Below are 55,428 nucleotides of genomic sequence, written 5' to 3' on the forward strand. Positions count from 1 at the left end.
TAACATATGCATTAGACTCACTTCCAACATCTAAATAAACCAATACCACCTTTTTTTCAATAAAATCTATTAGGTCGAATAGATCAAGATCTGGGTTTTTTGATATTGCTGTCACACTATTGATAGTATCACGAGCTTCTCTTATTGCAGAAAAAAGCCTTTTTTGTGTGTCCGTTAAGTTTCTTGGAGACCTCCTTCCAATAGTAGGAACACCAACCACATACTCATTATAAAACGATTGATCATCTGGCAATATTAATACACGAGGACTTGGGTTCATCGTCCTCAAATCTGCATTTGATATATAATCCGCTGTAAGTTTGTTTGCCCTAGCATCATCTCCTTTATTTTTAAAATAATTTCTTATGGATGATATAAATATAGATGTAGTTACAATTCTTTGCTGTCCGTCAATAATACTTTTTATACTATCATCTGCATTTGTTAGAACAACTGTACCAAGAAAATATTGATCGTGCTTTTTTTGTTTTGCGTCAATTATATCTTTAAAAAGCTCCTTTACATGCTCAATTTCCCACGTGTAGGGACGTTGGTATGTTGGAACTGCGAGACGCTGTTGTTTAAGTAGTGCGCCAATGCCAATCAATCTTGAATCAATAGGTTCTAAAGCCATGTTTCTTGCCATCCATATGTCTCGTCATCGACGATCGTAAGCCGATGCTCAGCGATGGTAAATATCGCATCCAGAACATAATCAGGTGAACAAAAATGCATTAGCTCCTTGCGCATTATGCTTAAATTAAAACCCCTTGATAAAAATATTATTTAGAAAACAATACTTTAAAATATTTAATATCATGTTGTTTTTAATATAATATCAGGACGATATAACAAATGTCTGCTTTGAGGGTGTTCCTATGAGACTTTAGCCGTCCACTTTGAAGGCGGAAATTGCCTGTCTCCTATCTTCTATTCCCGAACATTACCGTCTGGAAGTCATTGGACGATGAGTCCAATCAGACCACCTTCTTGAGATTCGGACTGGCCTTGAAACGCACGGTCTTGCCCGCCTTGACCTTCACCGGCTCGCCGGTGCGCGGATTGAGCGCCTTGCGGGCCTTGGTCTTGTGGACCGTGAATGTCCCGAAGGACGGCAGCGTGAACCCGCCTTCCTGCTTCAGCTCCGCGACAATGGCCCCGACCAGGTCATCGGCGGCCTTGGTAGCGGCAACGCCGGTGCAGTCGAGGGAATCCTGAAGAACAGCGGCAATGAAGGCTTTGCTCATGCGGGCGCAGGTCCGTGTCGTGATCGATTCCGCAAACGGTAGCAGCGCCCTTTCGTCCCGTCACCGCCCAAACGGCAACCTACTCCTATGCAAGTTCTTCTATCCCAGCGCCCTACGACCCCAGAGACTTGTTGCGCTGGCGTGTCCATGCCTCTTTCTAATCAACCCCGCTGATCCATCGCCTCTCCTGGGAGGCCAATCGCGGGGTTCCCGGTGTCCGTCGCTCCCTTCCGCTCCGAAGCCGTCGCCCGTGGCACGCGCATGCTGCGCACCGCGCTCGGCCCGGCGATTGCCGGGCATCTCGACGATCCGTCGATCGTCGAAGTGATGCTCAATCCCGACGGTCGACTGTGGATCGACCGGCTGACTGGCGGGATGGAGGACACCGGCACCCGGATCGCGCCCGCCGACGCCGAGCGGATCGTCCGCCTGGTCGCCCACCATGTCGGCGTCGAGGTGCATCCTGGCAGCCCGCGCGTCTCCGCCGAACTGCCGGGAAGCGGGGAGCGGTTCGAAGGGCTGGTGCCTCCGGTGGTGGCAGCACCCTGCTTTGCTATCCGACGTCCGGCGGTCGCAGTGTTCTCGCTCGATGATTACGTGGCGTCCGGGATCATGACCTCGGCACAGGCCGCGTTTCTGTGCCGCGCCGTCGCCGAGCGGCAGAACATCCTGGTGGCTGGTGGCACCTCCACCGGCAAGACCACGCTGGTCAACGCCCTGCTGGCCGAGATCGCCCAGACCGGCGACCGGGTGGTGCTGATCGAGGACACCCGGGAACTGCAATGTGCCGCGCCCAATCTGGTCGCCCTGCGCACCAGGGACCGCGCGGCCTCGCTCTCCGATCTGGTCCGTTCCTCGCTGCGCCTGCGCCCGGACCGGATCCCGATCGGCGAGGTGCGTGGCGCCGAGGCGCTGGACCTGCTCAAGGCCTGGGGCACCGGCCATCCCGGCGGCGTCGGCACGCTGCACGCCGGGTCCGCGATCGGCGCCCTGCGCCGGCTGGAGCAGTTGATCCAGGAAGCTGTCGTCACCGTGCCGCGCGCCCTGATCGTCGAGACCATCGACGTGATCGCGGTGCTGTCCGGGCGCGGCAACGCACGTCGGCTGGCCGAACTCGCCACTGTCCGGGGCCTGACCCCGGACGGGGACTACATCCTCGCACCCGCCGGAGACCCGTCATGACCAACATGATCGCCCTGCGCCGCCGCTTCGCCATGGCCGGCGCCACCCTCTCGCTCGCCCTGCTGTCGGCTCCGGCTTATGCCGCCGGTTCGAACATGCCGTGGGAGGAGCCGCTCAACCAGATCCTGGAATCCGTCCAGGGGCCGGTGGCCAAGATCATCTCGGTGATCATCATCACCGTCACCGGCCTGACCCTGGCCTTCGGCGAGACGTCGGGTGGCTTCCGCCGTCTGATCCAGATCGTCTTCGGCCTGTCGATCGCCTTCGCCGCGTCCAGTTTCTTCCTATCCTTCTTCTCCTTCTCGGGCGGGGCGTTGATCTGATGGAGCCGGACGTCATTCCCGGCTTCACCGCCCCGGTGCATCGCGCCCTGATCGAGCCGATCCTGCTCGGCGGGGCGCCGCGCACGGTGGCGATCGTCAACGGCACGCTGGCCGCCGCGATCGGCCTCGGGCTGCGGCTGTGGATCGCCGGCGGCATCTTCTGGCTGGTCGGCCATCTCGCCGCGGTCTGGGCCGCCAAGCGGGATCCCGCGTTCGTCGACGTGGTGCGGCGGCACCTGCGTTACCCCACCCATCTGGTCGGGTGAGGGCGCCATGCTGAACCTCGGCGAATACCGCCATCGCCGCGACCGGCTGGCCGATTTCCTGCCCTGGGCGGCGCTGGTCGCCAAGGGTGTGGTGTTGAACAAGGACGGTGCTTTCCAGCGCACCGCCCGGTTCCGCGGTCCCGACCTGGACTCCTCGACCGCATCCGAACTGGTCGCCATCACCTCGCGCCTGAACAACGCCCTGCGGCGGCTGGGCTCCGGCTGGGCCATTTTCGTCGAGGCGCAGCGCCGCCCGGCGCGGGGCTATCCTTCCGGCCCGTTTCCAGATCCAGCCTCCGAACTGGTCGACGCCGAACGCCGGGCGCAGTTCGAGGAAGAGGGCGCGCATTACGAGAGCCATTATTTCCTGACCCTGGTCTGGCTTCCGCCGGCGGACGACGCCGCCCGCGCGGAAGCCTGGCTCTACGAGAATCGCGCCCGTGGCGGCTCCGACTGGCAGGCTGTGGTCGCGGGCTTTATCGACCAGACCGACCGTGTGCTGGCCCTGCTCGACGGCTTCATGCCGGAAGCCGACTGGCTCGATGACGGCGAAACGCTGACCTATCTCCATTCCTGCATCTCCACGCGGATGCAGCGGGTCCGGGTGCCGGAAATCCCGATGCACCTCGATGCCATCCTGGTCGATGAGGAACTGACCGGTGGGCTGGAGCCCAGATTGGGCGACGCCCATCTGCGCACGCTCACCGTCACCGGCTTTCCCACCCAGACCTGGCCAGGCCTGCTGGATGAGCTGAACCGGCTGGCCTTTCCCTATCGCTGGTCGACGCGGGCGATCTGTCTCGACCGCACCGACGCGACCAAGGTGCTGGGCCGGATCCGGCGGCAATGGTTCGCCAAGCGCAAATCGATCATGGCCATCCTCAAGGAGGTGATGACCAACGAGGCCTCGGCGCTGCTGGATTCCGACGCCGCCAATAAGGCGGCCGATGCCGATGCGGCGTTGCAGGAACTCGGCACCGATCAGGTCGGCCAGGCCTATGTCACTGCCACCGTCACGGTGTGGGACGAGGATCCCGTGGTTGCGACCGACCGGCTGCGTCTGGTGGAAAAGACCATCCAGGGCCGCGACTTCACCTGTATGCGCGAGATGGTGAATGCCATCGAGGCCTGGTTCGGCAGCCTCCCGGGCCATGTCTACGCCAATGTCCGCCAGCCCTGCATCTCGACCCTGAACCTGGCGCACATGATTCCGCTCTCCGCCGTCTGGGCCGGGCCGGAGCGCGACGGGCATTTCGCGGCCCCGCCGCTGTTCTATGCCCGCACCGAGGGCTCGACCCCGTTCCGCTTCGCGCTCCACGTCGGCGACGTCGGTCACACGCTGATCGCCGGGCCGACCGGTGCGGGCAAGTCCGTGCTGCTGGCCTTCATGGCGATGCAATTCCACCGCTATGCGGGGGCGCAGATATTCGCCTTCGATTTCGGTGGCTCGATCCGTGCGGCGACGCTGGCGATGGGTGGCGACTGGCATGATCTCGGTGGCGCGCTGGCGCAGGACGGGAACGAACCGGTCGCGTTGCAGCCGCTGGCGCGGATCGATGAGCCGGGCGAACGGGCCTGGGCGGCGGAATGGGTCGCGACACTGCTGGAGCGCGAGGGCGTCACGGTTGCGCCCGATCTCAAGGAGCATCTGTGGTCGGCGCTGACCTCGCTGGCCTCGGCCCCGGTCGCGGAACGCACCCTTACCGGCCTATCCGCGCTGCTCCAGTCGCTGGCGCTGAAGCAGGCGTTGCAGCCTTACTGCGTTGGTGGCCCGTGGGGACAGTTGCTCGACGCCGAACATGAGCGTCTTGGTGTCGCCGATATCCAGGCCTTCGAGATCGAGGGTCTGATCGGCTCTGGCGCGGCGTCCGCCGTGCTGTCCTATCTGTTCCACCGTATCGAAGACCGCTTCGACGGCAGCCCGACGCTGCTGATCATCGACGAAGGCTGGCTGGCGCTGGATGATCGGGCCTTCGCCGGGCAGTTGCGGGAATGGCTGAAGACGCTGCGCAAGAAGAACGCGTCCGTCATCTTCGCCACCCAGTCGCTGGCCGATATCGACGCCAGCCCGATCGCCCCCGCGCTGATCGAGAGCTGCCCGACCCGGATCTTCCTGCCCAACGACCGGGCGCTGGAGCCGCAGATCACCGCCATCTATCGCCGCTTCGGGCTGAACGATCGCCAGATCGAGATCCTCAGCCGGGCCACACCCAAGCGCGACTATTACTGCCAGTCCCGTCGCGGCAACCGGCTGTTCGATCTCGGCCTGTCCGAGGTGGCGCTGGCCTTCACCGCTGCGTCTTCCCCCGACGATCAGGCCGCGATCGACCGGATCTTTGCCCGGCATGGCCGCGACGGGTTCGCGGCCGCGTGGCTGACGCACAGGGGCGTGGACTGGGCGATCGAAATGCTCAGGCCGGGAGAGGGATCATGAGAAGTTCGTCGATCTGCAAAGCAGCGTTCGTGGCTGGGTTTGGCGCCCTGTCATCCATTGTCGTGAGCGTCCCGGCCCAGGCGCAATGGGCGGTCTATGACGGCGCGGCCCATGTCCAGACGGTGCTGATCGCGGCGCGGGAATTGCAGCAGGTCAACCAGCAGGCGCAGAGCCTGCTCAACGAGGCGACCATGCTGGAGAACCAGGCCCGCAACCTCGCCAATCTGCCGCTCTCGGTGCTGGCACCCTTGGAGCAATCAATCCAGCAGACCGAGCAAATTGTCGGCCAGGCGCAGGGGCTCTCCTATAACCTGACCAGCATCGATCAGGCCTTCACCCAGACCTATCCCCAGGCGCTGGCGAGCCCGAGTTCGGCGGCCCAGATGACTACCGATGCCCAGGCGCGATGGCAAAACGCCAGGGGCGCCTATCAGGACGGGCTGCGTGTGCAGACCGGCGCGGTGCAGAATCTTGATGCCACGCGAAGCCAGATCGACAGTCTGGTCACGTCGAGTCAGGCGGCGGCTGGCGCCTTGCAGGCGGCGCAGTCGGGTAACCAGCTCACCGCGCTGCAAACCCGCCAGATCGCCGATCTGACCGCCGTGACGGCGGCAATGGCCCGCGCTCAGGCGCTGGAGGGTGCCCGGCAGGTCGAGGCGGAGGAACAGGCGCGTGCGCAGATGGCGGCTTTCCTGAATTACGGCACCGGCTACACGCCCGGCGCCGCGCAGATGTTCCACTGATGCGCGCGCCGCGTCTCTCCCCGCCGATCGTCTTCCGGCTGGTTGCCGTCGCGCTGGTCGTTCTGATCCTGGTCGCCGCGAGCCTCCACCTCCGGCGCCTCCCCCGTGACGTCGACGTGCCCGATCTCGGGCCGCCTGGATCGCGTGACCGGCTTGCCGCCGGTCTCGCGCGCTGCCAGGCGCTCGGCATGAAGGCCGACGGCGATCCGGCCTGTGCTGCGATCTGGGCCGAGAACCGCAAGCGCTTCTTCGCGCCCGACACGGCACGGTGACGCCATGCAGCAAGGCACCGGCGTCATCGACAATTTCCTTGCCATCTTCACCCAGTATATCGATTCCGGCTTCGGTCTGGTGCAGGGCGACGTCCACTGGCTCGCCGGTGTACTGATCACCATCGACATCACCCTGGCCGGGCTGTTCTGGGCGCTGGCGCCGGATGAGGACGTGCTGGCGCGGCTGATCCGCAAGACCCTGTTCATCGGCATGTTCGCCTTCATCATCGGCGACTTCAACGGGCTGGCGAAGATCATCTACGAATCCTTCGCCGGGCTGGGCATCGAGGCCGGTGGTGGACATCTCACCCAGGCGCAGCTGCTCCAGCCGGGGCGGCTGGCGCAGGTCGGCATCGACGCCGGCAAGCCGATCCTGACCTCGATCTCCTCGCTGGTCGGTTTCGTCGCCATCTTCAACAACGCGATCCAGATCGCGGTATTGCTGATTGCCTGGCTGATCGTGGTAATCAGCTTCTTCGTGATGGCGATCCAGCTCTTCGTGGCGCTGATCGAGTTCAAGCTGACCACACTTGCCGGGTTTGTGCTGGTGCCCTTCGGCCTGTTCGGCCGCACCGCCTTCCTCGCCGAGAAGGTGCTGGGCAACGTCGTGTCGTCCGGGATCAAGGTGCTGATGTTGGCCGTCATCGTCGGCATCGGTTCGACGGTGTTCGGCCAGTTCACCAGCGGCTTCAATAATCCGCCCACCATCAATGACGCGCTGACCCTGATTCTGGCTTCTCTGACGCTGCTCGGTCTGACCGTGTTCGGCCCGGCATTGGCCAACGGTCTGATCGCCGGTGGTCCGCAGTTGGGTGCCGGGTCCGCTGTCGCCACCGCGGCCGGGGTCGTCGGTGCCGGCGTGGCCGCCGCGTCAGGGGTTGGGCTCGCTGCGGGCGCTGCGGCGGCCGCCGTGCGCGGTGGTGCCTTTGTCGCCGGAGGTGCCACCGCCGCCTATCGGGCGGGCGGCGCGGCGGGTGTAGCCAAAACCGGTCTGTCCGCTGCCGCCAGCCCGCTGCGCCGCGCGGCGGCCAGCGTCCGCACCAGCTATCAGGCTGGCGGGGCGGCCGCGACCGGCGGCGCGGGTGGTGCGACGGCTTCGGGTGCTGGCGGTGGAGGGGGGACGGCCGGCAAGCCGCCGGCTTGGGCCAGCCGGATGCAGCGCAACAACCGGATCAGGGGCGGCGCTGATGCCGCCGCGCAGGCGATCAAGGGCGGCGACCGGCCCAGCGGCGGCCACGACGTCGATCTCTCGGAAGGAGAATAGCCATGTTCCGCCGCCCTACCGTGCGTTTCGGCCGGATGCCGGAACCCGAGACGCCCTATCACAAGGCCGGACAGGTCTGGGACGACCGCATCGGCTCGGCCCGCGTCCAGGCCCGCAACTGGCGGCTGGCCTTCTTCGGCTGTCTCGCTTTGAGCGGCGGCCTGGGCGCCGGGCTGGTCTGGCAGTCGGTGCGCGGTACCATCACCCCCTGGGTGGTGCAGATCGACCATCTCGGTCAGGCGCAGGCCGTGGGTCCGGCGACGGCCGCCTATCGGCCGACCGATCCGCAGATCGCCTGGTATCTGGCGCGCTTCGTCTCTGAGGTGCGCGGCATCCCGGCCGATCCGGTGGTGCTCAGGCAGAACTGGCTCGACGCCTACAACTACGTCACCGATCGCGGCGCGCTGGCGCTGAACGATTATGCCCGCACCAGCGATCCGTTCAGCCGGCTCGGCAAGATGCAGCTGGCGATCGAGATCGCCAGCGTGATCCGTGCCTCCGATGACAGCTTCCGGGTGGAATGGATCGAGCGCCGCTATGTCGATGGCGCGCTGGCCGCCACCGAGCGCTGGAGCGCGATCCTGACCATCGTCGTCACGACCCCGACCGATGCCGAGCGGCTGCGCAAGAATCCGCTCGGCATCTATATCCACGCCCTCAACTGGTCCAGGGAACTCGGCTGATGCGCACCTTCAACACCATCGTGCCGTTCATGATCCTGCTGGCGCCGCTCGCCGCGTGCTCGTCGTGGAAGCCGCCTGCCATTAAATACGACGATACGCCCCGGCAGGCGGTTCTTACGCCTGACCCGCCCAAGCCGGTGCAGGTGGTGGCACTCCCCGAGCCCTTGCCGCTGCCGGGGCAACTCAAGCCGATCCCGTATCGGCATGCCGTGCCGGAACCGACGGATCCGCATCAGCGGGTCGAGCGCGCCAACAGTGCGGCGCGGATCCAGCCGACGCGGGCCGGCTATCTCAATGCGATCCAGGTCTATCCGTTCTCCGAGGGCGCCCTCTATCAGCTCTACGCGGCACCGGGCGAAATTACCGATATCGCGCTGCAGCCGGGCGAAAAGCTGGTCGGTTCCGGTCCGGTCGCCGCCGGCGATACCGTGCGCTGGATTATCGGCGATACCGAGAGCGGTACCGGGGCGACCAGGCGGATTCATATCCTGCTCAAGCCAACGCGGCCGGATCTGATCACCAATCTGGTCATCAATACCGACCGGCGGACCTATCACCTGGAACTGCGCTCCGACGAGCGGACCTATATGGCCTCGGTCTCATGGGACTATCCGCAGGACCAGATCGTTGCCTTGCGCGTGCAGGATCGGGATGCTGATCTTGGCAATCCGGTCGCGACCGGCGTCGATCTCGACGCGCTGAATTTTCGCTATCGGATCGAGGGCGATGATGCGCCGTGGCGGCCGTTGCGGGCCTTCGATGACGGGCGGCAGGTCTTCATCGAGTTTCCGACCGGGATCGCCCAGGGCGAGATGCCGCCATTGTGGGTGATCGGCCCGCAGGGCGACGGCCAGTTGGTGAATTATCGGGTGCGCGGCAATCGGATGATCGTCGATCGCCTGTTTGCCGCCGCCGAACTGCGTCTCGGCGCCAAGCACCAGCAGGTCGTGCGCATCGTCCGCACTGACTGGTCACGACGGTCATGAGCGGGAGTGCCGGAAACGAAGGCGCCGGCACGTCCGCGCCGCCGGTCAGGCCGCCGGGCGAGATGCGGTTGCGGACGACGCGGCCGCCGGTCACGCGGCTGTCGCGCAAGGTGATCCTTGGCCTGTCGGTCATCGCCGTGGGCGGAATCGGCTGCGCGCTCTATCTGGCGTTGGAGCCGGCACCACCGAAGAGCAATGCCGAACTCTACGATACCGGCAATCGCACCACGCCGGACGGGTTGGCCAATCTGCCGGGCGACTATACCCATCCGCCGCGGCTTGGGGCTCCGCTGCCAGGCGACCTCGGCGGGCCGTTGCTCAAGGCGGGCGTGGGTGCCCCCGGCATGGCGACACCGGCCGCACCCGCCGACCCGGAAAAGCAGCGCATTGCCCAGGAGCAGGAAGCGGCGCGGGTCAGCCATTTGTTCACCCAGACGAAGATGGGACGGGATATCGCCACGCCCGCGACACCCGGTACGACTGCAGCCCAGTCCAGCGGCGCTCCTGCCGATCGCAAGCAGGCATTCCTCGATGGTCCCGTCGATCACCGCACCGTCAGCGCTGAGCGGCTGACACCCGTTCCCAGCCCCTATGTGCTCCAGGCGGGATCGATCATTCCCGGTGCGCTGATCACCGGCATCCGTTCGGACCTGCCGGGCGAGGTCACGGCCCAGGTGACGGAGAATGTCTATGACTCTCCGACCGGGCATATCCTGCTGATCCCGCAGGGGGCGAAGCTGATCGGCCGCTATGATTCCCAGATCGCCTACGGCCAGACCCGGGTGCTGCTGGTCTGGATCCGGCTGATGCGTGGGGCCGGGGAATCGATCCTGCTGGAGAATGAGCCGGCCGCCGATTCGGCGGGCTTTGCTGGGTTGCAGGATCAGACCGATAACCATTGGGGCGAGGTGTTCAAGGCCGCCCTGGTCTCGACCGTCCTCAGCGTTGGTTCAGAAGCTGATATCAGCGGCGGCAACGGCATTGCCCAGGCGCTGCGCACCGGCGGCTCGCAGGGCTTCAACCAGATTGGCGAACAGATCGTCGGACGGTCGCTGAATATCCAGCCGACCAATATCATCCGGCCGGGCTTTCCGGTGCGGGTGACGGTGCATCGTGACCTAGTGCTCACCCCCTACAGACAGGAGACATCCCGATGACGAAACTCAGGCTCGGGCCAATCGCGGATGACAGGCCGGTGCGGCTCACTATCGAACTTCCTGCTGCCGTGCATCGCGATCTGGTCGAGTATGGGCGAATTCTGGCGCGTGAGAGCGTTCAGGCCGAGATCACGCCAGCAAAGCTGATTGCACCGATGCTCGCGCGTTTCATGGAGGGTGACCGGGCGTTTCGGCGACAACGTGCGATGCTACCAACTGACGATGAGCTTTCACCCGGTCGCGCATGAACGCCACGAATTTTCCTACTATTGGATCTTCAGACGCTGGACGCCAGACAAGATTTATGGTGATAGATGCGTTATCCTCATTGATGGGAATAAATTTTAGCCCCGGAAAGTTCAGGCAAGAATACGCTTGCATCGCAATTGTGATGCCGTAACCGGCTCGTATAAAAGCGAGCATCGTCAGGTTCCCGGTGTCAAGAATCTGTGGATTCGCGCTTGGAAGACGCGTTGAAAAGAAACGTTGGCCGATACCGTTTTTTCCCCAGGCCCACAAAAAAATCTTTTCATTTTCGAGATCGTTCCATCGCAAGGTGACCCTTTCGGCAAGCCGGTGAGTTTCTGGCAAGACAGCCATCAATGACTCGGAGTAGATTGGAGACGCAGTCTCGAAATGATCAGCCAGAAAGTCTGGAATCAGCGCAACATCAATCTGACGGTCGACTAACGCGGCAAGGAGCGTACCTTCGCAGGGCTCATGAGGCGTGATGAGGATGGACGGATAAATCCTATGCCATTCGAGTAATAGATTCGACAAAACGCTGTTTACGGGAGGTAGGTGAAACCCTAAGTGAATTTCGCCTATTTCGTCTGTGACGCGGCGCCCCAGTATCTCACTAAGTGCGCTTGCTTCGTTCAGGACACGACGTATGTGGTGCGCCGCGACACGGCCAGATGCTGTCGGGCGTATTCCGGTCGTGGTTCGCTCTACTAACGTAACGCCTAAACGATCCTCGAGTCGACTGATGGCCCTGCTGAGGGTGGAGACATGTAATTCCAATAAGTGCGCGGCTTTACCGAAACTTCCAGCTTCAACGACTGCCAGAAAATAATGGAGTTCCGCCATATGCATGATTTTTCTATTCCTTAACAGCGTGTTGGAGTTTGCTGTTCGTTGAAGTCCATCCGGACGATTCCTCGAGCAAGTAATTCCGGTTCAGCACAAAAGCTGAGGAAGTTGGGTCAAAAGCGGTTATCATCAATCTCTTGACCGAAAGAACGGGAAGAGTGACCGTCTCCTTGATTAAGGAGCGCCATGGCATGCTCGATGTTCGCACCGCCAGCGCTCGCATTTGGTGCGAACGCCTGGATCCGTCCCATCTACTCGCGAATGGTACATCGGGCAGAAGTGAGGATGATGCGGGCGCCATTGTCCGCGCCAAACTCTTCGGCATGGCCTTGCTGATGCCTGAGCTCCTGATTTCTAAAATGCTAGCCGCAGAATGACCCTCACAACCGGCCACCACACTAAGCCAGAGAGCAAGGTTGGGGCAGGAGAATAGAAGCGACGAGACCCGGACCGTCGATGCGATCACCCAGCTCGATTGTTCCGTCGAGGATTTCAATAGCGCGGGCCGCGATGGAAAGACCGAGTCCATGACCGCCACCATATCCCTCCCGCAGCTGGTAGAAGCGGTCGAAGACTCGGGACCGGCACGATTTCGGTATTCCTGGTCCGCGGTCTGCGATATCGATGCACACCATGCATAGCGCTCCCTTGCGGAGGTCGTGAACGTGTATGTCAATTGCGCCGCCGCATGCGGCATGCGTTATGCTGTTCTCCACCAAGGCGGCTAATGCAATCTCCAACAACGCCTGATCAGACACGATCCGGCACATGGCGTGAATCTCGAAGGAAAAAGCAACGCCCGACTGCACGGCTAGTAGCGCATGGCTGCTGAGAACGGTGGCTATAAGTGCGGCTATGTCGAATTCGGTCATCGCCGGAGCGGTCGTGTCCAGCCGCGCGAGCAGAAGCATCCGGTCTATGAGCGCACTTGCCTGCGTGACGCAGTCAAGTAGCGGTTGGATTCGGTTGGAAGCGATCGCGGCATCTCGCGTCAGGAGTTCCGCGTGAAGACGCAGTGCGGCAAGCGGCGTGCGAAGTTGGTGTGCAGCCGCGTCGGTAAACATCTGTTCATGTTGGATACCGGTCCTGACACGTTCAAGAAGAGTGTTTAGCTTTCCGACAAGGCCGGATAGTTCGCGTGACCAAACCTGAGGATCGAGCGGCTCGAGATCGTGAAACGAGCGACGGTCAAGCTGTAGGCTCAAACGCCGCATTTCCGCGAGTCCGCTACGTAACATCACCCAGAGCAGGATCGCGCTTGCGACTACGAGGATATTCAGCGGCAAAGTGATCTGGCGGAGAAAACTGGTAATCGTCTGATCGATATCCGCACGTCGTTCTGCAACAACGATCCTTAATCCGTGTTGGGGTATCTCAAGACCGTAAGCGCGCCATAGCCCGTGGTCGAAATAATGGAAGCCTGGTGTCTGCGGAATGATATCCGGAGAGGGTGCGTCTTCTGAATGAACGATGCATGTTCCATGGACAAAGACGGCGAACATCCGCGATCTCGCGCCCGTGCGGAAGGCGAGCTTGTCCTCCGAGCTAAGAAGGGTTGCGGGAAAACTTGCCGCAGGTGCCGCAGCGAGCTCCTCCTGCATGAGTGCGTAAAGCATATTTGCGCTGAGTATCAGGCTGTGGTCCGAAGCGCGCTCCACGTCGGCCCGGGCCATAAAATAAGCTACGCCTCCCGCTGCCGTTCCGAGTGAGATCAAGAGCAGCAGCACACGGATATAGACCGCCGTCGTCAGGGATCGCGCACGCATCGCCCGGAGTCCTTCGCCTGTTTATTTTGGAATTGTGTAGCCAAGACCGCGCGCCGTGATGATGAAATCGGCCCCCAGCTTGCGCCGGATGGCCGAGATCGAAACCTCGATTACGTTGCCGTCGAACGTATCCAGGACGTCATAGAGTTCGTCCGCCATATCTGATTTCGAGACGAACCGCCCCGCGCGTCGGGCGAGAAGTGCAACCAGTTTGAATTCCTTCGCAGTAAGATGTACAATTTTCTGCCTCTGGCGTACCACGCGGCCGATGAGATCGACTTCCACATCGCGCACGAACAGGGTGTCGGACTTTCGGCCATCCTGCCGACGAATCTGCGCACGGACGCGCGCGACGAGTTCTGCCAGATCGATCGGCTTGACCATGTAGTCGTCCGCGCCTGAATCAAGGCCGGCCACGCGATGGACGGGACGATCGCGTGCCGTCACGATGATCACCGGGATGTAGTCGGGGTACTGACGGATCAAGTGAAGCACTTCCAAACCATTCACTTTCGGCAGCGCCAGATCAAGGAGCACAAGGTCATATCGGGCGTCCACAAGCGATGCGATCGCTTCGTCGCCTCCGGTTACCCAGCGGACGTCGTAACCCTCCTGTTCCAGAGCCTTCTTCATTGCCTGGCCAAGCAGCGCATGATCCTCTACGAGCAAAAGCTGCATCGATGTTCTTTCCGGCTTGGTATGTCGCGCCTCAAAATGCTGCTTTCATAGTTGCCATGACGGCAAGACCGGGCGCGACGAGATAGTCCGGTGCCGTGCCAGCGATACCACGTGTTGTCATGGCGTTTGTCGTTACCGTTTGAATGCCCGACAGATAATGATTGTTAGTGAGATTGATGAAGTTGACCTGAATAGTCGGGCTTTTCACGGGCCCGTAGCTGGGCAGTCGAGCGCCGACAGTGGCGTTCATGTCATAGTAAGCGGGCATATGTTCGTCATTCATGAGCGTGGAAGATTGTCGTGAGACGTATCTGATATTGTAATTCCAGAAGAGACTGCCATTGTCCCAGTCGATGCCGAGTGCTCCAGTCAAGCGTGGTGAGCGCACGGCTGTCTTTCCCGCCGTTGGCAAACCGGAGATATTGTTATCGATCGTGGCATGCAGATACTGACCAGACACGTAGGGCCGGAAATGCCTGATCGGCAGCGTCCCGATTTCGCCCGATACACCATTTGACGTTTGACCGCCGGCGTTGAGGTCGACGGTCACGCCACCATTCGTTCCCGTCACTGCGCTCTGGATTTGCCGGTTCGTGAAATTATAGTGGAAGTAGGTCGCACTGGCGACGAGAAGCGGACCATTATAACGGTATCCGATTTCTTCTGAGATCGAATATTCGTCCTTTGGTTCTCTGATGCCCTGGTATGAGACGCCATGATCATAATACGCGTCATAAAGCGTTGGGGTCGACGGGGAACGGAAGCTGGTGGAGACGCTCGCGAAAACCTGGTGCTGTTTGCTGAACTGATAGCGAGCCGAAACGGCGGGCAGGGGCTGGAAGTCATTAAGAACCACCTTGTATTGCGGCCCTGGGAGTTCGTTAGTGCCGTTCCGGTTGATCATCGCCAGCTTGATCCCCGCGTCCATCGTCAACTTTCCCCCGAGGAAAGTCGCATGGTCGCCGACGAAAAGAGCATTGACCGTCGTTATCGTCGAAATATTCGCGTAAGCTAAAAGTCGACCATCGGAGAGTTTGATATTGTTTGTTGCCCCGAAAATATCAAGCGGCGTACCGTCGTATTTTACGGGAGAGAGAACGGCATAATCATGGTCGTTCGAATAATCGAACCACCATCCAAGGTAGAGATCATGATGTGCGCCGATTCTATAGTCCGTCTTGGCCGTAAAGCCGCCTCGGTACTGCACGTTCCGATATGCCAAGAGGGTCATGGCATTTTCGGTATCGTCTCCGCCCGCTTGTGCGTAAGGAAGGCTCAGTGCATGTGTGAGCGCCTCGTTGCCGAGGAAATTGCCGTTTATATTATTTAGAAAGGCTCCAGCCGAATTATTGCCTTCACCATGCCAGAAATAGGGGGTGAAATTGATGTGCCAGCGCTCGGTTAGCGTGAAATGCGACGGGGCGCTAAGCAGCATGTTGTCATAGGGATTGCGGTTGAGCCGCCAGTAATTCTCTCCTTCGGGGCCAAATACATATCGACGGTCCCACGTGAAGCCACGGCCATAAGCCTTCCAGTCCGCCATTGTCATGGAAGGCCAGGTATTCTCGATGGAATGGCGATATGAGCCGACGAAGGTGATCGTGTTGTCAGGGCCCCATTCCTTGATAGCCTTCCAATCCATATTCCAGATCGAATCATGACCAGGCCCGCGCCAGGCATCGTCCCTTTGGTTGGCGTAGGAAACATAGGCGCGGACACCGCTATGACCGATCTCGCCCGTATCGAAGCGTGCAAATTCGCGATGATAATTGAACGAGCCGTAGCCAAGTGTCACTAGACCGCCCATCCGCCAGGCTGGGTCGCGATCACGAAAAGACAACCAACCTCCTGATCCGTTGATCGTGGGCGTATCCAGATTTGGCGACCCCTGTTGAACGCTCATATCTTCCAGATCTTCGTTGCTCGCGAATTCAGATGTATCGATCGTGTAGATTCCGATGTCGGCTGCTGGGGCGCCTTCCCATGTCAGTGCCATCTCGGATTGGTCGAGTCCCCGCAGCGAGATCGTGCCTCCAGTAAGGCCGAATGGATCGGCGGATCCGACCACAATACCAGGAAGCAGCTCGACAAGTTGAAGCGGATTTTGAGCTGGAGACTGTTTCTGGATGAAGTCGCGACTCACCGTACTCACGGATTTTGGCGCCGTCTCGGGTTTGATCAATCCGCCTCCGGGTTGGCGCCCCGTGATACCATCCGCAGAGCGATGCTGATGGACGCTCACGACAATATTTTCCGGGGAAGTTGGTACGGGAGTAGGTGTCGGGACCCGCTCCTGCGGTGTCGGCGGCCTACGTGTGGGAACGCCGTGTTTCCGAGCCTCAGATCCAATCGAAGCCGTCTGCGCTATCGCTTGAGGTAGCGGGACCACGCTGGTGACGAACAGACAAACTACGGAGGAGAGCGTAAGACGATTCATTGGGACAGGGCTTCTATTCAGTCTGGTTCGGGCATTGCATAATCGTGTCTCAAGCCGTCTGTCGTCTGTAACGGCACCCCGGCGTTCGGCATTCTACGGGGCGAACCTGATGCGAAGCTGATGATGACGATGCCACTTCGAGACGGATCAAAAAGTTGCGCTGCGGCACCTGTCGTCACAGTCGCTATCGCCACACTTACGGTGACAATGAATGTTGCCGCGATAGATGGGGAAAATGCGCAGTGGTCGAAATCCGATTTCGACCTACCGATGTCCGGCATTTCGGCAAATGTAGCTGCTGATGTGGCGCTGGATGGCTTTGCTGAAGGCATGGTGCTCGCAGCGCCACATTGGCTTGAAACGCTTATGCTTTGTCCTCAAGTCGGGCGCATGTCGCACAGCCATGGCCCGCAGGTGATCTTGGTGTCCGTATAGTGCGAGCGGAGCATGCTATCGCACTGCCCGGCCCGACTCCTGTCTGAATGCCAGCGTCATGCACATGGTCGGAACAGCGTTTTCGCGGCGCCAGGTTCAGGCCTGCCCTTTATTGCCTTCTGCCGAAGGGCACAGTTCATGTAGGGCTAAAGCACATTGGTTGATTTACATTTTGTCTCGTCGTATTTTTCGTAAAAAGTTCGAGATGAATCGGCCGTATATTGGTCGGATTTATTTTGAAGCAATATGTGAATATATTGCAATATTTCTGATTCTGTTACCTCTGGATGAAATTTTATATAGTCCTTTGTCTCACGATTGATCATTTCCGGGAGGTCTTGTTCGAGCTTTCGATAGTAAGAAAATATATGCTCGCCTTTCTTCTTATAGAATTCTGCCAAACTATTTTTCTCGCAGATATTCTGATTGAGATCACTCGCTATCTCCACGGTCGGATCATTTATGCCGACATCGACAGAAATTAAATACGAGCCGGGATATTTTTTATCTACCTTAATCTTGTCAGAGAATACGGAGTAAAAGAATCCCCGAGGCCATTGATTTTCGCTATTACCCTTTTGCACGGCGAACTCGTGCATTTGCTGTAACGTATAATCACGCCTAACGTCTATTTTGTAGAAATGAAACGACACTTTGGATTCCACGTGGCGTGCGGGGGCGGCTCTGACCGAGAAAGAGAAAGACTGGGTAAGAATTGCCACGGCAAGAAGGTAGGAAGATTGTCTTACATTCAACATCGGCGTTCTTTCAGAAATAAACTCCTCAGCATTGTAACGAGCAAGCCTGATGCGAAACTGATGACTACGATGCCATTGTCGAGACGGATCGCAAGGTTGCGCCGGGGGATTTATCGTCTCGGTCGCAATCCCCGACGGCGTCGGTGAATGAGGCTACGATCGGCTGGGAGAACGCGCAGTGTCCGATATCCGATTTCAGCTTGTCGGGGTCGCAGGTTTCGGCGAACGTAGCGGTCGATACGCTGTCAGGTAGCCCTGCTGAATTATGGCGCTCGCGGCACCATATTGGCCCGAGATGCCTGTGGCTTGTTGTCAAGCGGGCGTATGTAGGACATCCATAATTTGCGGGTGATGAGTGTGTCCGTACCGCTGGCGCAGGAAGTACTTTCCCTCTTCGCGCCTTTTCGGTCATATAGTGACGCATCTCTCATTGTGCCGATTAATGCTGTCGCAATATCCGGCGTGACCGGTGCCCTGAATACGAGAGTCACGCCGGAAATATGATTGGCACAACGCTTCCTACTGCTTGCTTAATGCGCATGCAATGTATGCCCGGCGGGCTGCTCACTTGCCGGCGAGATATCGGACTGCGCCAGTAATGTGTCTTCCGATTGTAGATCGGCTACTTCTTTGCGAAAGATCCTCAGGCCGCGGCCGAGATCTCCCATAGTGGACGAGAGACGTTTCCCGCCGCCAAAGAGAACCAACACGACGGCGAGCACGATGAGCCAATGCCAAATGCTGAGAGATCCCATATCCTCATTCTCCACTCATTAAGATTGTCTCCTCCGGCCTACCTGACCGGAGGAGACAGCGATTACACCGGCGAGAAGTCGGGACGGGTGGTCGGGAAGCGACTGATTGTCTCCGGATCCAGGTTCAGCGTCTGCTGGACCATTTCTGGCGGGATGTGGGTGAGCCAATCCGACAGCGAGACTTCGGCGAAGCGATCCGACTTGAAGACCGAAATCACCTTCACATCCTCATTGCCGGTATTCTCCACATAATGACCGAGACTCTTCTTGATGTACCAGACATCACCTGGGTTAAAATTGGCGGTCTGGGCCTTGGGGCCGGTGTTGAATACGGTGACGCGCGCCTGACCCTGGATAACGAATGCCCATTCGTCAGCGTTGGGATGCCAATGCATTTCCCGGATAGCGCCGGGGCGGATCGTTTCAAGGGCCGCCGCGACGGTCTTGGAAATGGGAAAATTCCTGCTGTCTGCGATCTGTGCCTGCCCACCATGTGTTCTGGCAATCGGCTTTGCACGCGAAAGACGGTAGATCACTTTCTCCGCCCCCGGGACAACTCGTGCGCTCCTCTGATCCATTGGGAGGTCCGGAGGGATTTCCCCCTGGAAAATCCAGAGGTTATCGAGCGGGATTTTTTTGAACGCGCTCTCCGGCACGCCGAAGTTCTTCGCCAGTACTTCGGGGGGGGTATGCGCGAGCCAGTCAGTAACCAGTAGCGTATTGAATTCTGAAGATTTTCCGTTGTCGAATGCAAGGAGGAATTCTGCGCCATCGGGCCCAAGACCCTGAAGCGAATGCGGCATGCCGGGCGGGAAATACCACAAATCGCCTGCTTCGACATCTTCGACGCTCGGACGTCCCTGTTCGTCCAGAGTTGTAATCCGGCATTTTCCGTAGAGCATAATTGCCCATTCGGCCTGCTGATGCCAATGCATCTCGCGAATGCCGCCGGCGCTCAGACGCATGTTGACGCCCGATATGTCCTCGGAAATTGCGAAGTCGTCCTGCGTGACTTCTCGGGCCCAACCACCATTCTGGATTCGACGGTGGGCGTTGTTAAACGATGCCCAGAAGAGAGGCATCCCATCGACATCGGTCGCCGGAGGTGATTGAAAGTCGGGAAATTGCGAGGCAATGGCCGGGTTCTTCGGTCCCGGATCAGACTTGCTCGACGGATTAAGCGCGTTCTGCATACCCTGTAGAGGATGGTCCGGGTTGCCAAACGTAGCCGCATGGGCTGCGCCCGCAACGCCGAGCATGCCCGCCGCGGTGAGAAAGCCCCTGCGCTGTAATGCACTCATTTTAGCCTCCTGAATGAACGAGCGCCATCATGAGGCTTCGACGCAGTTTCATCTATTATACCTTAGTTTGAGCCGCCGCCGCCACGACCCGAATTTCTATGTCGCAAGGTGTGGCATAAAGGGGATATTTCTTGCCTCGGAGCGTGAGAGACGAGTAGCCAGCGACGTATGAAGACACAAGGGCATCTGTCCATGCGCTTTGGCTCGGGTTGAAGCGTCGGCATTGAGCGGGTCGGTTCCGTCGAACCCGGTATCATTATCGCCGAGACCACGTCGGCGGCATCCTTGCGCGGAGAGTGGGGTGTGCGCCAATTGCTGCTTCAGTCAGTTGAAGGAGACCCATGAGGCGGTGAGCTTGAATTGGCTGCGGCTATCGGGCAGATGCCCTGTCTTCGCTGATTTCCGAGAACAGCATTAACGGTAGGAGGTCAGTTTAGACTAGGGCCCGGGCTCATAAATAGTAGCTGACGGCCGCGACGATGCATATGGCGGCGTGGAAGTTAGTGGCATTGCGATCGTAACGTGTTGCGATGCGACGGAAGTCCTTGAGGCGGTTGAACATGCGCTCAATGGCATTTCGTGTCTGATAAAGGACCGGCGAGAAGCAGTTCTTCCAGACCCGGTTGGCCTTGGGCGGGATGTTCGGCGCGGCGCCCTTGTCCTCGATCTGTCGACGCACCACGTGGGTTTCGTAGCCCTTGTCGCCTTGGATCAGCCGGGCGTTCGAGACCTGCGCCAGCAGCGGGATCGCTGCCGTGCAATCCGCGACGTTGCCGCCGGTCAGCACGAAGGCGACCGGACGGCGGGCGGCATCCGTCAGCGCATGGATCCTGGTCGTGCGCCTGCCACGCGATCGTCTGATGGCGTGGTATCGCTCCCCCTTTTTCCGCCGGAGGCGCAGCGATGAGCCTTCACGGCGGAACTGTCAATCAGAAGTTCGGCAGACGGTCGACCGCTCTGCGCCAGCGCCTCAAACAGGCGCGCCCAGACGCCTTTCGCAGCCCAGCGCTGAAACCCGATTGTAGAGCATCTTGCGCAAGCCATACGCGGACGGCGCATCCTTCCACCGCGCGCCGGACAGCATGACCTGAATGATGCAGCAGATCACGCGTCGATCATCCACGCGCGGCTTGCCACGTGTATCGGTGGGCAGATCCGGCGCAATCCGCGCAAATTGCCGCTCTCAGAGCCAGAAAAGGTCGGCGTTCATCGCTCGCCTTCTTTGAGAGAAAGCGAATCATAGGCCGCTCACAATGGGAATCCCCTTATGAGTCCGGGCCCTAGGAAGCCCGGCGCGCGCGAGTCGGTCCTTTATACCAAGGTATGATCGCCCTCCGCGCCTCGGCAAAGTATGAATCTCAACCTTCGGGTGAGCCGGAAAATTACGCTCGCGCTGAGCGCGATGCACTGGACCGTTGGTTGAGAAGGAATAGATAGGATGAGCGATCTGCCTTGGGGCGTATCCCCCTCTGAAGAAGGTCCGCAGCCGTGCCGTGACAATCGCGGTGGCACTATTCTCGGCCCTCGCAATCCTGCTCTCGAGCGTGAGAACCCGGACCTGCTCGCTTCGCCTGACACCGATGCGGGCACGATACCTAATCTCAAATTTTCCTATGGGATGGCGCGCAATCGCCTCGGGAGCGGCGGATGGGCACGTGAGGTTACGGTGCGCGAGCTGCCTGTGGCTACAACGCTGGCGGCAGTTAATATGCGGCTCAACAAAGGGGGGTACCGGGAGCTCCATTATCATAAGGAGGCCGAATGGGGGCTGATGCTCGCGGGGAAGGCCCGCGTTACCGCGGTCGATCCCCAGGGTCGGAATTTCGTGGACGATGTGGAAGCTGGCGACATCTGGAATTTCCCTGCGGGCGTTCCGCACTCGATCCAGGGCCTCGATGACGATGGCTGTGAGTTCCTGCTTGTCTTCGATGACGGAAGCTTCTCCGAGAACGAAACATTTCTGATCACCGATTGGCTGCTTCATACGCCGCCGCACATTCTGGCGAAGAATTTTGGGGTTCCCGAGGCCAAGTTTGAAGACCTTCCTGTCGACGTCGAGCATACACGCTGGATTTTTTCAGGAACCGTCCCTGGGCCGATCGATCAGGATAAAGTCGCGTCGCCACAAGGTACCTCGCCGATCCGTTATACTCACAAGCTCATGCGCCAAGCCCCAATCAAAGTCGCCGGCGGCGAAGTCAGGATCGTCGACTCGACGAACTTCCCGGCGGCGTCCACTATCGCCGCCGCGATCGTCGTTGTCGAACCCGGCCGCTTGCGCGAGCTTCATTGGCACAGCAATAACGACGAGTGGCAGTATTTCATTCGGGGAAAGGCGCGCATGACCGTATTCGCGTCGGGCGGGAAAGCCCGGACCTTTGATTACAGCGCCGGCGATGTGGGTTATGTACCCTTCGGAATGGGACACTACCTGGAAAACATCGGGGACGAGCCTCTTGTGTTCCTGGAGGCATTCAAGAGCTCGGTCTTTACCGATTTTTCCGCCAACCAGTGGCTCGCGCTTTCGCCTCCCGAAATGGTGAAGGAGCATCTGAACGTGGACGATGAGACCATTGCGGCGCTATCGAAGGTGAAGCCCCTTATAGTGTGATGGATGATGGCGCTCTGCTAGGATGCTAGTTGCCGTGCTATGGTGCTCGGGTCCGCATGGCGGCGGTTGGCTCCAGCCTGTGCGCGTAGCCTAAAGAGGAACGGGCCCGTTGTTCGCTACTTTCCGTCCATGGAGAACTGGACTGGCTCAGCCCCACGCGTGGGGCCTTCGGTCGGCGGCATTCATCATCGCACTGTTTGTGTTCGGCTTGAACACGGCGACACAGCTGCACGACGCGTTCGCTGTACTCTACGTGCTGGTCGTTCTCCTGATTGCCACCTCGTGTGGCCTGCGGACGATTTTGGCGACAGGTGCGGCGTGTATCGGCTTGTCGTGCCTTTCTTTCCTCGTGAAGCATCATGGTGAATCGTTCGATGATGCCTACCTTCGGCTCGCGGTCAGCATAATCGCGATCGGCGTTGCGACGATGCTTTCCGCACGTGACCGCCGTACGAGAGACGCGCTCGCGGAACAGGTTCGTATGTTGGCGTTCACCCATGATACCGTCATCGTCAGGGATCTCGACGATACGATTATCTATTGGAATGAAGGCGCCGTGAGGCTGTACGGATGGCATGCAGACGAGGCGATCGGAGAGAAAGGCTCGGCGCTCCTCCAAAGCACGCATCTCCCGCCAGCCGCGGCGGAGCAACTTCGCCTGGTCGGGCAATGGACGGGCGAAATCACAAGGACACGTCGCGACGGCCAACAGATCGTTCTGGATGTTCGCTGGAGCGTAAGGTTGGACAGTAATGGCCGAGAATGCGGGATTATCGAATTCGGCGCTGATCTTACGGAGCAGAAGGAGGCTGCGGCGGAGCGAGAGCGCTCCGAACAGCGTTACAGCGCCATTTTCCAGGCGGTAGCGTTTGCGATTTTCGAGGTGGATTGTTCCGTTGTGGACATTCTGTTCCGGGAGAAAAGAAGGCTACCTGAAGCGTCATGGCGTGATTGCCTGGAGCGCTTTCGTGACAAGCCTTACATACGAGACGCGAATGATGCTGCGGCCGCCCTTCTCGAGGTTGAAGATCCGCGGAAACTCACGGGTGCGCCGCTCCGTTCTCTCTTCGCCGATGAGAGTGTCTTCATCGCGGTATTGGCGCACTTGTCGAACAGCAATGTTGCTTATGAAACTGAGACAACCTTCGTCGGTCCCAACCGCCGCTCCCGGGACGTCGTTCTACGTGTCACCCGACCGGTCGGGGATTTGGAAAGTCGACGCGTGCTGGTCATGGCCCTCGACATCACGGAACATAACCAAGCACAAATGAAACTTCGCGCTGCACAGGGCGAACTGGCACATGCCGATCGCGTCACGACATTGGGGCAACTGGCGGTATCGATTGCTCATGAGGTCAACCAGCCTCTGTCGGCCATCACGACCTTTGCCCGGTCCGGACGGAGATGGCTCGATCGATCGCAACCTAAGGTCGGGGAGGCCCTCTTGTGCTTCGATGAGATCGTATCGAATAGTACCCGGGCTGCGGAGGTGATCACCCGGGTACGTGCATTAACGCGCAAGGAAACAGTTTTCTGTACGGCTATGGACCTCGGAGAGTTGGTGGAAGAAGTTCGGGTCCTACTCCGTGGAGAAATCCTGAGACGACACGTAGAAGTAAGAATAGAGAAAGCGGTCGATACGCCAATGGTATCGGGCGACCGAATTCAGCTCCAGCAGGTTATCATGAACGTGATGATGAACGCCATTCAGGCCATGAGCATCGTCGTCGATCGGCCGAGGGTTCTTGAAATCCGGATTGGGCGCGGTCAGGCTGGACCTGACACCGCGGTGTTGAGTTTTTGTGACACCGGACCTGGTTTCGGCGACATTGCCGATGGACAGCTTTTTGAGCCCTTTGTGACCACCAAGGCGCAGGGAATGGGCATGGGTCTCCCGATTTGCCGGGAGATCGCGCACGCACATGGAGGCACGATCAACGCATTGAACCGGTCTCCCTATGGTGCGGTCGTTATCGTGACGCTCCCCCAGCGGAGAGTATGATGGTCGGAAATGAGAAGAATGTGCGTGCCATCGCCCAACGGCCGGAGACACGCGCGATCATCGGAACCGTCATTGTCGTCGATGACGACGCGGGCATTCGAGCCTCCCTCGACAGTCTCTTCCGTTCGGCCGACCTTTGCGTCGTGACCTTTGCTGATCCATCGGAGTTCCTGGCCGCCGGTCTGCCCGATGGAGAGTGCTGTCTTGTGCTGGACGTACGGTTGAAGACGGCCGACGGCCTTGCGTTTCAGGCCTCGCTTGCTCAGGGCGGGATCAATATTCCTATTATTCTCATGACCGGACACGGTGACATACCGATGACCGTCAAGGGTATGAGAGCCGGCGCGATCGACTTCCTGACAAAGCCGTTCTCAGACGAGGCGATCTTATCCGCAGTCCACGATGCGCTGAAAATTTCGCGATCGCTGAGAAAGGAGGTGCGCCAAAGGGCCGATATGCAAGCGCGCTATGAGCAGCTTTCCGTGCGCGAGCGGGAGGTTATGGCTCTGGTGGCCAGCGGTTTGATGAATAAGCAAGTCGCTGCCCGCCTCGAGATAAGCTTGATAACGGTCAAAATCTATCGAGCGAATGCGATGAAGAAAATGCATGCCAGCTCACTCGCGGATCTGGTTCGCCAAGCAGAAGAACTGGGTATTCGAGACGAATCGGTCTCCCGTTACCATACAGAAGACGACACAAGACAACGATGATCGGAATTCCATGCCCAGGAGTCCGTGGCACGAGTATCAAGAGGAAGCGGTGGAGTTCCTGGAGCAGAGAAGCCAACCGCAGGCCTCGCCTCAAGTGACGTGCTCCCCGAAAACCCGGCCATTTTGAGTTGGAATTTTCCATTTATGATCCCGTAAGCGGGACGAGGAGAGTTTCATGAAGGCATCGAAGTTCACCGAGGCGCAGATCGCGTTTGTTTTGAAGCAGGCCGAAGGGGGCACACCTGTCGGCGAGGTCTGCCGGAAGGCAGGCATTTCGGATGCGACGTTCTACAACTGGCGGAAGAAATATGCGGGCCTGATGCCATCCGAAATGAAACGGCTGCGTCAGCTCGAAGACGAGAACGCGAAGCTGAAACGGATCGTGGCGGACCTGTCGCTCGACAAGGCGATGCTGCAGGACGTGCTGTCAAAAAAGCTCTGAGGCCTGCGCGCAAACGCGAACTCGTGGACAGGCTTCAGGGGGAGTGGAAGATCTCGACACGGCGGGCCTGTGCGGTGCTGCAGATCGATCGTTCCCTCTATGTCTACAAGTCGAAGCGCGGCACGCAGGCCGAACTGACACAGCGGATCCGGGAGATCTGCGCAACCCGTGTGTGCTATGGCTATCGCCGCGTTCATATCCTGCTGCAGCGGGATGGCTGGGCGGTGAACCCGAAGCGGATCTATTGTCTTTACAAGGAGTTGGGCATGCAACTGCGCAACAAGGTGCCCAGGCGGCGGGTCAAGGCGAAAGTGCGCGAGGACCGTCGTCCGGCGACGCACACCAATGATATCTGGGCAATGGATTTTGTTCACGACCAGCTTGCGACGGGCCGCAAGATCAGGATCCTGACCGTGATCGACACCTTCTCCCGCTTCTCGCCGGCCACGGATCCCCGGTTCAGTTATCGCGGCGAGGATGTCGTCCAGACCCTGGAGCGGATCTGCGGGCAGATGGGTTATCCCAGGAGCATCCGGGTCGACCAGGGCTCGGAGTTTGTCAGCCGGGATCTGGATCTATGGGCGTATCAGAAGGGTGTCGTGCTCGACTTTTCTCGCCCGGGCAAGCCGACCGACAACAGCTTCATCGAGTCCTTCAACGGCAAATTCAGGGCCGAGTGCCTGAACACGCACTGGTTCATGAGCCTTGACGACGCCCGGGCAAAAATGGAGGCTTGGCGTCAGGACTACAACGAGGTCCGCCCACACAGTGCCATCGGCAACAAGCCGCCGATATCGCTGCTGAACGGCTCGCCGGCGGATCTGCCGGTGGGGCCTTGAACCCGGAAGTTTCCAGTTCACGCTGGCCCAAAGTCGGGGAGCACTTCATAAGTCAGTATTTGTTTTTATGAAGAGAAATTGTTCAGAAGGAAAGAGATGCTTGAATTGGAAAAAAGACGCTTCGCGCGAGATTATCTATATTTAACATATCGTCATACATGGCAGTCACTTTTATACAAGCCATCAAGCTCCTCTCTTGAGTCTATGTGCCGCTCCAATAAGCGCTGCTTACGGGCAAAGGCGTTCAATTCATCACGGATAATAAGAGACCCTTGGTGTCCGACGGCACTGGTTGGGTTCTGCTTCCAGGCGATCGCGAAATGCCTGGAAATGTCTGCCGTTTCCTGCTCTAGGAGATTTTCTGCCGCGTCCGCGTGCTTTCTATAATGCGTCACTACGTTGTCGAACAGGCATTGACCGCCATCCAGGTCACGAGCGACTTCTATTTTGCGATCGACGAGTCCAATGTATAAAAACGGCTTTCCCTTAATTGTCTCTAATTTGATCTTGAGAGCATGTATATAGAATCCGTAGAGTGGCCGCGCCATGGATGGGTCGGCTTTCTCCTTGATTGCCTTGAGTTGCGACAGATTGAAGTCACGAACGATCCTGACAGGTTCGGAAATATTGACCGTCCTGATTTCTGGATAATCAGGGCGGGCGGCACGCACAGGAGCCGATTTCAAAGCGATCAGAATAAAGACAATTCCTGCTCCGACTACGCTTATTGAATGTCCGTGAAGTCTAAGCATATTTTCACACATTTTATTAATGATATTGCAAATCGGTTCAGCCTAAATCATTTGCAATCTACGCTTCCGACTTGAATAAGAACGTCACTGACGAAAAATATACGTTGCAGTGTAAGGTACCGCCAAAAGGGCGCCTGCGACCGAGCATGAACTCGGCGGCATTCCGCCATTTGTATTGATGCGTTCGATCATGGTCGCCTTGGCCAGACGACCGCGACCGTTGTTTCGTGTGATGGCTAGATGTGACTCCGGTATATTCCCGGTGGAATGTCCTGTCGACGCGCTGAGAACGCGACCTTCGACGCTACTTCCATCTTCGATTTTCCAGGTTGGCCCTCGGCTGTGGGTGCCTATTGTCCGTCCTCCATCGACAAGAGTCGCGATAGGCTCTCTTAACATCCACTTCAGGCCATCCGAATCTGTCTCCTTGCACTGATAAATCTGGGCGCCGACGGCGCGCACTTCCAAAAGTGGCTTGCCCGAAGCATGATCAGCCTCTTGCCCAAACGTAGCGCTCACGCCAGCCATCGAGGTAATGGCGATAATAATGCCCGTCATGGAAAGCAAGACGTGTTTTCTGTTCCTCGCTTGGTATGTGCGCTCACGAAGAGACAAAAAATTCCGTTGGCCCTTACACATTCTATGATTTCCTCGCAGACAGGGAGTTGAGTGGCCACGTGAACGATGTTCGGGCTCTCATTTGATCCAGCACCGCGCACAAAGCCAGCTATACCTTGGCATGAGGGGCGCAGCCTATGCGCTGGGATGACCGCTCTGGAAATCGAATGAGAAATGGAATCGGTTTACAGGTGTCTAAAAAGCCCGCCTGCCGAAAGAGGGCGCCACGTTGCGGGACCGCCGGGGTGTATTTTCGCACATCTGAGCGCCAGAAGAAGGCATTTCAGATAGCATCCTTGTATTTTGCCGGGTTGGTGAAGCGGAGGTTGGGATGCGTCGATTTTACGCTTCTGAATCGGTCGTCAGGACGATGGCTCAGTTTACCGCGCAGAGGGCCGCCTCACTGGAAGCATATCGTAAAAGTAGATGCCAAATCTGAACCAATCTCACGAAGGTCAATCGGTATCGTTCATGGCCTGCGCTCAGTTCACGAGCGTCACACGGGACGGGAGGCCGGATCCTGATTGGAAATCGGAGTGGTACGGTAAGTTGCATAAAGTGCGCCTCCGGTGAAAACGATACCACCCACAAGATTCCCCAGTGTCACCGGGATCTCGTTCCAAAGCCACCAATCTGTGAAACTCACGGGGGCACCGAGCATCATTCCCGTCGGAATGGCAAACATGTTTACGACGCTGTGCTCATATCCTTGCGCCACGAAAATCATGATCGGCAGCCAGGAAGCGGCTATCTTGCCGATCGTTGAGGTGGAGGCCAAGCCGACGACCGAACCGAGGCTGACCATCCAATTGCATAAGATGGCCTTTACGAACACCGTCACCATTCCTGCAAGGCCGAAGGCCTCGTATGCAGTCGTCTTGGTGACGGCAAGCGCACGGAGTTTGTCCCCCAGTGGTCCGCCTGCAACATGGCCACAATCGGTGAGCGCGATCCAGAACATCGCAGCGTAGACCAGGCTGCCGAGGAGGTTACCGATGAAGACCAGAATCCAGTTGCGACACACTGCGCGGGCACCAATACGTCCCGCAAAAGCAGCCAGTGGCATTATGCCAAAATTTCCCGTCAGGAGTTCCATTCCCAGAAGTATGATCAGCACGAATCCAGCAGGAAAGAGGACGGCTCCTACAACGAACTGCCCGGTCTGCGCCGCGACCAGGAAGGCGAGGGTGGTCACAAAGGCAAGATATGCGCCAGCAAGCATTGCTCGGATCAGCAAATCCTTCGTGGGCAGTTCCGCCTTGAGCGCAGCGGCTTCGATCATGTTATCGAGGATAACAGAAGGTTTAACGTAATCAGCCATGGGGTATGCCTTCTTTGAGAGGCTTCTGGGGCCAACTGCTTGAGGGATTATAGCAGCTCGGTGTCATGGTCGATATTATACTTAAGGATACGTCGTCTTCAGGACGGTCCGGGCACGGAGGCGCTTGGTATCGGTGGTGATCGGTTCGCCGTTCAGATTCGAGACAAGACCGCCTTCGATGGCAATGTGACCTATCGATTGGGCTCTTGGGCGACTATATCGCTGTGCAACAGGCTCCGCACCCTCGGTGCAATAGCGCCAACCCCGGCATCAGTCCGGAGCCAACGCGACAATCGATCAGTTTCGTGATGAAGGAGATGAGGCAGGAGTCATTATATTATGGGTGTGCCATTTGGCGCGACGGAGAAATCTCCGACTTGAGGGGGCGACGCAGAAAAAGCATTGCCTCCACTGTCCGTCGCGCATCCGCACTGTAGAGCGAGAAGTAATACGCAGACTGTATTTCTGATTAAAACAATCATGTCCTTGTTTCCCCGAATAGGTTCGTTGGGTCTATTCTATGGGGTCATATAGTTCAGGCGCGATTTCGCCTCCATCATACCTTGGTATGGTCTGCCGCGACGAATTCGCCAACTGCGAATGGTCCTTCCTGTCACCACTGCTGCTCAATAAGCTGCATGTTACTCTCGGCATCGATGATCGGCGTACGCTGAACGACATTTTCTGGTGCTTTGGGGCTGGTTCGCCCTGGATGGAGGCTGCTGTGCCGATGGCGGCCCTGCACGGGACACGGGAATAAGCAAGTATCTGTGAAATGTGTGGTATTCAGGGTCAAGTTCGTAGAGCTCGCTGCGATCCCGTCGGTTTCCGGAACGAGGCTCCTCCAAAAAAATGACGGCCTTTATCTACAGAAGAATGCCTTCAATCCACCGGTTAAAAAAGAATCTTTCCCATGGTCCCATAAAATGCGTCGCAATGTAGGGCGAGGCGGAGCTTGGGCATGTGGTGGGGAAATCCGCCTTCATAACCGGTGCTTATCACGTGATCAGCAATAGCGATTGGACAGGGTCATTACGGATCGGCCAGCTTCCGGATCACGTCGTCGATTTCGATGGAGGACGACGCAAAAATAAAATGGAGGACACGATGGCTAGATGCCGAAGGGCGGATCGAGTGGGAAGCGGGTTGCGCGTTCGTGACGCCGCCGGGCTACTGGCATGCTCATTTCAATGAATCGGGTGCCGAGGCGCGCCTGATCCCGATACAGGGTGCGGGATTGCAGACATATCTGCGCACACTGGATATCAGATTCGCTTGACGGCCGAGGCTGGCAGAAGGACGTCCTATCCATCGGCGCGTCTCTTGCCATCAACGGGAAGAGCGCGGGTCATGGTCATGGCAATTGCGATGCCATGACCGGTTTTGTCGGCGCGAGAGTCAAAACGGATATGAAGATTTTCTGGAGCATCTGCACGGTCCTGTTTTTGACAGAATGTACGTGGCCATCAGACGTTGATCGTGCCTACGATCAGCATCTGACCGAGGCTTATTTCAAACGTATCTCGGTCCGGGATTTGCGGGCGCAGCCTTGGGCTGCGCATGTCGAGCGGAATATCTTGCAGATGGTCATGGTGAACGGGTCTGCGGCTTATGTGTTCTATGACACGCGCGTTTGTCACTGCGTCTTCATCGACGATCAAGCGCGCTATCTTCAGGTTCGAGAGCTTGCGCGGGTTGAAGACGAGAAAACGCGAGCCGCGCCAGTCTATATGCAATAATTCTTCCGAGGGCCATATCAAGGCGGTCATGAGAAGGATGAGGTTCATGGAAGGTTCGATGGTGCCGTCTGTGGCGGGAACATGGTACCGCGACGTTAAATCAATAGGGTGAGTTCGGGATCTGCTACGATGATTTTCGATTTTGAAAGTGATTTTGCCGGTTCGCTCCGCTGTATCCCGATGATTGTGCGGCAGAAGCTCGACATCGTCGGAATCAAGCTCAGCCTGCGGCAATGGAGCCGTTTCACCCGGGAGGAGCGGGGCGGGCTCACCGACCTTGTCTGTGAAAGCTCCGATGAACAGGCCGCGTATCGTGCGCTTGTCCTGCGCCTTATTGATTTGCGCAGTGATGAGCCGCCAGTCTGGCTGGCGGCGAAGAATCTGGAAGATTGGCAGGACGCGCGCTGGATGCCCGAGCCTGTCAAGGTGCAGGCGGCGGCCGACGGTGTGCCGCCGCCAACCCAGCAGCAATGGGCAGAGCTGACGGCTTTGCAGCGCTTTGCGCTTGTCAAACTTGCGCGATCGAGGCATGAGAACGAGAATTTTTTACCGGCGATGAAGGAATTTGGAATCCTTTAATGGACGGCGGCCTTCGGCTGACTTAACCGAAGGGAATGACCGGCCGTGCGCTCCGGCGCCGGCGATAACTCCGCAACCCGGCCGCGGCCGACGGGGGTAAGACCATGAGCAAAGAAAAAGAAGCCGAGTTCAAGCCCTACCATCACCCTGCGGGCGGCTGGGGCGCGGCCGGGGCGACTGCAAAGGTGCTCATGGAGCAGAGCGTGCTCGTCAAGGGCTCGCGTGGCCTGCTGTCGATGAACCAGCCGGGCGGCTTCAAATGCCCGAGTTGCGCCTTTCCAGACGCGGACCACCACAAGAAGCTGGAATTCTGCGAGAACGGCGCCAAGGCGCTGGCCCACGAGGCGACCAAGGCGCGGGTGACGCGGGAGCTTTTTGAAAAATACACCGTCACGGAGTTGATGGAGCGCAGCGACTACTGGCTAGAAATGCAGGGGCGCCTGACGGAGCCGATGCGCTATGACCCGAAGACCGACAGATACGTGCCGGTCGCATGGGAGGATGCGTTCGCGCTGATCGGGCAGCATCTTCAGGCGCTCGACAGCCCGCACCAGGCGGAATTCTACACCTCCGGGCGCACCGCCAACGAGACGGCGTTCCTGTATTCGATTTTCATCCGGGAATTCGGCACCAACAATTTCCCGGATTGTTCGAACATGTGCCATGAGCCGACCAGCCGAGGCCTGATGCCGGCCATCGGCATCGGCAAGGGCACGATCGTCCTGGCCGACTTCGAACATGCCGAAGCGATCTTCGTCATCGGGCAGAATACGGGCACCAATTCGCCGCGCATGATGACCAACCTGGTCGACGCGCGGAAGCGCGGGGTGCCGATAGTGCTGATCAATCCGATGCCCGAGCGCGCGCTGATCCGCTTCACCGAGCCGCAGGATGTACTCCAGATGGCGACCTTCGGGTCGACGCCGATTTCCAGCGAATTCGTGCATGTGCGGATCGGTGGCGATCTTGCCATCTTCAAGGGCATGATGCGGGTCCTGTTCGAAGCCGAGGATGCCGGTGAGGCGGCCCTGGACATGGAGTTCATCAATCAGCATACGGCCGGCCTCGACGCCCTGCGCGCCGATGTGATGCGCTATTCCTGGGCGGACATCACGCGGATCTCCGGCGTGTCGGAAGAGCAGATCCGGCGGATCGCGGGGATCTATCAGAAATCCAGGGCGACGGTCATCTGCTATGGCATGGGGATAACGCAGCATCAGGAGGGATCGCGCCTGGTGCAGCAGATTGCCAACCTGCTCATGCTGCGTGGTAATTTTGGCAAGCCTGGTGCGGGCGTCGCGCCGATCCGGGGCCATTCCAACGTGCAGGGCGACCGTACGGTCGGGATCGACGAGAAACCGACACCGGATTATCTCGATCGCGTTCGCGATGTGTTCGGGTTCGAGCCGCCGCGTGAGCACGGCCACCATGTGGTCGAGGCGCTTGAGGCCATGGAAGCAGGTACGGCGAAAATCTTTATCGGGATGGGCGGCAACTTTGCCCGCGCGGTTCCGGATACCGAGCGGTCCTATGCCGCGATGGCGAAGCTCAACCTGACCGTCGGGATCGCAACGAAGCTGAATCGCGGCCATCTGATCCATGGCAAGGATGCGCTCATCCTGCCGGTGGTGGCACGCTCGGAGATCATCCGCACAGCGGCTGGCGAGCAGTTCGTGACTATCGAGGATGCCATGTCAAATGTGACGGCGTCTCGGGGCGTGTTCGAGCCGGTGACGCAGGATGTTCTGCCGGAAACGGAAATTGTCTGCCGCATGGCGATGGCGACGCTGCCGGACTCGAAGACGCCCTGGGACCTTTACATGCAGGATTACGGCCTGATCCGCGACAAGATCGCCGAGGTCTATCCGGGCATCTACGCGGACTTCTCGGAGCGGATCAAGGACCCGAAAGGGTTTCACCTCGACATCCCGCCGCGCCGCCGAGTCTGGAGGACACCGAACGGCAAGGCCAATTTCCTGCTGCTGCCGGGCCTGGAAGTGAACACGCCGGTGGAAGACACGGCCATGCTGCGTCTCGCGACGATCCGCTCGCACGACCAGTACAACACGACGATCTACAGCAACAACGACCGTTATCGCGGCGTCTATAATAACCGCCTCGTAATCTTCATGAACCGGGACGACATGAAGGACCGGGCGCTTGAGAACGGCGCGGTGATCGGGCTTGAGACCTATAGCGACGACGGGTATCGCCGCTATGTCGATGGTCTCACGGTCATCGACTATCCGATGCCGCGCGGTGCGATTGCCGGGTATTATCCGGAACTCAATCCGCTGCTGCCGCTCGACTATTTCGACGAGGTCAGCGGCACTCCGGCCGCGAAGTCGATTCCGGTCAAGATCGTGCCCAGCGTGGCATCGGCGGTACCGATGCGGTTCGCCGGATAACAGCGTCCGGCAGAGGGGACGGGTCTTCCCGACGACATGTCGGGACACCGTTCCGACCGCCGGTTAGAAAGTTAGCGGAGCAGGCGGAACAGAAGTCATGAATGGCACCACGCCTCTTTTGGACCGGCTCGGCCGCCCGCTGCGTGATCTGCGCATTTCGGTGATGGACCGGTGCAATTTCCGCTGCCCGTACTGTATGCCGGAATCGACCTATCACGAAGGCTTTCACTTTCTGGCGCCACGGGAACGGCTTGATTTCAACGAGATCGAACGCGTGGCGCGAGCGGCGTCCGCGCTGGGCGTAACCAAGCTGCGCCTGACGGGCGGCGAGCCGCTTCTGCGGCCCGGCCTGGCGGAACTGGTGGCCCGTCTGGCCGGCATTCCGGGTATCGAGGATGTCGCCCTCACCACGAATGGCGTGCTGCTGGAACGTCATGCCCCTATGTTGCGCGCGGCGGGACTGAGCCGGGTTACGGTCAGTCTCGACAGTATCGATCCGACCGTTTTTGCGCGGATGAGCGGCGGACGCCCCGATCTGGATGCGGTGCTGGGCGGTATTGAAACCGCCCGGGGGGCTGGATTTCCTGGCGGTATCAAGGTTAATACCGTCGTGCAGAACGGCGTGAATGCAGCGGGCGTCCCTGAACTGCTCGCATATTTTCGTCATACCGGGGTCGTCGTGCGTTTGATCGAATATATGGACGTGGGGAACCGCAACGGGTGGGCACACGCCGATGTCGTGACCTCACGCACCCTGCTGGAGCAGATCGACGCCCTTTGGCCGCTGGAGCCGCTCTCTCCACATTATCGCGGCGAAGTGGCCCGGCGCTGGCGCTATAGGGACGGTGCCGGCGAGATCGGGTTTATTTCCTCGGTCAGCGCCCCGTTCTGCGGGGCGTGTTCGCGGGCGCGGCTTTCTTCGGAAGGGCAGCTTTTCACCTGCCTTTTTGCGACGAAGGGCACGGATCTGCGGACGATCCTGCGTGATGGCGATCCCGGAGACAACGACGCGGCACTCCGCCAGGCGCTCACCCGGATCTGGCATCAGAGAACCGACCGATACAGTGAGCAACGCGGGGAGGGTGACCGGCCCGCGCCTCTCGCTGAGACCGGAAACGGGCCGAAGGCCGGGAAAATCGAAATGCATTATATCGGGGGATGACATGACCGGAGACGGAGATGCACTGCTCAAGCTTGGCGACAACGGCATGGTGGACGTGCCGTGACAGTCCCGCTTTACGGTCTGGTGCTCGCCGGGGGGGCAAGCCGCCGCATGGGGCAGGACAAGGCGGCGTTGTCCTATGACGGGCATCCTCAACTCATCCGCGCCTTCGCTCTCCTCGCCCTGCGTGCGACGCGGTGTTTCGTATCCATACGTGCCGAGCAGATGGATGACCCTCTTCGCCGTGCATGGCCCTGTATCGTCGATACGCATGCCGCGATCGGGCCCGCTGCCGGCTTGCTGGCTGCCCATGCCGCCTGTCCACACGCGGCATGGCTGATCCTTGCCTGCGACCTGCCGTTGCTGGACGGCCTCACGCTCGATGCCCTGATCCAGGCGCGCGGAGATGATTGCTCGGCCGTCGCCTTCCGCAGTGAGCATGACGGCGAACCGGAGCCGCTTTGCGCGATCTGGGAACCGGAGGCGCTGGAAACACTGTGCAGGGAGGTATCAGAGGGCAAAGGGAGCATGCGCAGGATACTGGCGGGAGAGGGGACGAAGATCCTGCCGCCCCTTACACCCGGCGCGCTGGACAACATCAATACCCCGGCGGACCGCACGCGCGCCATGGCGAGCCTTGCAGGCGCTCGGGATGGAGAACGGCAGGAGCATAAATGCCGCGGATAGAATTAGAATATTTCGCGCAACTTTCCGAAGCGACGGGTCAGCGCACCGAGACACGGGATACGGCCGCCCTGACGGCGGCCGCGCTCTATGACGAGTTGCGCGCGCAATATGGGTTCGTACTGCCGCCCGGCCGGATGCGTGTTGCCGTGAATGCCGCGTTTCGTCCATGGGACCAGGAACTGAGTGAAGGAGACCTGGTGGTGTTCATTCCACCGGTCACCGGCGGATGACTCGTTTTCTGATGGCGGACGGCCCGGTCGATAGCGTTGCGCTGCGCACCTGTCTGCTGCGGGCGGAAGCGGGGGGCTTCTGCAGTTTTGAAGGCTGGGTACGGCAGACCAATGACGGCCGTCCGGTCCTGGGGATCACGTATGAAGCCTATGCCCCGCTGGCCGTGACCGAGGGGCAGACGATCCTCGACGAGGCGCTGGCGCGTTTCGACATTACCGATGTCGTGGCCACTCATCGCAGCGGTTATCTGCGGGTGGGCGAGATCGCGGTGTGGATCGGCGTTGCCGCTCCGCATCGGGATGCGGCATTCAGGGCGTGCCGCTATGTGATCGACGAGATCAAGAAGCGCGTACCGATCTGGAAGCACGAGCACTATGCCGACGGGAAGGCCGGCTGGGTCGCCTGTCATCGCAGTGAATAACAGTAGCCGGGTCAGCCCGATACCGGCATTAGCTAGGCCCTGAGAGAGTCCATGTCCATGGATGCGTTGTTTCATGCGTTGACGGTGGCGCCTCTTGGGCAGCCGGAGACGGAACTTGTTCTGAACGTCGCGGACGAGGTGCCCGTAAAGCTGACCTTCAACGGGATTTTTCCGCATGGCGTCATGATGATGACGTCCGATCATCTGGAAGATTTCGCGTATGGCTACTGCCTGACGGAAGAGATTATCCGCTCCGCCGAACAGATACGCGCCGTCGTGGTCACGCAGGAGGATGACGGTCTTGCAATGGATGTCACACTCACCGGGGAGTGCCTGAGTGCCCTGCTCAAACGCCGCCCACGGGCTCAGACCGGGCATACGAGTTGCGGACTCTGCGGCAGTGACGACGTCCCTGCCGTGGAGACGGTCGGTGCCTGTACCCTTCCACTGACGCAGACCATCACGGTGGACGCGGTGTGCAAGGCATTGAATGATCTCGATAGATGGCAGGAACTCAACGCCGCGACGCGCATGGCGCATGCGGCTGCATGGGCGGATGCCGATGGACACATCCAGATGATTCGGGAAGATGTCGGTCGGCATAACGCTCTGGACAAACTGATCGGTGCGCGCCTGAGGAATGGGGGTGCCATGCAGAGCGGGGTCTGTCTGCTGACCAGCCGCTATTCATTCGAAATGGCACTCAAGACCCTGCGTGCGGGCATTGCCATTGTCGCTGCCGTTTCGGCGCCGACATATCGGGCTTACCGCCTCGCGGAGAGGATGAACCAGACGCTGATCGCTATCGCGCGCCGGGACAGGCAGATCCTGTTCTGTGGCGGGGAGCGCATCACGCAGTGAATCCCGGATGATGACGGATCGAGCACATCCAGCCCAGCCTATGATATAAAACAAATATTAGGTGGAAATGAGTCTGTTGAAATCCGTGTGCCGCCTCGCCGGACAGATACGTCAACAAATGCCTGGATGTCCATCTTCCCTACGGCGGCCGGTTTCCTTCGGCGGTGTGCCCGATTTCTCGTCGGTCAGATGGCTGGTCGCGCCCCGCCTGGCGGCGCTCGGATTTTCGGTGCGGACGACCGTTGCCGCTCTCCTGGCTCTGGCAATCGCTTTCCAGATGGAACTGGGCGAGCCGCAATGGGCACCGATGACGGTCTGGATTGTCGCCCAGGGGACACGCGGCGAGAGCATTTCCAAGGCACGCTGGCGAATTGTCGGCACCCTGGCGGGGATCGTCTCGGCGGTTGCTCTGATTGCGGCGGTGCCGCAGCAGGCGTGGCTGTTTTTCCCACTGCTGGCAGGGTGGATCGGGCTGTGCACAGCGCTGGGCACGCTGGTTCATAATTTCCGCAGTTACGCCTTTGTCTTGACGGCCTATACCTGCGCTATCGTTTCTCTGTCCGCTGTGGATGCTTCAGATCAAGTTTTTGACCTAGCGATGGCACGAGGCACATACATTTTATTGGGTGTCGTATGTGAAATGGCGGTTGCGGCAGTGTTCGTGCCGAATGTGGCTGGGCGAGCGCGGGAGACGGTGCGGGCACGCCTGCAAGAGATCATCAGCCAGTCGGCTGCGGCGGTGCGGGCGATTCTGCTGCATCGGTCTCCGCCGGAAAGCGATCTACATCGGATTCTCTCGCTGGCATTTACGCTGAACGACCGGATAGAATTCAGTGCCATCGAGGCAGGGCCGGGGGAATCGGTGGTGCGCTATGCGCGTGGAACGCTGGGGCAAGTGGTCAGGTTCACGTCTCGTGGACTTGGCATGCGCAGTCGGCTGGCGGCGGTAGGGAATGTGACGACGGCCTCGAAGGATATCCTGCGCGCCGTGGTCGATCTTCTGGAACGGATGCCGGGCGACCTGGGTGACCCGGTGCGCACGGTGACGCTGCATGGTGAGGTGCAGGCGCTGTATGCGCGATGTTCCGCCGCTGGGCAGCCTACGTTGCGGCTTGCCGGGACGGGGAGCGAGGCTGATAGCGCGGTCGACGATCGGATTATGCTTCAGGGGTTGGCGCTCCTGCTGATGGAACTGGTTCACATGCTTGGGTGTTACGCGGCCGATCCCGCTGAGATGCAGTCGCCGGTGCCCTTTCGTCTGGTTCGGCCTGCTGATTGGCGCGCGACCATTGCCAATGGCGCGCGGTCTTTTATTGCCGTTATTGTCGCTGTTCTGATCTGGGAGGTGACGGCGTGGCCTGAGGGCGCGGTGTAGGCTGTTCTTGCAGCGATCGTGCCGGTGTTCTTCGTGATGCCGGTGACGGCGGACTATGCCGTACTGTGTTTTACGATCGGACTACCGATGGTTGTGGGTGGTCTTGCTGCGCGCAATGCGGCGACCGAGGCAATGGCGGCGTCTTTCGGGAATTTCTTTCCATATATGCTGGGGCTGGAAAATCATTTTCGGATCAGCGAAGCGAAATGGTTCAACACGGCTTTCGCCCTGCTTTGCGGACTGGGTTTTGGGGTACTCGTTTTTCGGTATATTCTCGGTTCATCCGCACTTTGCGTGCATGACACGGGCGCGGAGGAGTTTGAAGCCTGCCCTACCGAACATGGTGCGCTTGATCATCTTGAGGCGGCTGATCTGCCCTTCGACGGGACTGGTGGTCCAGGGGTGGTGCAGTGCGGCCTGAACGGCGGAAAGGTCTCGCCGCAGGCCAGTTACAAAACGGGATAGAGGCGTTCTTTCCCCCGCTTCGAGAAGGGTTTCCAGGGATGCCTGTGATTTTCTGGTAAAGAGATCCTGCATGTCTCTTACCCAGACCGTGGCTTGCGCCAGCACCGGCGCGGCCGTCATCAGGCGCTGGATAAACAGGACGTCCATATCTGACCGGTTGCTGGTTTCGGTCGTGAGCATCCGAGCCAGGTTTCTACCCATGGGCACGGGTTTGATCGGCACCGGATGAGATGCACCTGCCGTGGATCGTCTCGACAAGACCCGGTCCCGGACGCTTCCATATCGACCGGAGAATCCCATGGCGGTGATTTCACGATGCAGACGGGCGGCATTGTGACATCCTTCCTTCAGGCGTCGATCGAGAAAGGTGGCGTAGGGGGTCATGATGCCGGGCCGAAAAATGCGACGCTGCCACGTCGAGGGGTGACCCTGTCGCAACCACCGCCGGACGGTCTTGCGTTCCGCGCCAATTGTCTGTGCGATACGGCTGATCGTCTGTCCCCTCGCCCGCATGGCGGCCGCCCCCTCGCCCGGATCGCTCACCATTCCTGCGTCGACCGGCTGTCCGACCGGGGAGACCTCATTCGTGATATCGGCCATGATGCGCCTGGCCAGAGCGGCGTGCCGGTCGACGACGGTCAGGAACGCATCATGAAGATTGCGGATCAGATGCCAGCGATCTGCGACCTGAATGGCGGCCGGGGCGCCCTGCCGAATGCCGTCGGCATAGGCCCCTGCGCGATCACGGGCGACAATCTCGATACCGGGATGATCGCGGAGCCACGCCGCGAGAGTGTCCCCCTGCCGGTCGGCCAGAAGATCGACCACCCTGTTTCGTTCGAGGTCCACGAGAATGGTGCCATAGTGTCGGCCACGCCGCCAGGCCCAGTCGTCGACACCGAGCACGCGGGGCGTTTCAGGCCGGCCGGCGACCGCTGCCATCCTGACGATGCGCCGTATCAGCGTGTCGGCGCTGATGGGACAGCACAGGCGCGCCGCCATACGGGCACCTGCACTCCCGCCCAGCGCGTGGGCTACGTAGGTGTGGAGGTCCGCCAGCCGACACGTCTGCCGCGCGTAGGGAGCCGCGAATTCCCCCAATGGTTCGACGAAGGTTCGGCGCTGACATCCTTTGTCGGTGCAACGAAAACGTCGCACCGTCATCGACAGGGAAACACGGCGTCCATGCGCCGGCATGTCAGCAAGCTTGCGAACATAATGGCTGTGACGTCGATGCGACACCGTCCCACAATCGGGACAGGCTGCTCCATGACAACGGGATTTCGTCTCCACCCACAAATGATCAGCCACCATGACCGGACGACCAGCGGACAAGGACGAAGGGAAATCAAGGGCTCGAACGGCGGACAAGGGCGCGGGATCCGGATCAGTGGTAGATCCTCAGCCTTTCCCAAATCTTCGGCCGCCGTACAATCCCAGCCTGCACGCAAAGTGCGGATGAACCATATTCTCCCATTCAATCTGGCGTCGTTCAGTGCTTCGTTTCGGGCGACAATCCTTTCTGGTCTGCGCCGGATCGGACGTTCGGACGGGCAGTCCGATGAGCCTGCCTGGGTCGGAAAGATTGTGCAGGGCATGGGCGTGCTGATCACGAATGGTGCCCGCGAGAATTCCTCCATGACGGATATCTGGCTGCATCATGCCTTTTCGATCATGACGGTCGGACGGAACCTGTTGTACGTGCGCATGATTTTTCTGAATGAGTCGCTGCCGGAGGAGGCACGGACGATGGTGTCCGGACTGTTTCGGATTCTGCTGAAGCGCGATGTGCCTTCTGCTGCCCTGCTGGCGACGGCGGATCAGGTGCTGAGCGGGCTACGCGAGATGGAGCGAAGGGCGCAGAGTGCTCCTGACCGTCTGCAACTGACGGCGCTGATCGGGTGCCTTATGATCGTTACGACGGAGCTGCGGCAGCAGAATGTTTTCTTCGGGCCGACCAGGATGATGCCGTTCGGTATGGCGGGGTAGGGAACCGACCACCTGCAAGGCGTGATGGTCGGCCGACCTTGTTTAGTCAATGAGATGATTTGTGTAAGAGCCTGACCTGAAATGTAGGCTGGCGAGCGAGAGCGGCCCGGAACGGGTGGCGCCCGGCGTGTGTTTCCGAGCATCGGAGCGGAGCGGCCTTGATGGTCGCCCGCCGCGAAGCACAGGAAACGCGCGCTGGCTTTAAGAGGCTGTTTGCAACGTCATCCTGCCGGCGACGTGGTCAACGCTGTTGGCCTCGGGCCGCCTGTCGCCCAATCGAGGAGTTCGACCGTATGAACGACCGGCAGGCCTGTTCCGCTGGCGATCTGCATTATGCAGCCAACATTGCCCGCCGCGATTAAATGTGGTCCGATACTCTCGATATTTGCAATCTTGCTATCACGCAGGCGGGTCGCGTTTTCTGGCTGCAACAGGTTATATGTTCCCGCGGAACCGTAACAGAGATGGCTTTCCAGCGGCTCTACAACATCGAAGCCGGCTTCCTGCAATAGCCGTTTCGGTTGCTGCCGGATCTGCTGGACGTGCTGCAGCGAACGGGCGCTGTGGTAAGCGACCCGGTGCCTCATAGGTTGGATGGGTGGCCTTTGCCGCAGATTGACCGCCCATATGCGGCCACGGCCGATGCGCCGTGGCCGCCTCGCCGTCAGGGCGCCCTGGCGGGTGCGATCAATCCGGGCTGCCCCGTCGCACCATGCTCGACAACACGCCGTCGCGTCGGATCAGCCCATGAAACAGGGCCGCGCCGAGATGCGCCAGGACGAGGCCGAACAGCAGGAAGGCCAGTACGGTATGCGCCGAGCGGAGCCACGCCCATAAAGCCGGATCGTGCGGAAGGATCGGCGGCAGCCGCATGGCTTCCCCCCACAGCGGAATGGGATAGTCCGCGGCCGACAGCATCCCCCAGCCTACAAGGGGCAGGGCGATCATCAGCACGTAAAGCAGGATATGCGATGCCTTGGCGCCGGCTTTCATCAGCGGCGGCAGGTCAGCCGGAAGCGGCGGCGGCGGGGTGCGCAGGCGGTTCCCCAGACGCAGGATCGCAAGGACGAGGATCGCAATCCCCAGCGGACGATGCAGCGTCACCAGCCGGTGATAGCCGGGCCCGACGGTCGCGGCCATGAATACGCCGATGAACAACATGCCGAGGATCATGACGGCCATCAGCCAATGCAGGATGCGCGACGGAAGGGAGAAAGACACTGCGCTTCTCATGATTTATTATCCTTCGTGCCTGCGGGTGTCGCCGTCATGCCGGGTGTGACGGCAGGAGCGGCCGCTCGTTCGCCGGAACGCAGGAAGAACGAGCGCATATAGGCCGCCGATCGCGCCGACAGGATCGGATCGCCGGACGGCGCCATGCCCGCGGGTAGCACCAGAGGATCGAAGGTGATGCCGGTGCAGGGGCCGCCTTCCTCGCTTTCGATGGTCGTCAGGGTCAGGGTTCCCGCGTCTATCTGTCTGTCATCCCGCGCCCATGTCCGGCTGGGGTCGTCGATCGCATCGCCGGCGCCCGCCACCGTCACCATCAGGTGCCATTGCAGCGGATGGGCGTGAATGTCGTCGATCACCTGGCGGAAGAGATAATCATGATCGTCCGCGTGGCCGTCGGCGGGCATGACGGGTCGTACGGGCACCATGGCCCAGCGCACGGCCGTCTTCATCCCGTTCGCCGCCACGAACAGGAAACTGTCGAGGCTGCGATAGGTGTCGTCGGCGAACCCCGATGCAAGAGGGCGACGGGCGACCTGTTCCATCGCGGGCTGCAACCAGGGATGGCCGGCACGGAAAGCCCGCATGCGTGCGGGATCGGGCTTTCCGGTTGCCGGGTCCGGGCGCGATGCCAGCTGCAGGTCGTGAAATTCCTGCGGGGTCCGGACGGGAAAGACAGGAATGTCGTTGATGCCCATGCGCCATTCCCGACCGTCGGGCGGCATCAGGCGCAGCGCCATGCTGCGGACTTTCGCCGGCGCATCGGCCTGAAAGGGCAGGCCGCCGGCCAGTGCGAAACGCCCGACCACCGGAACCCGGCGCTGCTGCAGGACGGTGGCCGCGGAAAGACCGGCGGCGTTGCCGGTGCCCTCGAACCAGCCCCCCACGCAGACGCCCTTGGCGTGGTTGCGGCGAAAGCCCGGCTGCATGCCGCCGCCTTCACGCAGGGCATCCAGTATGCCGACCTGCGTCAGGCGGCCGGGCGTCAACCACCCGCCCGCCCACAGAAAGGCCAGCGCAAGCGCGGCGGGGGCCGCGACCACGCCCAGCCAGCGCAGGGCGGAAGCAGGCGGCACGACAGGGTTCGTCGCCATTGTTTCGATCCTTTGACAGCGTCTGTCGTGAAGACGTCCGGGCGGGCGGATCTATTCCCCCGGATCGGCCATCTTGCGAAAATTTCGCCCTCCCGCCCTTTTGCAGGGAATAAACCGGTGCCATGAGCGTCTTCGTCCATGACAACACGGATCACATACGGCAGGGACAGGGTTGAGCGACGGCGACGACATCAGGCTGCAACGCGCCATACCGGCCCTGAGACGCTATGCGCGGGTGCTGACGCGCGATCCGCATCAGGCCGACGACCTGGTGCAGGATTGCCTGGAACGCGCCCTGACGCGGATGCATCAGGTACGCGGACGGACGGACCTTCGGCCCTGGCTGTTCACCATCGCCTTTCGCCTCAATGTCAGCCACTGGCGCCGTCTGCGGCATCTGATCCCCCTGACCGAAACCGCACCCGAGCCGGTGCAGGACGCCACCCAGATCCCGCATCTGGAATGGAAAGAGGTCGTCGGCGCCTTTGAACGCCTGTCCGACGATCACAGGCAGGTGCTGCTGCTCGTCGGGGTCGAGGGGCTGGAATATGGAACGGTCGCGGAAATACTGGGAGTGCCCGTCGGCACCGTGATGTCCCGGCTGTCGCGGGCCAGGTCTGCCCTGCACCGGCTCGTCGATCATGAAGAACGGCCCATGCTCAGGAGGGTAAAATGACACCGCCCGACCGCCCCGTGACCGAGGACGATCTTCAGGCCTGGGTCGACGAGCATCTTTCGCCTGAACGACGCCGGACCGTAGAGGCATGGCTGGATGTCAATCCCGATGCGCGACGGCGTGTGACGGCATGGCGGACGGAACGCAACCTGCTGCGCGCCGCGATGGACGTCGACCTGCGGCAGCCGGTACCGACGCGTTTCGATATCGCGCATCTGAAGCAACGCGGCGGCCGGCATTTCAGCATGCCGCAGATGGCGGCGTCCGTCGTGCTGGCGCTGTCCGTCGGACTTGGCGGCGGATGGTTCCTCCGCGACCGGGAACAGCCCCTCGGCCTCGCCTCGGTCGAACAGGAGGCGACGATCGTGCATGATGCCGGCAAGGGCAGCACGATCGCCGAGGGAAATGTCGCCCAACTGGCAGCCTGGGGCGGCCGGACGCTCGGCCGCCCGGTGCGCCCCCCCGACCTTTCAGCGGCAGGCTATCACCTTACGGGCGGCCACCTGGTCACGACAGATCACGGCCCAGCCTGCGTCTTTCTCTACAAGGATGAAAACGGCGCGCTGATTTCCCTTTTCGTGCGTCCCATGTACGGCCGGGACATGACAGCCCCCATGCGCCCGATGCGGCATATGCCGGGCTATATTTGGGCACAGGACGGGCTGGGAATCAGCATGATATCGGACGCTTCTGTGCGTAATCTCCATATTCTCGCCGATCGCGCCCGGGATCTGATGGCGGGAACAAGCTGACGGTCAGGGCGCCCGCTTCTCCATGACCTTCGTCGGGAGCATACCTTCCCCTCCCTTGGCGAAGCTGCCGGTCCCGCATGCGCCCATAGCAGACCGGCGGCAGTCGCCTACATCCCGGACATACAAGCCCCCATTCGCCAAGCTCCTAAGCGGACAGTCCGCAATCACCATGAGCTGATGGAGTTTCCTCCCACCCGAGTGCATTCTCCGCTCGGCTGCATACAAGCAGCCCCTTCTGAGAACGTATCATAGAACAAGACATGTCAGATGGGGTGGAAGGCCTCCTTGCGGCATTGATGTGCCATACCGGCGGTTGATAAACCTTCTGAAGGAGACCGCCCACCCCAACTGACAGCTAGCGGCGCGACCACGACTGGTGGTGGAACGACAATTGGTGGTCCAGCATAAATCCACGGCCAGGCCTCCGCCGGAGCGGCACTCAGCATGGTCGCGGCGAATGCCGCGGCCAGCAACTTCCATCCGATGCTATCAGGCATTGTTCTGGTCCACTCTGAACACGCGAACGATTGAGGACGCCCAAACCTGCCTTTCTGCATTTTTGATACCTCTTGACACCATGCACGGAGTGCCCAGATTGAATCTGCCGGCCGCCAAAGGGGTCGGCAGACAGAACTATCAGTTTTGATCTTGTGTCCATGTTGCTCAAAGGAGGATATGGCTATGAGAGCCACCGTTGATTTTGCTCCCCTGTTCCGTTCGAGCGTGGGTTTTGACAGAATGCTCAACGCCCTTGATCTCGCCAGCCGGATTCCGGCGGTCGATAACTGGCCGCCTTACGATATCGTCAAGACCGGTGAGGATGATTACCGGATCGACATGGCGGTTGCCGGACTTGCCGAGGCCGACCTTACGATCACACAGGAGCGCAATACTCTTGTCGTGACAGGACGAAAGGCGCCGGAGCCGCAAAGCGCCGCCGAATATCTCCATCGGGGAATTGCGGGCAGAGAATTCGAACGCCGCTTCGATCTGGCCGAGCATATGAAAGTCACCGATGCGCACTTCGAGAACGGACTTCTGTCCATTACCCTGAAACGTGAGATACCCGAAGCGATGAAGCCGCGTCGTATCGCGATTACGTCCTCTACAACACGTGCGGAGGAAGCCGTGCCCCAGATCGAGGTGCGGAAAGAGGCAGCCTGATGGCGTGACGAAAACTCTTCCCCGGCCATTCATCCGGCCGGGGAAGAATCTCGAAAGGTCATGAGCATGAAGAGGATGAAAATATCTCTGTCGTGCGCTGCTCTGGGCTTGTCTCTACTGAGCCAGTCGGTCGCACATGCTGGTGATATTGTCCGGACGGCTGCAACATCGTTCGATGCGAGGGCGACTGAGGGAACGTCCACAATCCCCAAAACCGGGGCTCGCACTCATTACGAAGACGGCACAGGTGATATGCTGGTTGACAGCTTGAACGCAAGCCAGTTGGATCAGAACTACAAGGGGCCGGTCTATTATCCCGGACAACCCATTCCGCCGTTCCGGCCCATCGACACAGATCATCTGGCACCGTCAGGGTCAGAGACGGCGAAGAAGACGTCCTCATCGCACGGGACGTAGTGGGGATTGAGTAAAGGCGGCGTTATAGACCGCCTTTACCTCGATTCTTCAGGATGAAGACCGTTCAGGCTCACAGCCGGCCGCAGGATTATCTTCGAGATGCGCCTGTTCCCTGGCATCGCGCGCGACACGCGCATCCTGCTCGCGGACCAGCCAGTAGACGACGCCCAGCGCCAGAACAGCCGCCGAGAGAGCGAACAGTTCCATGGCAGTCACATCATGCAGATCCAGCAGGATGAATTTGCGGGCAATCGCCAGGAGGGCGATCAGGACGATGGTCCGCACCCGGATGACGTTCTCATGCTGGGCAAGAACGACCAGCAGGGAGTGTTTGAACTCAAGAGCGATGATAACAGTAAAGATCGCGCCAAAAATCGCCTGGAAGATCGTCTGGTTGATCGGATCGATTCCGACATCGACGACCAGATGCCATACCGCGCCGATCAGATGAATCGTCGCGATGGCGGTGACCAGCATGATGAGCGCAATCAGGGTCAGAATGATCGCCTGTTCAAAACGCTCGTAGAATGTCAGGCCTCTGAACAGCTTGATGAGCCGGGACCAGTCCCTGCTCTGCCAGGAACGTTTCAGGGAGAGGTCTTCCATAGCCGTTTTCCCATCTATGAATCGAGTTATAGTTCCTACGTCGTGGCCCTTCCGGCGCACATCCGGTTCAAAGCCGCTGCCAGCGTGGCAGGCGACAGGACAATGTTCTGGCATGGTCTCGCACGCCTTTTGGCAAGGCTAATGTCAGCTGGTTTTCGAGGTCTCCCAACGACATACCCAGGGTCTTAGCCATGTGCGTGCGGTCAGCGACAGGCAGGAGTTTTCGGACCACGGCGACGGTCGTCACTTCCGGATAAGACGCGGTTCTCCAGCGAGAAATCCGATCATAAATCCGGTGGTCAGCCGCCCGACGCATGAGGACGTCATATCCCTGGTCTTTTTCCTGGTCACCGAGATAGTCGGCCAGCAGGACCGCCAGTTCTGTGTCGATCTGAACGCTCGAAAGCGACATAATTCTGTTCGGCCTGCCCGCGCGAAGAGTCATGATGCAGTCCTCAGGCCGGCCCGCGTGTCGCGCGATATCAGAGCCGTCGCATCCAGAGGGCTGACGCTCAAGCCAGAAACAGTGGCGGTGACGTCGACATGCACGGACCCGAACAGATGCAGGAGGGCGGCCTGAGGCGTATAGGCGCCCTTGACGGCTGCCGAGGTCCGGCCGTCCATAAGGATCGGGTCGACAAGGACCGGGCACCCGGTCTGCCGGCTCAATATCTCGATGGAGCGGGCCAGTGGCATGGATGGAATGTTTACCGGCTGCTTTTCTGTCTCGCACGACAGCACATCATGCGGCGCATGAGCCGATGCCGGCGAGGCCATTCCGACCAGCAGCATGAGGACGAGACCGACAGCGACGTGTGGTCTTTCCCTATGCCGAAGGCGCCGAGGTTGCTTGGCCGTCTGTTCCGCTCGCTCCGTCTTTCCCGCGGAGTGCGACCAAACTGGCCTCATCGTCCCAAGTGAACGGGGCACGGGAGGATGGTTATTCCAATAGTGCTGAAGCGCCTTCAGGTTGAGAAAATGGATAAAACTCGACATCTCCCTGTTCTCGCTGCTTTTGACGTCATCTTCAGAAACGCGGGACCTCCGATGGAAGGCCCCGCTCCACCCTCTCATTCGTGCGGCCGTTCCAGAAAAGACGGCGTTTCCGCTCGGAGAAGGCGTTTCTGATCTACCCGGCGCGGTCAGTGCCTTACGCGGCGACCGAAACTGGCGGTGCGGCTCTTGCCCGCATGGGGAGACGGAACGCGAGATCAGAAGCCAGGGGATCACACCCGGCAGGGGCGACCGCGCCCGCCTGGACCAGACGTTCCAGCGTGGCGCGAAGTCTGATCCCCGGTATACCGGTATGGGCCACCAGAGACGTCAGCGTCACGCCACGTCCGTCATGACCGAGGCGGCGGAGCACGGAGAGGGCACGCGGAGCGAGCGGATCGTCTCCGAAAAGGGGGCGCGTTACCATGATACGCCTCCCTCCAGTCGGTTGCGCCATCTCCGGGCGGCTGTGCGCAGGGAGCGGCGATAGCGGGAATAAAGTCCTTTCAGCGTCGACATCCACATCCTCCGATTAAAGCAACATGGACTTCAGTTGTCTGGCTCACAGAGCCTACGCCGGACCCGATGGCGTCCAGCGAAAGCAAGATTGGAAGAGATGCCTGCCTCGTCAAGAGGGCACGAAATGCAGATTTTTTTTCATGAATAAGTTTATTATTTTTATTTGTATTTATTTTCTGTGGCGGTGTTGCAGACAGAAATTACATGGGTTTTGTTGATTTTCGTTAACCGTCATAGCGATGATCGCAGAAAATCAATATATTTTCCTTCTATAATGGTGGCCCAGGGTTTTCCGGCCACCACCTGTCTTACAGAGCGCTTCCAGCGTGTCCGTTCGTCGGATCTTCCGTCAGCGTCTCGACGGCGGGCGTCAGAGCCGTCGAACCAGCCTTTTGATCTCCGAGATTGTCAACTGCCATCTGCGCAGCGAGCGCCGCACAGGCGTTGCTTCCGGTGCGTGACACATGAACGATTGGCGCCGCCTGACCGTCTGATGTGATCGTGATCGTCTGCGTACAGGCGATGGGTCCACCGGTGCTGACCGCCTCGAAACGCTGCCAGGACATGCTCTGTTTCGGGAGGTCATGACCAACAGCCGGAACGGCGCGCAGGACGCCGTCCAGCCGCGAGCCCAATGTCCGATCGACCGCCTCCATGAGAGCCATATTGCGTGCCATCATGCGATCAACGGCCTCGAACATGTCGATATCAGGCATTGCCGCTGTCGTCGCGATGCCCTGGACCGGGACCAGGATACCGATCTGGTGTCCCCGTGCATCAACGACGCGCAACGCATCCTGAGCCTGCGCAGGCAGTGCAGCCGCGCAGCAGGCCAGTGTAGCAACAAAGACGCCAGCCTGAAACATACGAGAAAAATGCATTTTGGAATCCTCCGTGTCTGTTAAGCAGTGTCGGACGACGGCAGGAATATGGGCTGGGTAAATAGCGCCAGCAAGAGGTGGAGGAAGACTACATTGATCGTCTGATCCGGATATGAGCGTGTATAGGCGTCCACACCAGAGGGATCCGGATCGGTCCACACCGTCTCGTCGCATTCGCAGTCCGGGCTACCGACCCTTCGGCTTGCGGCCGCCACAGACGACGTCATCACCACGCGCTCCACACCACTCCGGATCGCCGCACGCAGCACCCGTCGCCCTCTTCTCGATGGCCAGCCTATAAAGACGGGCAACGTCGAGCACATGCGCTGCAGGCCAGAAATTGCTCCCATCTCCCACATAGGCGCAGGTCCCATTTGCACGAAAAATCTCGATCAGCGGTGTGATGAGCCCCTGCTTTGCCCTCTCGTGAACCTGGGGAAGCCGCACCACCGAAGCGCGGATAGAGACGATATGCGCAATCGTGCAGTGGCAATGTCAGTAACGTTTTGGTCTGCCACGTCCTTGGCTGATTGAGTTTTCGCATGTGCAGCATGGACGGATCTCAGGTATTACGGCGACCAATTCTCCAATGGACTTGTAACGGTTTTGTGCCGGTTGACTGAGCGTTTAAAGCTTTCAACAGGAAAGGCCATGAGACCATGGCATTGAAGCAGACAGAAGAGTTTCGCCGCGAGGCGGTCAGGATCGCGCTGAGCAGCGGTTTGTCCCGGACACGGATTGCGGCGGATCTGGGGATTGGCAAATCAACGCTGAGCCACTGGATTGCGCAGTATCGGTCGACTGATCTGACGGCGCCTGAAGCGCAGACGGACCTCGTCCGGGAAAATGAGCGTCTTCGCCTGGAAAACCGTATCCTGCGGGAGGAGAGGGAAATATTAAAAAAAGCCACGCAGTTCTTCGCGAGCCAAAAGACGTGAGGTTTGCGTTTATCAGGGCACATCGTGACCGCTGGCCCATCGCCGCTCTATGTCGGGTCCTGCAGGTCTCGACGCGTGGCTACCGGGCATGGGTTTCCCGGCCCCTGTGCGAGCGCCAGCGCACCGATCTGAAGGTTCTGGCGCATATCCGCGAGCATTATACCCTGAGCAACCGGACCTATCGATGGGTGACAGGCTCAATGATCGTCGGAATTGCAGCCCGGAGCACGCGGAGAGCTGACGGCTTGGCGCAGCCGGTCGACCCGATTACGCAAGTCCCGCAGTTCGGTGATCGACAGCCCGGTCGCCGTTAACACACAAGCCGGAATCGTCTCGGCCTGAACGCGCAGGGCCCGACCGGCCTCGGTCAGATGAACGCGCACCTGTCGTTCGTCCTTCTGGTCGCGGGTGCGCTCCACAAGGCCAGCGCCCTCCAGCCGCTTGAGCAACGGGGTCAGGGTGGAGCTGACCAGATCGAGTTGTGATCCGATTTCGCCGACAAGTCTGCCGTCACTGCTCCACAGGACGGTCATTACTAGATATTGCGGATAGGTGAGACCGAGCGGCTCGAGCAGCGGTTGGTACAGCCGATTGAAGGCGTGGCTCGCGGCATACAGCGAGAAGCACACGAAATTCGACAGATCAGGTGTGGATGGGTCTTCGTTCATATCGTCCTCCATAAGTAGGGCCATTATATCGCGTAATATCAAATCTTGGGCGATGTTAATGCATAGGAGCCATGCAATTTACCATGTTGCACGATAATATCGTGCACGATATGTGTGCTTCACAGGCCGATCGCAGCCTGATCGATACGGAGTTTTCCATCATGAAGCGCTTCTCCACAGTCATCGCCTTGGCTACCGCTATTGCCGCCGCGCCCGCGCTCGCCGCTCCCGTGCTGGAGCCCACGACCCAGCATTTCCTCAACGACCTCGCCACCGCCCATGTCCCGGCCATCCCCTCGCTGTCGCCGCACGATGCCCGTGCGCTGCTGGACGGCGCGCAGGCATCGGTGAAGGTCACCGCTCCCTCTGCCCGGATCACCGACCGCGTGCTCCCCGTTGGCCCGACCGGCAGCACACGCATCCGGATCTATCGCCCGTTCGACGCCCCGAACCATGCGCCGGCCATCGTCTATTATCATGGTGCCGGTTGGGTGATGGGCGGCCCGGCCAGCCATGACCGCCTCGTGCGCGATCTGGCGGCGGGCAGCGGTGCGGTGGTGATCTTCGTCGATTACGAACGCTCGCCCGAGGCGCGTTATCCAACTGCGATCGAGCAGGATTATGCGGTTCTGGAGTATGTCGCTCGTCATCCGGTCGAATTCGGGATCGATCCATCCCGCATTGCCATCGCCGGAGACAGCGTCGGCGGTAATATGGTTGCGGTCGTCTCCGCCCTCGTTGCGGAGCGGCATGGACCCAGGCCCGTAGCCCAGCTCCTGTTCTATCCGGTGACCGATGCCGCAATGAATGACGGATCCTATCGCGAGTTCGCCAGTGGCCCCTGGCTGACAGCGAAAGCCATGGCTTATTTCTGGAACCAGTATCTGCCTGCCGGCACGGACCGCGCCCAGCCGCATGTCTCGCCGCTGAACACGCCGGACTCCATCCTGCACGGGCAGGCGCCAGCGCTGGTCATCACAGATGAAAACGATGTCCTGCGTGACGAGGGCGAGGCCTACGCCCGACGCCTGGTCGAAGCTGGCGTGCCGGTCATAACGACCCGCTATAACGCGACGATCCACGATTTCGTTATGCTCAATGCGCTTGCCAAGACGCCGGCGGCCACCGCCGCAGTCGCCCAAGCGGCTCATTTCCTACGCGATGCCTTTACGAAGGTAAAGTGATAGAACAGAAGCGGTCTGAAGCAATTTCCTCCAAAAAGAGGGAGTGCTTCAGCCTCGCGCTGGCCGCAGTTTCTGCTCCGTCCCTCAGGCACTGACCATGAACCTATCGCTGGCATGACGAGTGCATATATGCGGCGTCTCATGAGACGGACAGCTCTCGCCCGACGAAGTAGGTTATCAGGTTGATCTTCAGGAGACGCCCATTTGTGTCGTGACAGTCGATTGCACGAATGACCGCTTTTCCAGTCCTACCGCCCAACAGCCGACATTCTGCTTACCTGAAGAGTTTCGGGCGCCGTGAGGCGTACGAAAGTCGGGGAGGACCGAACCCGCGACACCGGGACTCAGTTATGGGGAATTTGCAACTGGCGCTGCCCTGAGGCGCGCCTGAGCGGGAGAGCATGACGGCATTCGTGGCGCGGCAAAGGGCCTTTCCCGCCGATCTTGCCCAGGGAGATGACAGGATCGTCGGTGCCAGGAGCACACTTTCTGCCGTTTTTTCGCGTTTTGCGTAAGCCTGTCGGTTTGCCGGAACAGGGCGGTTCCGACAGGCATTGGGTTATACGGTCGTGTCTGCCGGTTATCATGCTGATCCTCCGGCCGGATCGGTCGCGCATGGCGGTCCTCTGGGCTGGCACCATCGAACAAAAACCTGGATGACGACCATCTGACCACCACAGCACGGGCAGGGCTGTTGTCAAACGAATTGAAGAACTGACCCCTTTGGCGAAGCGAGGAACTGACCCCGTCATGATGTGGTTGTCTCGGCTTCCCTGATGGACGCTTCGGCCTTCTGCAGAAGGCCGGAGCGTCGTTTCTCCCGCAGACGGTAGCTGTCGCCGCGGATGGTGATCACGGTGGAATGGTGCAGCAGGCGGTCCAGGATGGCGGTGGCCACCACCGGGTCGCCGAAGACCTCGCCCCATTCTCCGACCGAGCGATTGGAGGTCAGCAGGATCGAGCCGCGCTCGTAGCGCCTTGAGACGAGCTGGAAAAACAGATGCGCGGCGTTGGCTTCGAACGGCAGATAGCCCAGTTCGTCGATGATCAGCAGCTTCGGTCGCGACAGGAGCGCCAGTTGCTTGTCCAGCGCGCCGTCCGCATGCGCCTTGGCCAGCATGGCGACCAATGTCGCGGCGGTGACGAACTGCACGCTGTAGTTTCGCCGGATCGCCTCGCGCCCGAGCGCCACGGCCAGATGCGTCTTCCCCGTTCCCGGCGGCCCCAGCAGCAGGATCGTATCGCCGTGCGCGACCCAGCGGCACTCGGCCAGATCGCGGACCTGCCGGGGATCGAGGGACGGCTGGGCGTCGAACTCAAAGCCGTCGAGTTCCCGCACGAACGGGAACTGCGCCATCTTGCTCGCCATGGCGATGCGGCGCTCGTCGCGTCGCGCGATCTCGCGCCCGACCAGGAATGCCAGTGCCTCGCGTAACGTCATGTCCGAGCGCGCCGCGTCGTCGAGCAGCGTGTCCAGTTGGTCGCGGATCGCCGTCAGCTTGAGCCGGTCCAGCATCCCGACCAATGCCTCATGGTCCACGCCCGCCATCACCAGGCCCCTCCCGCGACTGCCTCATATTCGGCCAGCGGCCGGAGCAGGTCGGGCAACGGGGTCGGTAGCCCGGCAAGTGATGGGCCGTTCGCGGCCGGTCCGCCGACCACGCCGGCGAGATGGGAGCGATCGACGATCCGCTGCCGGCGTCCCGCGCAAAGCGGATGATCCGCCACGACCTGCCCGGCATGACGCACGACGACGCGCCCGCCCAGCACCACAATCTGGACGCTCTCGCCGATCAGCCGCCACGGCACGGAGTAGCTGTTGGTGTCCAGGTCGATCGCGCAATCGGCCTGAACCTTGCGCACCAGATCGCGCAACTGGCCGAACGGCGCGCGTCCACCGAGCGGGCGCAGGGCCTCGGCCTCGCCGGCGAAACGCTCCGACGGTGCAACGCCCGTCGTGCCATGCACGCGCCGGTCGGCAATCTCGCGCGTCCATTGGTCAAGATGCGCCTCGAACATCGCCCCCCTTTGCCCCGCTCGACCCGCAGCAGCATGCGCGCGCTGTCGATATCGCTTACCTTGAGAGCGGCCACCTCGGCGACGCGCAGGCCCGCCCCATAGGCGACCGAGAGCGCCACCTGGTGCTTGAGGCAGACGGTCGCGTTGAGCAGGCGGGCAACCTCGTCGCGGCTCAGCACGACGGGCAGATTGCGGGGATGTCGGATGCGAACCAGCTTGCGCGCAAGATCAGGCCGGTCGAGCGTGTAGGTGAAGAAAAATCGCAGCGCCGACACGATACTGTTCATCGTCGGTATCGGCAGGCCGGCCTCGTGCTGCTCGATCTGGAACTGACGGACCTCCTCCGCCGTCGCCGTGTGCGGAGAACGGCCCAGATGGGTCGCAAAACGACCGACGTCACGGATATAATTGCGCTGCGTCTCGCGTGAGAACCCTCGCATTGTCATGTCGTCGATCAGGCGCTGGCGAAGAGGGCTGATCGCGACTACAGGAATAAGCTCCGTCATCATCTGGCTCCTTGTGTTGGACACAAGCCAGAGTGCGGTGGCCCATCAGGCCAGCTTCAAATAAAACACCTCTCTCACGCCGTGGTGACAGACCGCCACGCTACACCAATCCCGCGCAGCGGGTTCGTTCTCCCCCCCTGATCTGCCTGTCCGCTCAGTGATGCAGGAGCAGACAGGCGGCAGTCGCCGTCATAGCGGTCGTTAGGCCTGGGCGCTGAATAGCCGCTATTCGGTCATTTCACTCTCCAGTCAGCTTACGGCCACGACGCTGCAGTTGTGGGCAGTCGCCTCTCATCGTCAATGACGGTTACGCGGGAGGGTAGACTGTCTGACCATGCCCAGAAGACGAGGTTTCTGTCATGTTCTGTCGCTCCAGGGGCAAAGCTCGGGACGATGATGCCAGCCGCTCCGTCGGCCATGAGTGCCTTTGCCAGTTCCCATGAAGGCGGCGTGTTGCCTTGGTCAGCAAGGTCTTCCCAGGGGCAGGCCAAGGTGGCGGGGGAGAAGTCCAGATCGTTAAGGCTGGATAGATCAGTCAGATCGAGGACAGGCTCGCTATCGACATCATAGGCACAGATGGTCAGAGGTTGCGGCTTGAACGGGAAGCCCTGCTGGGCTTCGAGCCAGGCAGTCTCCATACGCAGCGAGGTGTACAAGGCCGGGGTGCCGACCGGGTTAAACCGCCCCCCGTGAAACGCCGCACCGTCGCCTGACAGTGGAGTAAAAGACCAACGGGGATTATGCGCCCGGAACACCCGCCCGGTGAACCTCACGCGTATCCGCCGGTCGC

General features: G+C 60.0%; 59 protein-coding genes and 5 pseudogenes (2 of these 64 cut by a window edge). 33 read left to right on the plus strand and 31 right to left on the minus strand.

Translation table 11 applies throughout. The annotated features are described in order from the left end of the window. Together HLH25_RS12050 and HLH25_RS12055 are read right to left on the minus strand one after the other, a co-directional pair. Positions 1-634, minus strand: the beginning of a protein-coding gene (locus HLH25_RS12050; protein WP_182974295.1) for a DUF262 domain-containing protein. Its footprint begins 1,043 nt before the window's first position; only the first 634 of its 1,677 coding nucleotides appear in the window; the start codon lies at positions 632-634; its stop codon lies beyond the left edge, outside the window. A gap of 343 nt (positions 635-977) precedes the next feature. Continuing rightward, a complete protein-coding gene (locus HLH25_RS12055) occupies positions 978-1,247 on the minus strand; it encodes an HU family DNA-binding protein (RefSeq protein ID WP_182974296.1) in 270 nt (89 codons plus the stop codon). Between the two features lie 213 nt (positions 1,248-1,460). Between HLH25_RS12055 and trbB the strand changes: the two genes are divergently transcribed. The 11 genes from trbB to HLH25_RS12110 are packed head-to-tail and all read left to right on the plus strand — an operon-like array spanning position 1,461 to position 10,805. Continuing rightward, positions 1,461-2,429 (plus strand): P-type conjugative transfer ATPase TrbB, encoded by a 969-nt coding sequence (gene trbB / locus HLH25_RS12060; protein ID WP_182974297.1) that lies wholly within the window; start codon positions 1,461-1,463, stop codon positions 2,427-2,429. Further along, positions 2,426-2,752, plus strand: coding sequence for a TrbC/VirB2 family protein (locus tag HLH25_RS12065; RefSeq protein WP_182974298.1), 327 nt, complete (start codon positions 2,426-2,428; stop codon positions 2,750-2,752). Before trbB ends, HLH25_RS12065 begins: the two co-directional genes overlap by 4 nt. Continuing rightward, a complete protein-coding gene (locus tag HLH25_RS12070; protein WP_182974299.1) occupies positions 2,752-3,018 on the plus strand; it encodes a VirB3 family type IV secretion system protein in 267 nt (88 codons plus the stop codon). Before HLH25_RS12065 ends, HLH25_RS12070 begins: the two co-directional genes overlap by 1 nt. 7 nt (positions 3,019-3,025) lie before the next feature. Then, entirely contained in the window at positions 3,026-5,452 is a 2,427-nt protein-coding gene (gene trbE / locus HLH25_RS12075; RefSeq protein WP_182974300.1) for a conjugal transfer protein TrbE, read from the plus strand. Then, positions 5,449-6,195, plus strand: coding sequence for a P-type conjugative transfer protein TrbJ (gene trbJ, locus HLH25_RS12080; protein ID WP_182974301.1), 747 nt, complete (start codon positions 5,449-5,451; stop codon positions 6,193-6,195). The genes trbE and trbJ overlap by 4 nt, the downstream gene beginning before the upstream one ends. Further along, positions 6,195-6,467: a putative entry exclusion protein TrbK-alt gene (gene trbK-alt / locus HLH25_RS12085; protein WP_182974302.1), complete on the plus strand. Its 273-nt coding sequence runs from the start codon at positions 6,195-6,197 to the stop codon at positions 6,465-6,467. The genes trbJ and trbK-alt overlap by 1 nt, the downstream gene beginning before the upstream one ends. A gap of 4 nt (positions 6,468-6,471) precedes the next feature. Next, positions 6,472-7,731, plus strand: coding sequence for a P-type conjugative transfer protein TrbL (gene trbL, locus HLH25_RS12090; protein ID WP_182974303.1), 1,260 nt, complete (start codon positions 6,472-6,474; stop codon positions 7,729-7,731). A 2-nt stretch (positions 7,732-7,733) separates the two neighbouring features. Then, entirely contained in the window at positions 7,734-8,414 is a 681-nt protein-coding gene (trbF, locus tag HLH25_RS12095) for a conjugal transfer protein TrbF (RefSeq protein WP_182974304.1), read from the plus strand. Continuing rightward, on the plus strand, positions 8,414-9,400 hold the full coding sequence (gene trbG, locus HLH25_RS12100; RefSeq protein ID WP_182974305.1) for a P-type conjugative transfer protein TrbG: 987 nt from the start codon (positions 8,414-8,416) through the stop codon (positions 9,398-9,400). Before trbF ends, trbG begins: the two co-directional genes overlap by 1 nt. Continuing rightward, positions 9,397-10,557, plus strand: coding sequence for a TrbI/VirB10 family protein (locus HLH25_RS12105; protein WP_182974306.1), 1,161 nt, complete (start codon positions 9,397-9,399; stop codon positions 10,555-10,557). The genes trbG and HLH25_RS12105 overlap by 4 nt, the downstream gene beginning before the upstream one ends. Continuing rightward, positions 10,554-10,805 carry a DUF2274 domain-containing protein gene (locus HLH25_RS12110; protein WP_182974307.1) on the plus strand — a complete coding sequence of 84 codons (252 nt, stop codon included), beginning with the start codon at positions 10,554-10,556 and terminating at the stop codon, positions 10,803-10,805. Before HLH25_RS12105 ends, HLH25_RS12110 begins: the two co-directional genes overlap by 4 nt. Here the strand turns inward: HLH25_RS12110 and HLH25_RS12115 are convergent. Next, complete coding sequence (locus tag HLH25_RS12115; RefSeq protein WP_182974308.1) at positions 10,726-11,652, minus strand: LysR family transcriptional regulator; 927 nt, start codon at positions 11,650-11,652, stop codon at positions 10,726-10,728. The genes HLH25_RS12110 and HLH25_RS12115 overlap by 80 nt on opposite strands. Before the next feature lie 188 nt (positions 11,653-11,840). Here HLH25_RS12115 and HLH25_RS12120 point away from each other — a divergent pair, with 188 nt between their 5' ends. Continuing rightward, positions 11,841-12,026, plus strand: coding sequence for a hypothetical protein (locus HLH25_RS12120; protein ID WP_182974309.1), 186 nt, complete (start codon positions 11,841-11,843; stop codon positions 12,024-12,026). Between the two features lie 21 nt (positions 12,027-12,047). Here HLH25_RS12120 and HLH25_RS12125 read toward each other — a convergent pair whose 3' ends face one another. The 3 genes from HLH25_RS12125 to HLH25_RS12135 are packed head-to-tail and all read right to left on the minus strand — an operon-like array spanning position 12,048 to position 16,335. Beyond that, positions 12,048-13,415: a sensor histidine kinase gene (locus HLH25_RS12125; RefSeq protein ID WP_182974310.1), complete on the minus strand. Its 1,368-nt coding sequence runs from the start codon at positions 13,413-13,415 to the stop codon at positions 12,048-12,050. Positions 13,416-13,436: 21 nt separating this feature from the next. Further along, positions 13,437-14,093, minus strand: coding sequence for a response regulator transcription factor (locus HLH25_RS12130; protein ID WP_182974311.1), 657 nt, complete (start codon positions 14,091-14,093; stop codon positions 13,437-13,439). Positions 14,094-14,124: 31 nt separating this feature from the next. Continuing rightward, the gene (locus HLH25_RS12135) at positions 14,125-16,335 is read right to left on the minus strand and encodes a TonB-dependent receptor (protein ID WP_310889096.1); all 2,211 of its coding nucleotides are present in this window, start codon (positions 16,333-16,335) and stop codon (positions 14,125-14,127) included. A 315-nt stretch (positions 16,336-16,650) separates the two neighbouring features. Here HLH25_RS12135 and HLH25_RS12140 point away from each other — a divergent pair, with 315 nt between their 5' ends. Further along, a complete protein-coding gene (locus tag HLH25_RS12140; protein WP_182974313.1) occupies positions 16,651-16,965 on the plus strand; it encodes a hypothetical protein in 315 nt (104 codons plus the stop codon). A gap of 146 nt (positions 16,966-17,111) precedes the next feature. Here the strand turns inward: HLH25_RS12140 and HLH25_RS12145 are convergent, their stop codons facing one another. The 5 genes and pseudogenes from HLH25_RS12145 to HLH25_RS20550 all read right to left on the minus strand — a co-directional run. Beyond that, positions 17,112-17,723, minus strand: a complete 612-nt coding sequence (locus HLH25_RS12145) for a hypothetical protein (RefSeq protein WP_182974314.1) — start codon at positions 17,721-17,723, stop codon at positions 17,112-17,114. 530 nt (positions 17,724-18,253) lie between these two features. Beyond that, the gene (gene tatA, locus HLH25_RS20305) at positions 18,254-18,478 is read right to left on the minus strand and encodes a twin-arginine translocase TatA/TatE family subunit (RefSeq protein ID WP_182974315.1); all 225 of its coding nucleotides are present in this window, start codon (positions 18,476-18,478) and stop codon (positions 18,254-18,256) included. Positions 18,479-18,540: 62 nt separating this feature from the next. Next, positions 18,541-19,779, minus strand: coding sequence for a cupin domain-containing protein (locus HLH25_RS12155; RefSeq protein WP_182974316.1), 1,239 nt, complete (start codon positions 19,777-19,779; stop codon positions 18,541-18,543). A 451-nt stretch (positions 19,780-20,230) separates the two neighbouring features. Next, positions 20,231-20,680, minus strand: a complete 450-nt coding sequence (locus HLH25_RS20545) for an IS5 family transposase (protein WP_259657233.1) — start codon at positions 20,678-20,680, stop codon at positions 20,231-20,233. Positions 20,681-20,749: 69 nt separating this feature from the next. After that, a pseudogene (locus HLH25_RS20550) lies at positions 20,750-20,947 on the minus strand (transposase); the annotation flags it as partial. 270 nt (positions 20,948-21,217) lie between these two features. Here HLH25_RS20550 and HLH25_RS12165 point away from each other — a divergent pair. The 4 genes from HLH25_RS12165 (at position 21,218) to HLH25_RS12180 (ending at position 26,383) form a co-directional block, all read left to right on the plus strand. Next, on the plus strand, positions 21,218-22,390 hold the full coding sequence (locus HLH25_RS12165) for an oxalate decarboxylase family bicupin (protein WP_182974317.1): 1,173 nt from the start codon (positions 21,218-21,220) through the stop codon (positions 22,388-22,390). A 199-nt stretch (positions 22,391-22,589) separates the two neighbouring features. Then, positions 22,590-24,392 (plus strand): PAS domain-containing sensor histidine kinase, encoded by a 1,803-nt coding sequence (locus tag HLH25_RS12170; protein ID WP_310889099.1) that lies wholly within the window; start codon positions 22,590-22,592, stop codon positions 24,390-24,392. Then, the gene (locus HLH25_RS12175) at positions 24,389-25,102 is read left to right on the plus strand and encodes a response regulator transcription factor (RefSeq protein WP_246402137.1); all 714 of its coding nucleotides are present in this window, start codon (positions 24,389-24,391) and stop codon (positions 25,100-25,102) included. The genes HLH25_RS12170 and HLH25_RS12175 overlap by 4 nt, the downstream gene beginning before the upstream one ends. Positions 25,103-25,277: 175 nt before the next feature. Then, a protein-coding gene (locus tag HLH25_RS12180; protein ID WP_182974319.1) for an IS3 family transposase occupies positions 25,278-26,383 on the plus strand; the annotation gives its coding sequence in 2 pieces (ribosomal slippage) (positions 25,278-25,530 and positions 25,530-26,383; 1,107 coding nt in all). A 152-nt stretch (positions 26,384-26,535) separates the two neighbouring features. On the opposite strand, the gene HLH25_RS12185 is transcribed toward HLH25_RS12180, so the two are convergent. From HLH25_RS12185 to HLH25_RS12195, 3 genes are all read right to left on the minus strand, one after another. Further along, positions 26,536-27,135 (minus strand): hypothetical protein, encoded by a 600-nt coding sequence (locus HLH25_RS12185; protein WP_182974320.1) that lies wholly within the window; start codon positions 27,133-27,135, stop codon positions 26,536-26,538. Positions 27,136-27,219: 84 nt separating this feature from the next. Beyond that, positions 27,220-27,693, minus strand: a complete 474-nt coding sequence (locus tag HLH25_RS12190) for a DUF3455 domain-containing protein (protein ID WP_246402154.1) — start codon at positions 27,691-27,693, stop codon at positions 27,220-27,222. Between the two features lie 556 nt (positions 27,694-28,249). Then, positions 28,250-29,074, minus strand: a complete 825-nt coding sequence (locus tag HLH25_RS12195) for a formate/nitrite transporter family protein (protein WP_182974322.1) — start codon at positions 29,072-29,074, stop codon at positions 28,250-28,252. 1,111 nt (positions 29,075-30,185) lie between these two features. On the opposite strand from HLH25_RS12195, the pseudogene HLH25_RS20660 reads away from it, so the two are divergent. Further along, positions 30,186-30,353 (plus strand): annotated as a pseudogene (locus HLH25_RS20660) (cupin); the annotation flags it as partial. A 187-nt stretch (positions 30,354-30,540) separates the two neighbouring features. On the opposite strand, the gene HLH25_RS12200 reads toward HLH25_RS20660, so the two are convergent. After that, the gene (locus tag HLH25_RS12200; RefSeq protein WP_182974323.1) at positions 30,541-30,861 is read right to left on the minus strand and encodes a hypothetical protein; all 321 of its coding nucleotides are present in this window, start codon (positions 30,859-30,861) and stop codon (positions 30,541-30,543) included. A gap of 81 nt (positions 30,862-30,942) precedes the next feature. Here HLH25_RS12200 and HLH25_RS12205 point away from each other — a divergent pair, with 81 nt between their 5' ends. The 9 genes from HLH25_RS12205 (at position 30,943) to HLH25_RS20770 (ending at position 39,002) form a co-directional block, all read left to right on the plus strand. Further along, a complete protein-coding gene (locus tag HLH25_RS12205) occupies positions 30,943-31,392 on the plus strand; it encodes a nitrate reductase associated protein (protein ID WP_182974324.1) in 450 nt (149 codons plus the stop codon). 104 nt (positions 31,393-31,496) lie between these two features. Beyond that, positions 31,497-33,800 carry an FdhF/YdeP family oxidoreductase gene (locus tag HLH25_RS12210; protein ID WP_182974325.1) on the plus strand — a complete coding sequence of 768 codons (2,304 nt, stop codon included), beginning with the start codon at positions 31,497-31,499 and terminating at the stop codon, positions 33,798-33,800. A gap of 97 nt (positions 33,801-33,897) precedes the next feature. After that, positions 33,898-34,962 (plus strand): GTP 3',8-cyclase MoaA, encoded by a 1,065-nt coding sequence (gene moaA / locus HLH25_RS12215; RefSeq protein ID WP_182974326.1) that lies wholly within the window; start codon positions 33,898-33,900, stop codon positions 34,960-34,962. Positions 34,963-35,022: 60 nt separating this feature from the next. Then, positions 35,023-35,649 (plus strand): NTP transferase domain-containing protein, encoded by a 627-nt coding sequence (locus HLH25_RS12220; protein ID WP_182974327.1) that lies wholly within the window; start codon positions 35,023-35,025, stop codon positions 35,647-35,649. Continuing rightward, the gene (locus tag HLH25_RS12225) at positions 35,637-35,879 is read left to right on the plus strand and encodes a MoaD/ThiS family protein (RefSeq protein ID WP_182974328.1); all 243 of its coding nucleotides are present in this window, start codon (positions 35,637-35,639) and stop codon (positions 35,877-35,879) included. The genes HLH25_RS12220 and HLH25_RS12225 overlap by 13 nt, the downstream gene beginning before the upstream one ends. Continuing rightward, entirely contained in the window at positions 35,876-36,301 is a 426-nt protein-coding gene (locus tag HLH25_RS12230) for a molybdenum cofactor biosynthesis protein MoaE (protein ID WP_182974329.1), read from the plus strand. Before HLH25_RS12225 ends, HLH25_RS12230 begins: the two co-directional genes overlap by 4 nt. A gap of 57 nt (positions 36,302-36,358) precedes the next feature. Next, entirely contained in the window at positions 36,359-37,162 is an 804-nt protein-coding gene (fdhD, locus tag HLH25_RS12235) for a formate dehydrogenase accessory sulfurtransferase FdhD (protein WP_182974330.1), read from the plus strand. 118 nt (positions 37,163-37,280) lie between these two features. After that, the gene (locus HLH25_RS12240) at positions 37,281-38,537 is read left to right on the plus strand and encodes an FUSC family protein (RefSeq protein WP_182974331.1); all 1,257 of its coding nucleotides are present in this window, start codon (positions 37,281-37,283) and stop codon (positions 38,535-38,537) included. Between the two features lie 36 nt (positions 38,538-38,573). Beyond that, on the plus strand, positions 38,574-39,002 hold the full coding sequence (locus tag HLH25_RS20770) for an FUSC family protein (RefSeq protein ID WP_408869947.1): 429 nt from the start codon (positions 38,574-38,576) through the stop codon (positions 39,000-39,002). Here HLH25_RS20770 and HLH25_RS12245 read toward each other — a convergent pair. Then, positions 38,892-40,316 (minus strand): annotated as a pseudogene (locus tag HLH25_RS12245) (ISL3 family transposase); the annotation flags it as partial. The gene HLH25_RS20770 and the pseudogene HLH25_RS12245 sit on opposite strands and share 111 nt — an antisense overlap. Between HLH25_RS12245 and HLH25_RS12250 the strand changes: the two are divergent. Further along, positions 40,272-40,991: an FUSC family protein gene (locus HLH25_RS12250; RefSeq protein WP_182974333.1), complete on the plus strand. Its 720-nt coding sequence runs from the start codon at positions 40,272-40,274 to the stop codon at positions 40,989-40,991. The pseudogene HLH25_RS12245 and the gene HLH25_RS12250 sit on opposite strands and share 45 nt — an antisense overlap. Before the next feature lie 221 nt (positions 40,992-41,212). Here HLH25_RS12250 and HLH25_RS12255 read toward each other — a convergent pair whose 3' ends face one another. The 3 genes from HLH25_RS12255 to HLH25_RS12265 all read right to left on the minus strand — a co-directional run bounded on the left by HLH25_RS12255 (position 41,213) and on the right by HLH25_RS12265 (position 43,315). Then, a complete protein-coding gene (locus HLH25_RS12255; protein WP_182974334.1) occupies positions 41,213-41,578 on the minus strand; it encodes a heterodisulfide reductase-related iron-sulfur binding cluster in 366 nt (121 codons plus the stop codon). A 100-nt stretch (positions 41,579-41,678) separates the two neighbouring features. Further along, the gene (locus tag HLH25_RS12260) at positions 41,679-42,224 is read right to left on the minus strand and encodes a cytochrome b (RefSeq protein WP_182974335.1); all 546 of its coding nucleotides are present in this window, start codon (positions 42,222-42,224) and stop codon (positions 41,679-41,681) included. Continuing rightward, on the minus strand, positions 42,221-43,315 hold the full coding sequence (locus HLH25_RS12265) for a catalase family peroxidase (RefSeq protein WP_182974336.1): 1,095 nt from the start codon (positions 43,313-43,315) through the stop codon (positions 42,221-42,223). Before HLH25_RS12265 ends, HLH25_RS12260 begins: the two co-directional genes overlap by 4 nt. Before the next feature lie 172 nt (positions 43,316-43,487). On the opposite strand from HLH25_RS12265, the gene HLH25_RS12270 reads away from it, so the two are divergent. From HLH25_RS12270 to HLH25_RS12280, 3 genes are all read left to right on the plus strand, one after another. Further along, a complete protein-coding gene (locus tag HLH25_RS12270) occupies positions 43,488-43,991 on the plus strand; it encodes an RNA polymerase sigma factor (RefSeq protein WP_182974337.1) in 504 nt (167 codons plus the stop codon). After that, entirely contained in the window at positions 43,988-44,743 is a 756-nt protein-coding gene (locus HLH25_RS12275; protein ID WP_182974338.1) for an anti-sigma factor family protein, read from the plus strand. The genes HLH25_RS12270 and HLH25_RS12275 overlap by 4 nt, the downstream gene beginning before the upstream one ends. A gap of 681 nt (positions 44,744-45,424) precedes the next feature. Continuing rightward, a complete protein-coding gene (locus tag HLH25_RS12280) occupies positions 45,425-45,907 on the plus strand; it encodes an Hsp20 family protein (protein WP_182974339.1) in 483 nt (160 codons plus the stop codon). A 465-nt stretch (positions 45,908-46,372) separates the two neighbouring features. Here the strand turns inward: HLH25_RS12280 and HLH25_RS12285 are convergent, their stop codons facing one another. The 6 genes from HLH25_RS12285 to HLH25_RS20665 form a co-directional block, all read right to left on the minus strand. Further along, the gene (locus tag HLH25_RS12285) at positions 46,373-46,930 is read right to left on the minus strand and encodes a phosphate-starvation-inducible PsiE family protein (protein WP_182974340.1); all 558 of its coding nucleotides are present in this window, start codon (positions 46,928-46,930) and stop codon (positions 46,373-46,375) included. Positions 46,931-46,997: 67 nt separating this feature from the next. Next, positions 46,998-47,375 carry a hypothetical protein gene (locus HLH25_RS12290; RefSeq protein WP_182974341.1) on the minus strand — a complete coding sequence of 126 codons (378 nt, stop codon included), beginning with the start codon at positions 47,373-47,375 and terminating at the stop codon, positions 46,998-47,000. Further along, on the minus strand, positions 47,372-47,926 hold the full coding sequence (locus tag HLH25_RS12295) for a hypothetical protein (RefSeq protein ID WP_246402140.1): 555 nt from the start codon (positions 47,924-47,926) through the stop codon (positions 47,372-47,374). The genes HLH25_RS12290 and HLH25_RS12295 overlap by 4 nt, the downstream gene beginning before the upstream one ends. A 154-nt stretch (positions 47,927-48,080) precedes the next feature. After that, complete coding sequence (locus HLH25_RS12300; RefSeq protein WP_061470424.1) at positions 48,081-48,350, minus strand: helix-turn-helix domain-containing protein; 270 nt, start codon at positions 48,348-48,350, stop codon at positions 48,081-48,083. A 400-nt stretch (positions 48,351-48,750) separates the two neighbouring features. Beyond that, positions 48,751-49,323: a hypothetical protein gene (locus HLH25_RS12305; RefSeq protein ID WP_182974343.1), complete on the minus strand. Its 573-nt coding sequence runs from the start codon at positions 49,321-49,323 to the stop codon at positions 48,751-48,753. 186 nt (positions 49,324-49,509) lie between these two features. Beyond that, positions 49,510-49,803 carry an NAD-dependent epimerase/dehydratase family protein gene (locus HLH25_RS20665; RefSeq protein WP_331000171.1) on the minus strand — a complete coding sequence of 98 codons (294 nt, stop codon included), beginning with the start codon at positions 49,801-49,803 and terminating at the stop codon, positions 49,510-49,512. Positions 49,804-49,982: 179 nt separating this feature from the next. On the opposite strand from HLH25_RS20665, the gene HLH25_RS12310 reads away from it, so the two are divergent. Next, positions 49,983-50,261, plus strand: a complete 279-nt coding sequence (locus HLH25_RS12310) for a transposase (protein ID WP_182974344.1) — start codon at positions 49,983-49,985, stop codon at positions 50,259-50,261. A 197-nt stretch (positions 50,262-50,458) separates the two neighbouring features. On the opposite strand, the gene HLH25_RS12315 is transcribed toward HLH25_RS12310, so the two are convergent. Continuing rightward, positions 50,459-50,929 carry a MarR family winged helix-turn-helix transcriptional regulator gene (locus HLH25_RS12315; protein ID WP_029495916.1) on the minus strand — a complete coding sequence of 157 codons (471 nt, stop codon included), beginning with the start codon at positions 50,927-50,929 and terminating at the stop codon, positions 50,459-50,461. A 161-nt stretch (positions 50,930-51,090) separates the two neighbouring features. Here HLH25_RS12315 and HLH25_RS12320 point away from each other — a divergent pair, with 161 nt between their 5' ends. Then, complete coding sequence (locus HLH25_RS12320) at positions 51,091-52,113, plus strand: alpha/beta hydrolase (protein WP_182974345.1); 1,023 nt, start codon at positions 51,091-51,093, stop codon at positions 52,111-52,113. 748 nt (positions 52,114-52,861) lie between these two features. On the opposite strand, the gene istB is transcribed toward HLH25_RS12320, so the two are convergent. The 5 genes and pseudogenes from istB to HLH25_RS12345 form a co-directional block, all read right to left on the minus strand. Then, positions 52,862-53,662: an IS21-like element helper ATPase IstB gene (istB, locus tag HLH25_RS12325; protein ID WP_182974346.1), complete on the minus strand. Its 801-nt coding sequence runs from the start codon at positions 53,660-53,662 to the stop codon at positions 52,862-52,864. Continuing rightward, positions 53,662-54,246, minus strand: a pseudogene (locus HLH25_RS12330) (Mu transposase domain-containing protein); the annotation flags it as partial. The gene istB and the pseudogene HLH25_RS12330, both read right to left, overlap by 1 nt. After that, positions 54,189-54,641: pseudogene (locus tag HLH25_RS12335) on the minus strand (tyrosine-type recombinase/integrase); the annotation flags it as partial. The pseudogenes HLH25_RS12330 and HLH25_RS12335, both read right to left, overlap by 58 nt. Positions 54,642-54,892: 251 nt before the next feature. Next, positions 54,893-55,411, minus strand: coding sequence for an RES domain-containing protein (locus tag HLH25_RS12340; protein ID WP_182974347.1), 519 nt, complete (start codon positions 55,409-55,411; stop codon positions 54,893-54,895). Beyond that, positions 55,408-55,428 carry the final stretch of an antitoxin Xre/MbcA/ParS toxin-binding domain-containing protein gene (locus HLH25_RS12345; protein WP_182974348.1) on the minus strand. The gene runs 345 nt beyond the window's last position, so only the last 21 of its 366 coding nucleotides appear in the window; the start codon falls outside the window, past its right edge; the stop codon is at positions 55,408-55,410. Before HLH25_RS12345 ends, HLH25_RS12340 begins: the two co-directional genes overlap by 4 nt.

It is taken from the genome of Gluconacetobacter dulcium, from assembly GCF_014174165.1.
GTDB lineage: Bacteria > Pseudomonadota > Alphaproteobacteria > Acetobacterales > Acetobacteraceae > Gluconacetobacter > Gluconacetobacter dulcium.

Coding starts and splice junctions, on each gene's coding strand:
- HLH25_RS12055 (WP_182974296.1), bottom strand. CDS start 1,247: ATGAGCAAAGCCTTCATTGCCGCTGTTCTTCAGGATTCCCTCGACTGC.
- HLH25_RS12065 (WP_182974298.1), top strand. CDS start 2,426: ATGACCAACATGATCGCCCTGCGCCGCCGCTTCGCCATGGCCGGCGCC.
- HLH25_RS12070 (WP_182974299.1), top strand. CDS start 2,752: ATGGAGCCGGACGTCATTCCCGGCTTCACCGCCCCGGTGCATCGCGCC.
- trbE (WP_182974300.1), top strand. CDS start 3,026: ATGCTGAACCTCGGCGAATACCGCCATCGCCGCGACCGGCTGGCCGAT.
- trbJ (WP_182974301.1), top strand. CDS start 5,449: ATGAGAAGTTCGTCGATCTGCAAAGCAGCGTTCGTGGCTGGGTTTGGC.
- trbK-alt (WP_182974302.1), top strand. CDS start 6,195: ATGCGCGCGCCGCGTCTCTCCCCGCCGATCGTCTTCCGGCTGGTTGCC.
- trbL (WP_182974303.1), top strand. CDS start 6,472: ATGCAGCAAGGCACCGGCGTCATCGACAATTTCCTTGCCATCTTCACC.
- trbF (WP_182974304.1), top strand. CDS start 7,734: ATGTTCCGCCGCCCTACCGTGCGTTTCGGCCGGATGCCGGAACCCGAG.
- trbG (WP_182974305.1), top strand. CDS start 8,414: ATGCGCACCTTCAACACCATCGTGCCGTTCATGATCCTGCTGGCGCCG.
- HLH25_RS12105 (WP_182974306.1), top strand. CDS start 9,397: ATGAGCGGGAGTGCCGGAAACGAAGGCGCCGGCACGTCCGCGCCGCCG.
- HLH25_RS12110 (WP_182974307.1), top strand. CDS start 10,554: ATGACGAAACTCAGGCTCGGGCCAATCGCGGATGACAGGCCGGTGCGG.
- HLH25_RS12115 (WP_182974308.1), bottom strand. CDS start 11,652: ATGCATATGGCGGAACTCCATTATTTTCTGGCAGTCGTTGAAGCTGGA.
- HLH25_RS12120 (WP_182974309.1), top strand. CDS start 11,841: ATGCTCGATGTTCGCACCGCCAGCGCTCGCATTTGGTGCGAACGCCTG.
- HLH25_RS12125 (WP_182974310.1), bottom strand. CDS start 13,415: ATGCGTGCGCGATCCCTGACGACGGCGGTCTATATCCGTGTGCTGCTG.
- HLH25_RS12130 (WP_182974311.1), bottom strand. CDS start 14,093: ATGCAGCTTTTGCTCGTAGAGGATCATGCGCTGCTTGGCCAGGCAATG.
- HLH25_RS12140 (WP_182974313.1), top strand. CDS start 16,651: ATGATGACGATGCCACTTCGAGACGGATCAAAAAGTTGCGCTGCGGCA.
- HLH25_RS12145 (WP_182974314.1), bottom strand. CDS start 17,723: ATGTTGAATGTAAGACAATCTTCCTACCTTCTTGCCGTGGCAATTCTT.
- tatA (WP_182974315.1), bottom strand. CDS start 18,478: ATGGGATCTCTCAGCATTTGGCATTGGCTCATCGTGCTCGCCGTCGTG.
- HLH25_RS12155 (WP_182974316.1), bottom strand. CDS start 19,779: ATGAGTGCATTACAGCGCAGGGGCTTTCTCACCGCGGCGGGCATGCTC.
- HLH25_RS12165 (WP_182974317.1), top strand. CDS start 21,218: ATGAGCGATCTGCCTTGGGGCGTATCCCCCTCTGAAGAAGGTCCGCAG.
- HLH25_RS12175 (WP_246402137.1), top strand. CDS start 24,389: ATGATGGTCGGAAATGAGAAGAATGTGCGTGCCATCGCCCAACGGCCG.
- HLH25_RS12185 (WP_182974320.1), bottom strand. CDS start 27,135: ATGCTTAGACTTCACGGACATTCAATAAGCGTAGTCGGAGCAGGAATT.
- HLH25_RS12190 (WP_246402154.1), bottom strand. CDS start 27,693: ATGACGGGCATTATTATCGCCATTACCTCGATGGCTGGCGTGAGCGCT.
- HLH25_RS12195 (WP_182974322.1), bottom strand. CDS start 29,074: ATGGCTGATTACGTTAAACCTTCTGTTATCCTCGATAACATGATCGAA.
- HLH25_RS12200 (WP_182974323.1), bottom strand. CDS start 30,861: ATGAACCTCATCCTTCTCATGACCGCCTTGATATGGCCCTCGGAAGAA.
- HLH25_RS12205 (WP_182974324.1), top strand. CDS start 30,943: ATGATTTTCGATTTTGAAAGTGATTTTGCCGGTTCGCTCCGCTGTATC.
- HLH25_RS12210 (WP_182974325.1), top strand. CDS start 31,497: ATGAGCAAAGAAAAAGAAGCCGAGTTCAAGCCCTACCATCACCCTGCG.
- moaA (WP_182974326.1), top strand. CDS start 33,898: ATGAATGGCACCACGCCTCTTTTGGACCGGCTCGGCCGCCCGCTGCGT.
- HLH25_RS12225 (WP_182974328.1), top strand. CDS start 35,637: ATGCCGCGGATAGAATTAGAATATTTCGCGCAACTTTCCGAAGCGACG.
- HLH25_RS12230 (WP_182974329.1), top strand. CDS start 35,876: ATGACTCGTTTTCTGATGGCGGACGGCCCGGTCGATAGCGTTGCGCTG.
- fdhD (WP_182974330.1), top strand. CDS start 36,359: ATGGATGCGTTGTTTCATGCGTTGACGGTGGCGCCTCTTGGGCAGCCG.
- HLH25_RS12240 (WP_182974331.1), top strand. CDS start 37,281: ATGCCTGGATGTCCATCTTCCCTACGGCGGCCGGTTTCCTTCGGCGGT.
- HLH25_RS20770 (WP_408869947.1), top strand. CDS start 38,574: ATGCCGGTGACGGCGGACTATGCCGTACTGTGTTTTACGATCGGACTA.
- HLH25_RS12250 (WP_182974333.1), top strand. CDS start 40,272: ATGACAACGGGATTTCGTCTCCACCCACAAATGATCAGCCACCATGAC.
- HLH25_RS12255 (WP_182974334.1), bottom strand. CDS start 41,578: ATGAGGCACCGGGTCGCTTACCACAGCGCCCGTTCGCTGCAGCACGTC.
- HLH25_RS12260 (WP_182974335.1), bottom strand. CDS start 42,224: ATGAGAAGCGCAGTGTCTTTCTCCCTTCCGTCGCGCATCCTGCATTGG.
- HLH25_RS12265 (WP_182974336.1), bottom strand. CDS start 43,315: ATGGCGACGAACCCTGTCGTGCCGCCTGCTTCCGCCCTGCGCTGGCTG.
- HLH25_RS12275 (WP_182974338.1), top strand. CDS start 43,988: ATGACACCGCCCGACCGCCCCGTGACCGAGGACGATCTTCAGGCCTGG.
- HLH25_RS12280 (WP_182974339.1), top strand. CDS start 45,425: ATGAGAGCCACCGTTGATTTTGCTCCCCTGTTCCGTTCGAGCGTGGGT.
- HLH25_RS12285 (WP_182974340.1), bottom strand. CDS start 46,930: ATGGAAGACCTCTCCCTGAAACGTTCCTGGCAGAGCAGGGACTGGTCC.
- HLH25_RS12290 (WP_182974341.1), bottom strand. CDS start 47,375: ATGACTCTTCGCGCGGGCAGGCCGAACAGAATTATGTCGCTTTCGAGC.
- HLH25_RS12295 (WP_246402140.1), bottom strand. CDS start 47,926: ATGTCGAGTTTTATCCATTTTCTCAACCTGAAGGCGCTTCAGCACTAT.
- HLH25_RS12300 (WP_061470424.1), bottom strand. CDS start 48,350: ATGGTAACGCGCCCCCTTTTCGGAGACGATCCGCTCGCTCCGCGTGCC.
- HLH25_RS12305 (WP_182974343.1), bottom strand. CDS start 49,323: ATGCATTTTTCTCGTATGTTTCAGGCTGGCGTCTTTGTTGCTACACTG.
- HLH25_RS12310 (WP_182974344.1), top strand. CDS start 49,983: ATGGCATTGAAGCAGACAGAAGAGTTTCGCCGCGAGGCGGTCAGGATC.
- HLH25_RS12315 (WP_029495916.1), bottom strand. CDS start 50,929: ATGAACGAAGACCCATCCACACCTGATCTGTCGAATTTCGTGTGCTTC.
- HLH25_RS12320 (WP_182974345.1), top strand. CDS start 51,091: ATGAAGCGCTTCTCCACAGTCATCGCCTTGGCTACCGCTATTGCCGCC.
- istB (WP_182974346.1), bottom strand. CDS start 53,662: ATGGCGGGCGTGGACCATGAGGCATTGGTCGGGATGCTGGACCGGCTC.